This is a genomic window from Marinomonas sp. (assembly GCF_965225885.1).
In the GTDB taxonomy this organism is placed as follows: domain Bacteria; phylum Pseudomonadota; class Gammaproteobacteria; order Pseudomonadales; family Marinomonadaceae; genus Marinomonas.
Map to the genome: position 1 here is coordinate 519,042 of NZ_OZ245329.1, position 57,671 is coordinate 576,712.

A 57,671-nucleotide genomic window follows, 5' to 3' on the forward strand; every position below is an offset into this window, starting at 1 on the left:
TTAGCAACTTTAGCTGGTAGAGGTACATAACCGTCTTTTACGACAACCTCTTGGCCCATTTTAGAAAGAACCATTTTTACGAATTCACGTTGTAGTGGTTCAAGCGGCTTGTTAGGTGCTTTGTTTACGTAAACGTATAGGAAACGAGACAATGGATATTTACCCGTTGCTGCATTCTCAACAGTAGCGTCAATGAAAGCGCCGCCTTCTTTCTTAGTCAAAGGTACAGCACGTACTGAAGACGTTTTGTAACCGATACCAGAGTAACCAATACCGTTAAGAGAAGTAGAAACAGACTGAACAACAGAAGCAGAACCTGGTTGCTCGTTTACACTGTTTTTGTAGTCACCTTTGAAAAGAGCGTGTTCTTTAAAGTAACCATAAGTACCAGATACTGAGTTACGACCAAACAATTGAATGTCGCGTTTTGCCCAAGCACCATCTAGACCAGCTTTACCCCAAGTAGTGATGTCTTCGCTGTGGCCACCCTTACGAGTAGAAGAGAAGATGGCATCCACTTCAGGAAGAGACAAACCTTTGATTGGGTTATCTTTGTGTACGAATACTGCTAGAGCATCGATAGCCACTGGAACGGCAGTTGGCTTGTAACCGTATTTTTTCTCAAATGCTGCAACTTCTTTGTCTTTCATCATGCGAGACATAGGACCGAAGTTTGAAGTACCTTCAGTCAATGCTGGTGGCGCAGTAGAAGAACCAGCCGCTTGAATTTGAATGTTTACATTTGGGTATAGACGCTTAAAGTCTTCTGCCCACAATGTCATAAGGTTCGCTAGGGTGTCAGAGCCAACACTTGAAATATTGCCAGAAACGCCACTTGCTTTGCTGTAAGACATCAAATTTGAATCAACATCTGCAAAAGCGTTAACAGAAACGCCTACTGCCGCTGTCATCGCTAAACCTGCAACTAGTTTTTTCATCACATAAACCTCAGTGGTTGTAGTCAAATATTTATGAGCAACTGCCCATAGCTCGTTCGATGTTTTGTACTATAGGAAAGATATGTGACAGTAATGTTAAAGAATGAAATATTTAAAAAAAAATTATGAGTCTTTACAAAACCAATAGGAAATCAGCGTTGGCTTAATAAACATCAACCACCCACACCTCAGTATTTTTTATCAATTTTGTATCAAGTAACCAGCTAATTTTTGTTAAATGTCTTCTAACTTGCCTTTCGCGCCGCCTGAAATATTCCCAAGCGTGGCGTTATCCAATAGACTAACGATCCGGATTTTATAGGCACTGTGGGCTCATTAAACGTCCGATAAAAAATGATTAAAAACTGTGGGTATTTTAATGTTAAACAAACTGGTCAGTTCGGCTGAGACGATTTCCCATTACATGGGAAGATGCGTTGCTTGGCTTACGTTAGCGATGATGCTACTTACCTGTCTCATTGTGCTTTTGCGTTATGGCTTTGATATTGGTGCGATCGCGCTACAAGAGTCCGTGCTTTATATGCATGCCATGGTCTTTATGTTGGGTGCAGCGTATACCTTTAAAGACGATGAGCACGTTCGTGTTGATGTTTTTTATCGTGATTTTTCTGTCACGAAAAAAGCCTGGGTGAATATCATTGGCGGCCTTTTCTTCCTGTTGCCATTCACTCTTTATACCGCGTATTTGAGCTTTGATTACGTGAGTGCTTCTTGGCGAGTACTCGAAACCTCTCCTGAACCGGGCGGTTTGCCTTTTGTGTATCTACTAAAGACGTTAATTCCCATCATGATGGTGAGTATGATCATTCAAGGCTCGGCTGATATTTTGAAAAATATTGGCGTTGTGACTGCGGCTCGCTCCCCCAATAATAAACAGGCTAAAGGACAAAACTAATGGCTGAATTTATTCCTTTATGGCTGTTTGCCGGCGTTTGTGTTTGCTTGCTGTTCGGTTACCCTGTCGCATTTTCTCTGGGTGGTACAGCGCTTATTTTTGCGGCTGTTGGCTCCATGTTCGGCACCTTTGATAGTGTTTTCCTAGAAGCCTTGCCAAACCGTTTATTCGGTATTATCGGCAATGAAACCTTAATTGCCGTACCGCTGTTTGTTTTAATGGGCGTTTTGCTCGAAAAATCCAAACTGGCTGAAAAACTACTCGACTCCATGGCCATGTTGTTTGGCACCTTGCGTGGCGGTTTAGGCATTTCAGTTATTTTGGTGGGCATGTTGTTAGCGGCGAGTACTGGCATTGTGGGTGCGACCGTGGTGACTATGGGGATGATTTCTTTGCCTACCATGTTGCGCCGTGGCTACGATCCAGCGTTAGCAGCCGGTACTATTTGTGCGACAGGCACCTTGGGACAAATCATTCCGCCATCTATTGCTTTGGTTCTATTGGGCGATGTGATGTCCAATGCGTATCAGAAAGCGCAATTGGAAATGGGAATATTCTCGCCGAAAACTATCTCTGTGGGTGACTTGTTTGTTGGCGCGCTGATTCCGGGCTTAATCTTGGTCAGTCTATATATTCTTTACGTCATTATGGTCGCTTGGTTACAGCCACATAAAGCGCCAGCTGTGCCTAGAGAAGAGTTACGTAATGGCTCAAACGAGTCCTTAGTGATTCAGCTGTTTAAAGGATTGGTTCCGCCTTTGGTGCTTATCTTCGCGGTTTTGGGGTCGATTCTTAGTGGGATTGCGACACCAACGGAAGCCGCAGGCGTTGGCGCACTAGGTGCCGCACTGTTAGCGCTAGGCAGTGGCAAACTGAGCTTTCCTACCTTAAAAGACGCGGTGTATTCGACCACAAAAGTCACCTGTATGGTGTTCATGATCCTGATCGGCGCCTCTTTGTTTTCTTTGGTGTTCCGTGGTTTTGGTGGCGAAGAGTTGATTCAAGATTTCTTCTCACAACTTCCCGGTGGTGTTGTCGGTGCGATGATCGTCGTTATGTTGCTGATGTTCTTCCTTGGCTTCATCCTAGACTTCATTGAAATCACCTTTGTGGTTGTGCCAATTGTTGCGCCAGTGCTGCTAGCTATGGGCTTAGATCCTGTGTGGTTGGGTATTATGATGGCAATCAACTTACAGACATCTTTCCTAACGCCACCATTCGGATTTGCGCTGTTTTACTTACGTGGCGTGGCGCCACCAGAACTGAAAACTCAGTCTATTTATAAAGGCGTAATTCCTTTTATTCTGATTCAAGTTTTAGTGTTAATAATGTTGTCGATCTGGCCAGATCTCGCGACGTGGCTACCTGAACAAGTCTATGCCGACTAAGGATCTCAATATGAAAGCAATGCAAATGAAAGACTACGGCCCAGCCAGCGATTTATCGCTGGTTGAGGCTCAAAAGCCAAGTATCACTACGGACCAAATTTTGGTTCAAGTCGGTGCTGCTGGCGTGAATCCAGTGGACACTTACATTCGCTCAGGCACCAATAATTATTCAGCTAATTTTCCGCATACGCCGGGATCTGACGGCGCGGGTACTATTGTTGAACTAGGTGCTAATGTAACTGGCTTCGAAATTGGTCAGCGGGTGTATTTTAGCCGTAATCTAAGCGGTTCTTCGGCTGAGTTTGCCGCTTGTGCAGCAACTCACACTTATCCGCTGGCAGACGCTTTGTCTTTCGAAGAAGGCGCTTGTTTAGGAATTCCTTACACCACCGCTCATCGTGCCTTGTTTGGTCGTGCTAACGGCAAAGCAGGTGACAAGGTATTAGTACATGGCGCAACGGGCGCTGTCGGCATTGCTACAGTGCAATTAGCCTTAGCGACAGGTATGGATGTGGTTGCCAGTTCAGGAACAGCCGCTGGCGCCGACTTATTACGTCAACAAGGCGTGACTAATATCATTATGCACAATGAGGCGGATCATCTTGCGCCTTATCAATCTTTAGAGGCGGGTTTTGATATTGTTATTGAGATGCTGGCGAACCACAACTTAGATCAAGACTTAAAAGCCCTAGCCTTTGGTGGTTGTGTGGCAGTCGTGGGGAACCGCGGCACGGTAGAGATCAATCCTCGTGATTTGATGGCTCGTGATGCTTCTGTAGTTGGTGTGGCATTAGCCAATGTGAAACCTGCCGAATTGGCCTTGATTGCAAAATCCTTACGTCCGCTGTTTGAAAAAGGCGTACTAAAGCCTGTGATCCGACATAGCTACCCGCTTACTGAGTTAGCTCAGGCTCACGATGATGTCTTAAAGCCTGGTGCGCTAGGTAACCTCGTTATTCGTATTAACTAGAATAAATATTATTCAAACACGGCGCTTTAGAAAACTCTTCATGAGATAAGTGCCGTGTTTGTTTTTCCTCTTTAATCTGCCTTTTTATGCACTTCAAGCTGCCATTTATGCCGTAAAATCCGATATCTTCACAAAAATACGCTACTAAAGCCGCCTTAAGGTCGCTATACTTTCCCACTTATGTTTATTAAAAAGGCACATTTTGACTCAGTCTGATTCCGATGTTTTCAGCCTGCCTATTGAAGCGGACGCCCACGATCATGATTACCATCAGCTGGTGGTTGTGCTTGATGGCAATACCGATTTCGATATAGAAGGCAAAGGCAAGCAATTGCATACTGGCGAAGGCTGTATTCTTCCGTCAGAAAACAGTCATGCGTTTGCGGGTCTGGGTGAAAATCGTATCATGGTCGTCAATCTGCCCATTCCACCGCAAAAAGGCATTACCGACGAAGAATACGAAGTCGTATCTCGTTTATTTGACCAAGCGGCGTACTTTCAGCTCAATCCTCGCTTGCAAATACTGGCTTCAGCTCTGTCTGGTGAATTACAGCAATACCCAAACGATATGATTCTGGCTCGTGCTTGCGGCAATACCTTGTTAAGTGCCATTCGCCACCAAATAAACAACAAAGATGTCCGAAGCCGTGGCAACCATCTTGATATCGATAAACTCGATCAGTTTATCGAGCTAAATTTATCTCGCCGTGTGCATATCGATCAGTTGGCAAACTTCTGCTTTTTGAGTGTCAGCCAGTTTCACGAGCGCTTTAAAGACCGCACTGGCATGACACCGCATCAATACCTAATGCGCAAACGTTTAGAGCGTGCCCAAAGCTTACTCGCCGAAGGCTTCCCACCTATTCAAGTGGCCGAAATGTGTGGATTCTCCAGCCAAAGCGCGATGACCAATGTGTTCTCTCAAACCCTTGGCATTACGCCATTAAAATACCAAAAGCAATTTGGTAATCGCTAACTATTAATTAGTTACTTGCTGCAAATAACACCTATAAAGCTATTATGTTAGCTGATCAGAAAATACTAATATAAATATACCAACCAGAAATACATTAAAAAGGATTTAAAAGTGAGAATAACGCTGTTGAAATTTATTTTTTTATTTTCAATATATTCAAGTCAAGTCTATTCTGAAGTTATCTTTGATATTAATTTTCTTAGGAAAGAAGATGGAATTTCAGAGAAAGAGGGAAAGTACTACTTTGAAGGAAAACCCTTAACAGGAATAACAACCTATTATATCCATCCTGAAAAAGAAAATAATCCTCTTCATAAAAAACTATCCAAATATATTCGATATAAAAACGGAAAAATCATCGAAGAAAGAGATAAAATTGATTTCGACCTGATGAAAATGGCAGAAATATTCAATAAAGCGCAGGACTTATTAATAGAAGGTTCACCCTATACGGGAATTTTAAAGTTTCGAACAACAGAATCAGGTTACAACCGTGACAAAGACAATGATCTATTATACAGATTTAAAAACGGAAAACTGACATACAAAAAAGAAATTGATTACTCTTATACGCCGTCTCAAATAAGAGATGTGATAGACAGTACTTCTTATTGGGACGTAAAAAACAGAAAGATAAAAGCAAGTTACTTTAAAAAATATAACGGCTTTAGTTTAGATAGCGAAATCATTTACTCTTATGGTTACAAAAAAAGATTCAGAGAAGATGATTACAAAGATGGCGTTCTTATCAAAACTACCACTTATGACAAAAATGGAAATGTTGCACTAGAAGTGAATCTTTTTGATCCAGATAAGGTTAGATTTTATAATGTCTCTGAACCCATAAGAATAAAAACAGTTTGTTCTGGAGTTAATTATATAACAAAAGAGGTTTCTGATGACAACTGCTTTTCTACATCCCAGTATTCCGGATCTAGAAAAGAGTATTATGATAAAGACCTCACAAAAATAAAAAGTGAAGAAGAATTTTATCAAGGAAAAAGAATTGGTGTAACAACATATTTTTTTAATGGCATAAAATCTTATGAACGCCATATCGAAAAGAAAAATAGAATCCTTTTTCCATATTGGAAAGGTGTAACAAAGCGATACTATTCAACTGGTGTTTTAGAAAGCGAATCATTTTTTGAAGAAGATAGCCGGCTCATATTTTTAAGAATAAATATACAAGGCGGAGGTAGTAAATTTATGGAGCGGGAGAACTATGATAATAATCGAATCATTAATTCCTATTATCAAACTGGCGAATTAATGCGCTCTATTGATGAGGTTAACAACACAGATAGTCTCTATGATAAAGATGGGAACCTGTTAAATACAAATAAATAGCGGCTGAAAAATTGAATTTTTGTGTCGATCACGGAGTATTCCCCTCTAGTACTTGCTTGAAATCATGATGTGAGAGTCTTATCTATAAATACATACCGTATAGAAAATAATAATATCTATCTAAAAAATCTACGTTAATATAAAGTTCTTTTCCTCTAACCCCGATAGATATAAGTATTATATCTATCGGGGTGTTATTGATATCTAGATATAATTTCTAGGAGCAGCTACTCGTCGATCCATTTTCCAAGAAAATCTCTATTTCTAGAGTCTATAATGTTATCAAGAATATCTAACCCCGTTTCTCCTGAATAATTTCTTATATTTAGATCAAACTTGTTTTTTTGAGAATATAGTAACTCTGTTACTTCCTTAAAATCATCACTTCTCCAATAATATCTAAAAAACGCCATTACAGGAGTATTTCCTTTGCTATCTTGGCGGTTATAATCCAGATTAGGCTGAGAGAATAACATTTTAATAAAGTAGAGATTGCTACTTCTTATTGAGTTATGCAGCGGCGTATTTCCATCTGTTGCAAACGTATTAATATCAGCTCCATTGTCGATAATTAATTGAGCTAACTGTGTTCTTAATTGATCATTAGACTCGTAGTCTACGCCATAACTTCTCGACGTGGAGTTTGCCAATATATTTAATACAGTATAACCCTGTTCTAAGTAGTCCGGATCTGCGCCTTTATTAATATATTGTATAATATAGTTTTTATAGCTTTTTAGGTAACCCAAGTCCAAGCCGCTATTCATATTATAAAAAGTTGACCATAATCGATAACTTTCATCTTCATCAAATTTATCAGATAACTGAAGCTTTAAGTTTTTTGATTGAATTTTCGATTTGAAATCTTCAATATTTTCTTCTGTTTCTCCAAAGAATCTAGAAGCTTGTTGTTCTAGCGCCATTTCGATAGTTTGATGAATATTATTGGTATAGTTTAAGACTAAACCTGTATGTGTGGTAAAATAATTAAAAATTTCTAATGTTCTTGGGTAGTGTTTAGCAACAAATATGTTGTTATATCCATTATCCGGAGAATTTATTATCAAATCCATCAAAGGGGTTTGACGGTAGTTATAATCTTTAATATTCGGATTTAGGTTGGGTTGTTGTAATAAGACTTTAAAAAAATCCGAGCTGTAATAAAGATCACCCGTTTTCCTGCTTTTATCAAAAATTAATGTCATCGCCAAATGAGCAGCCGTTTCACCGTTGGCATTTCGTATGTTTGGGTCTATTTCACCAGCATCAAATGCCTCTCTTAGTAATGTTACTTTGTCTTCATTGCTCTTATCTTGCCAAGCGTTACCTGAATAAATGAGGTGCAAAAGCGTATTGCCGTATTTATTTTGCTTATGCCAGTCGAACGTCTCAGCGGATGAAGCTTTCGCAACTTGCGTAAGGAGAAGACATAGAAGAAAACCAATGACTTTAAATACCTTGTATTGCTGAAGTGTCTTGTCCATGAGTAGAATTGATCCTGAGTGAAAAAGTAAATCACTTTAACATACCACTTAAGTTATGGAAGGAGCGAACTAACAATCTCCATAAAACTCTAATGCACGCACCATTTAGTAGAAGCATTTCCATCGGTTTCCCAAAACGTCTGCAAGAGAATAAATTGCTGCTATGCTTATTCTTGTCCAGTCGGACTTTCTTATAAAAAAAAACGACTTTTTCGAAAGACAATTTATCCACTCTGTCACTAAAGTGTCAGCATTATCCAGACATGCATTTTTTTGATTATGCAGAGTAAAAAATAATCAAAAAGCGCTAACTGCTCTATAACAATATGCGGCCTTAATAAAAAGTCATTTAGCTTTTTATGTTAACGCGGGAGAATCCAACCATGTTTAAAGCGATTGAGGTGTTACAGCCTAACTTCATTCAGCGTCCACTCAATGAATTGTGGCAGCTAATTTCCCCTCTTTATAATATGGATGAAGAGAAGTGGTTAAAGGAATTATTACCTTTGGCTAAACCCACGGAAGGTGAACTAGAAGACCAAACCAATGCCGCTGCAAACTTGATTGCTGACGTTCGTAAAGATGACGATAGCATGTCGATGATCGACGCTTTGCTATTAGAATACAGCCTAGACACCAAAGAAGGCATTTTGCTGATGTGTTTGGCCGAAGCGTTAATGCGCGTGCCAGACAAAGAAACCGCTGATGCTTTTATTAAAGACCGTTTAAGCGTTGCCGATTGGGCATCTCACGCTAAGAACTCCGATTCTTTCTTCGTTAACGCGTCTACTTGGGGCTTATTGTTGACGGGTAAAATCGTCACTATGGACGAGAAAAAAGACGGAACACCAGCTAACTTGGTAAACCGCATGGTAAACCGTGTTTCTGAGCCAGTGATTCGTAAAGCGATGAACCAAGCGATGAAAATCATGGGACACCAGTTTGTTCTAGGCCGCAGCATTGAAGAAGCCTTGTCTCGTGGTAAAGGCTACCGCGACAAAGGTTACACTTATTCTTTCGACATGTTGGGTGAAGCAGCGCTAACCGCTGCCGATGCAGACAAATACCTAAAATCTTACCTGCAAGCGGTTGAGTCTGTCGGCAAAGACACTTACAGCCAAAAACACCGCCCGACTATTTCTATCAAACTGTCAGCGCTTCACCCGCGTTACGAAGTGGGTTGTGAAGAACGCGTCATGACAGAACTTTTCGACAGCGTTAAAGGCTTGATCATCAAAGCTCGTTCGTTGAACGTCGGTATCACTATCGATGCGGAAGAAGCAGATCGTCTAGAACTGTCTTTGCATTTGTTTGAAAAACTGTTCCGCGACGAATGCACCAAAGGTTGGGGCTTATTTGGTCTTGTGGTTCAGGCTTACTCAAAACGCGCTCTGCCGGTTTTAGTTTGGTTGGCTGCACTGTCTAAAGAAGAAGGCGATCGCATACCTGTGCGTCTTGTAAAAGGCGCTTACTGGGATTCTGAAATCAAGATGTGCCAACAACGCGGTATCAATGGTTACCCAGTTTACACACGTAAAGAATCCACCGACGTTTCTTACTTGGCGTGCGCGAATTTCCTATTGAGCGAACACGCTCGTGCAAACATTTTCCCACAGTTTGCCAGCCACAACGCACACACCATTGCGACCATTAGCTGCATTGCTAAGCAGTTAGGCGCAACGACAGATGAATATGAATTCCAGCGTCTACATGGTATGGGCGATGCGCTTTATAACCGTTTGATCAAAGACAGCGACATCTGTGTACGTATTTACGCACCTGTCGGTAGCCATAAAGACTTGCTTCCTTACTTGGTTCGTCGTCTGCTAGAAAACGGCGCCAACAGCTCATTCGTTCACCGTTTGATCGACGCTAGTTACCCTGTTTCTGAGTTGATTGGTCACCCAGTAACAACACTTGAAAGCCGTAAGACATTGGCGAACCCGCACATTAGCTTACCTTCTGGTTTATTTGACGACCGTAAGAACTCTTTTGGTCCAAACATCGAAATTGATTCTGACTGGACGCCTTTCAAAGCGAAAATCGATGCTTTCATGGGACAAGACACCCAATGGCGAGCCTTCCCTATTGTTGGTGGTGAGAAAGTCGCAACAGGTCAAACGCATTCTATTGAAAGTCCTTATGACCACAACCAAACTGCAGGTCAAATTGACTGGGCAGACCCAGCGACTGTTACCAAGGCTATTGACCTTGCCGAAGCCGCTTTCCCTGCATGGTCTGCACGTCCAGCAACAGAACGTGCTGATTGCCTAGATAAAATGGCCGACTTGATGGAAGAAAACTACGCGGAACTAATGGCTCTTTGCCACCGTGAAGCAGGTAAAACCATTCAAGACAGCATCGACGAAGTACGTGAAGCGGTGGATTTCTGTCGCTACTATGCTCAACAAGCTCGTAGCCATTTTGCTAATCCATCCAGCTACACCGATTTCTTAGGTCAAGAAAAGCAAGCCAAGCTAAACGGCCGCGGCGTGTTCACTTGTATCAGCCCATGGAACTTCCCATTGGCCATCTTTACTGGCCAAGTAGTTGCCGCTCTTGTGGTTGGTAACACAGTGGTTGCGAAACCTGCTGAGCAAACGAGCTTAATCGCTTTCCGCGCCATTGAAATGCTACACCAAGCAGGCGTTCCAACAGACGTGCTTCACTTGTTACCAGGTGACGGCGCCACCGTTGGCGCTCCACTAACGAGCGACAAACGCATTGCCGGTCTTGCCTTCACAGGTTCCACTGGCACAGCACAATTGATCAACCGTACCCTTGCAGCTCGTGGCGTTGCGCCAGTGCCAGTAATTGCGGAAACAGGCGGCCAAAACGCTATGCTGGTTGATTCAACTTCTTTGCCTGAGCAAGTGGTTCGCGATGCAGTTCGTTCGGCGTTTGCCTCAGCTGGTCAGCGTTGTTCTGCATTACGTGTATTGTTCGTACAAGCTGACATCGCCGATCGTGTTATTCCAATGATCAAAGGTGCCATGGCTGAACAAAGCGTTGGTTTGCCTTACCTACACAGCACAGATGTGGGTCCCGTTATCGACAAGAAAGCTCAAGACATGTTGCTTGAACACATCGAACGCATGACCAAAGAAAGCAAACTAATTGCCCAAGCAGAACTGCCAGACTTCGCTAAAAACGGCACCTACGTTGCGCCAACGGCATTTGAAATCAGCAGCATTGACCAGCTAACGGATGAAAAATTTGGCCCTATCCTGCACGTTGTACGCTACAAAGCACGCGACTTGGATAAGATCATCGACACCATCAATAATTCCGGTTTTGGTTTGACCATGGGTGTTCACAGCCGTAACGAAACCACTTGTGCACGTATTGCGAGTCGCGCTCGCGTGGGTAACCTTTATATCAACCGCGACCAAGTCGGTGCCGTAGTTGGCGTTCAGCCTTTCGGTGGACAAGGTTTATCCGGCACAGGACCAAAAGCTGGCGGTCCACATTACCTTCAACGCTTCGCTATTGAGCAAGACCTTTAAGGGGAGACATTACTATGACAATCGTACAACCTATCCAAATTCAGGTCTCTCAAAAAGTCTTCGAAGCATGGGACAAACTTGGCGTAAATGGCCGTGCAGAAAAACTGCAAAAAAGCCTTAATGCCTTCCCTAAAGAACAAAGCAAAATGGCCGCGTGGCAGATCGATAACGCGAAGCAATCTATTGCGGAAACACGCATAATGCCTGGGCCAACTGGCGAACGCAACGAGCTATCTAACCAAGGTCGTGGCGTGTTTCTTTGCATGTCTTCTATCGAAGGCGAAAAAGCAAAAGTCGGTTTGGTTGGTCAAGTGTTTGCTGCACTTATTGCTGGCAACCCAGTGATTACCGTTGGTCAAACGGGTCAAGAAATCATGGATATGATTTCTCCATTCGTGGCAGAGGGTGTCGTGCAGAACATTGCAGAATCTGCTCAAGATTCTTTGATTGAAGCCAATCACCTAGCTGGTATCGCAACACTTTGCGACCCAATGCAAGCGCAATTGCTAAGCCAACGTCTTGCTGCAAAAAGCGGCTTGATCTGCCAATTAGTTGAAGAGACCGATGCGGAAAATCTAAGTGTGATTGCCAAACCACATTACGTGCTGCGTTTTGTCACCGAGCGTACCGTGTCTAACAACACAACAGCGATCGGTGGCAACGCGACACTGCTTGAATTGGGCAGCATGAACGACTAAACCTGTTCATCATAGATACGCTGTAAAAAACAAAAGGGCCCTTCTTGATATCTAGAAGGGCCCTTACTTTTATTCATTGCTCAAAAACGCTCTGTTACTCAAGCTCACGAGCGTTAATATAAGCTCGCTCAGACACTTCGTGCCATGCTCTAACCTTGCCATTAAACTCTTTAAAAGAGTTGTAGACTTTTTGACTCATTGGGTCAGCGGCCGCCACTTCATCCAATGTTTCAGCGGAGGCTTTTTTCAATGCCACTAACACCTCTTTTGGAAATGGCTTCAAAACCACGTGATGTTCATTTACTAAGGTTTCTAATGCCGCATTATTACGCGCTGTAAACTCATCCAACATATCGGCATTCACTTGGCGCGTCGCCGCTCGAACGATCAGCTGAAGATCTTTTGGCAAAGCCTCAAAAGCGTCTTTGTTGTATATTGCTTCCATCGTAGAACCTGGCTCGTGCCAGCCTGGGTAGTAGTAAAACTTCGCCGCTTTATACAAGCCAAATGCTAGGTCGTTGTAAGGACCCACCCATTCAGTTGCGTCAATGGTGCCGGTTTGCAGTGCGGTGAAGATCTCACTACCAGGCAAGTTAACTGGTGTACCCCCGACCTTTTTCAACACTTCGCCACCTAAGCCAGGAAGACGCATTTTCAGGCCTTGGAAGTCAGCAAGGGAGTTGATCTCTTTATTAAACCACCCACCCATCTGTACCCCAGTATTACCTGCTGCCATTGGGATCAAGTTAAAGGGAGCGTAAGTCTCTTCCCACAATTTCAGACCGCCACCGTAATGCAGCCATGAGTTCATTTCTTGTGCGGTAAAGCCAAATGGGACAGCCGAGAAAAACTGTGCCGCTGGCGCTTTGCCTTTCCAGTAGAAAGCGCCACCATGACCTACTTGAGCGGTGCCACGAGACACCGCATCAAATACTTCCAACGCGGGTACCAGTTCACCTGCCGCGTAGACTTTTACGACTAAGCGCCCATTAGACATTGCGGTAATGTTTTCCGCTAAATGCTCTGCCGCTGTGCCTAAACCGGGAAAGTTTTTCGGCCATGTTGTAACCATTTTCCAATGAATAACATCCGCCGCTTTCTCAACCTTTGCCGTTGCTTTCTCTTCTGCTCCACCACAAGCCACCAAGCTCGCCGCCGTCAAACCGACTAACGCCAGTTTTCCCCACATTTTTATTGTTCTCATTGATTATCCCTAAAAACCTTTATTTTTATACAACACCTTGCTTGATGCTATGAGCAAAGCAAAGACGAGCCAGAATTGACTCTATAGACATAATTTATGCACTAAGTACTTCTAATAGTATAAATAGCAATATCAAGCCTCAAGGCTTTTTTGGCTTTATTTCTTGGTTTTATTTATCAGCCGAACGAATAACGCTTCACCAAAAAAAAGCTCTGCTATCAGTGATAACAGAGCTTTTAGATCAATAAGTTAGCTCAAATCAAAAGTAATGAAATACGCTTAATTCAACTCGCGAGCATTGATATAAGCGCGTTCTGACACTTCGTGCCACGCTCTTACTTTCGCACCAAACTCTTTGAATGAATCATAGACTTTTTGGCTCATTGGATCAGCCGCAGCCACTTCATCTAGTGTTTCAACAGAGGCTTTTTTCAGCGCTAACAACACATCATCTGGGAAAGGTTTTAAGATTACGTTATGTTCGTTTACCAATGTCTGCAATGCAGAATTGTTCAATGCAGTGAACTCATCCAACATCTCCGCATTAGCTTGACGAGTGGCCGCACGTACGATCAGCTGTAGATCTTTTGGCAAGGCTTCGAACGCTTCCTTGTTGTAGATCGCTTCCATCGTAGAACCTGGCTCATGCCAGCCTGGGTAGTAGTAGAATTTAGCCGCTTTGTACAAGCCAAACGCTAGGTCGTTGTATGGACCAACCCATTCTGTCGCATCGATAGTGCCAGACTGCAAAGCAGTAAAGATTTCGCCGCCAGGAAGGTTAATTGGCGTACCGCCCACTTTCTTCAAGACTTCGCCACCCAAGCCAGGAATACGCATTTTTAGGCCTTGGAAGTCCGCCAAAGAATTAATCTCTTTATTGAACCAACCGCCCATTTGTACACCCGTGTTACCCGCTGCCATTGGGATCAAGTTAAATGGCGCGTAGATTTCTTCCCACAATTTCAAACCGCCACCGTGGTGAATCCATGAATTGATTTCTTGAGCGGTAAAGCCAAACGGTACCGCAGTGAAGAACTGAGCGGCTGGCGCTTTGCCTTTCCAGTAATAAGCCGCACCGTGGCCCATTTGCGCCGTACCACGAGACACGGCATCAAATACTTCTAACGCAGGGACCAATTCACCCGCTGCATAGACTTTTACGTTGATACGTCCATTGGACATCTCATTAATGCTTTTGGCTAGATTTTCAGCACCCGTACCCAAACCAGGAAAGTTTTTCGGCCAAGTGGTGACCATTTTCCAGTTAATGACATCCGCTGTTTTTTCTACCTTTGCGGTTTCTTTTTCTTCTGATCCACCACATGCCACCAAGGTGGCAGCAGCCAAACCGACTAACGCCAGTTTGCCCCACGATTTTATTGTTATCATTGATTATCCCTCAGGAGACTAGTTATTTTTATTGGACTTAGCGTGCACATTACGAGCAATACAACCCTACTTGTATACGAGCAAGAACCTTAATTAAGGACAAAATTCGAACTCAAGTTCATATTTTATGCACCAAGTGTATTGAATAGTATGAATTGCGCTGCCAGCGCTCAAGACCTTTTTGATATTTATTTTTTCTAGCCGCTCTTAGTACTATTAATGCAAAACAAAAAAGCTCCGCTATCAAAGATAACGGAGCTTTTAGTGGTACTAGATAGACGTTTTAAAAGACGGGGAGCTTAATCATCTGCTCGCGCATTGATATAAGCGCGCTCAGAAACGTCATGCCATTGTGTCACCGGCGCTAAGAAGTTCTTAAACGACTCGTACACTTTCTGACTATCTGGATCATTAGCGGCTACTTCTTCTATTGTCTCGTGAGAGGCTTTCTTAAGCGCCGATAATAGATCACTAGGGAAGGGTTTAAGAATCACATTATGTTCATTCACCAAGGTTTGCAGCGCCGCATTATTGCGTGCAGTGAACTCGTTGATCATGTCCAAATTAGCTTGCTGAACCGCAGAGCGTACAATGGCTTTTAAATCTTTTGGCAAGGCTTCAAAAGCATCTTTGTTAAAGATAGCTTCAACAGCAGAACCCGGCTCATGCCAACCTGGGTAATAATAATATTTCGCCGCTTTATACAAACCAAACGCAAGATCGTTATAAGGCCCAACCCATTCTGTAGCATCAATGGTTCCCGTCTGCAGCGCTGTAGATACTTCACTGCCTGGCAAGTTGATTGGCGATGCACCGACTTTTTTCAGTACCTCACCACCCAATCCCGGCATGCGCATTTTCAAACCTTGGAAGTCCGCCAGCGAGTTAATCTCTTTATTAAACCAACCGCCCATTTGTACGCCTGCGTTACCAGCAACCATAGGGATTAAGTTAAACGGTGCGTAAATTTCCTCCCACAGCTGTAAACCGCCGCCATAGGCTACCCAAGCGTTAAACTCTTGCGCGGTAAAACCAAAAGGCACGGTAGCGAAAAACTGCGCGGCGGGGACTTTTCCTTTCCAGTAATAAGACGCGCCATGGCCCATTTGCGCCGTACCGCGAGATACCGCATCAAACACTTCCAAGGCTGGAACTAATTCACCCGCTGCATAGACTTTAATATCCAATCGACCGTTAGACATTTCTTTAATATTCTTAGCAAGCGTTTCCGCCCCCGTTCCCACGCCCGGAGCATTTTTCGGCCAAGTGGTCACCATTTTCCAGTGAATCACCTCGGTCTTTTGCTCAGCCTTTGCGGTTTCTTTTTCTTCAGATCCACAAGCCGACAGAATCAGCGCTGATAAACCGACAAGCGCGACTTTTCCCCATGTTTTTATTGTATTCATTAAGTCCATCCCTTAGGAGACGAGTTACTTTTATAAGGGCTTTGCTCACATCAAGAGCACAACCAAAAGATAAAATAAGCCCCGCTATCTATGGATAACAGGGCTTAATGTTTTCGCCAATGTAGTTAGTAATTAAACCAACAAATTAATCCGTCGCACGAGCATTGATAAACGCACGCTCAGAAATGTCATGCCACTGACTAACCGAGTTCAAGAAACCAGAGAAAGAGTCATAGACTTTTTGGCTCATAGGATCGTTGGCAGCCACTTCTTTTAGTGTTTCATCAGACGCGACACGCAATGCTTCCAGCAGGTCTTTGGGGAATTTTTTCAAAATAACATTGTGATCATTAACTAACGTAGTTAGTGCCGCGTCATTTCGAGCAGTGAACTCACTTAACATATTCAAGTTAGCTTGTTGTGCAGCAGAACGAACAATGTCTTGTAAATCGGCAGGCAGCGCATTAAAAGCATCTTTATTAATAAGTGCTTCAACCGCAGAGCCTGGCTCTTGCCAACCTGGGTAATAATAATATTTCGCAGCTTTATACAAACCAAACGCTAGATCGTTGTATGGGCCAACCCATTCCGTTGCATCAATAGTTCCAGTTTGTAATGCCGTGAATATTTCGCTACCAGGAAGATTGACAGTGACAGCACCTACTTTTTTCAATACCTCACCACCTAAACCAGGCATACGCATTTTTAGGCCTTGGAAATCTGCTAGAGAATTGATTTCTTTATTAAACCAACCGCCCATTTGCGCACCCGTATTACCTACTGCCATAGGAATAATATTAAATGGCGCATAGACTTCTTCCCACAGTTTTAAACCACCACCGTATTCAAGCCAAGCGTTGAATTCTTGTGCTGTCATACCAAAAGGCACTGACGAAAAAAACTGCACAGCAGGAGCCTTACCTTTCCAATAATAGGCTGTACTATGACCCATTTCTGCCGTACCACGAGACACCGCATCGAACACTTCTAGTGCAGGGACCAATTCGCCAGCAGCGTAGACTTTAATGTCCAAACGACCGTTAGACATTTTAGTAATATTTTTCGCAAGCTCTTCAGCACTTGTGCCCAAGCCTGGAAAGTTTTTAGGCCAAGTCGTGACCATTTTCCAGTGAATCGTTTCTACTTTTTTCTCAACTTTTGCCGTTTCTTCGGCTTTCTCTGATCCGCCACAAGCGACCAAAGACAAAGCAAACAAACCAGCAAATGCTAATTTGCCCAATACCATTAAATTACGCATTATTTTCCCTCAGGGAGCCAGTTACTTTTTAACCACTATTTTTAACAACGTAGATGTTCAATCTAGATGAAATGTGTCTGAGACATGAGAAAGCGATGAGAAAACACCACCATCCATGGAGATTGGATCAATAAAAGCACCCGCTAAATGCCGTCCTTTATTGCCTTTTTATTATAAGATCAGACAGAAAATTGCCCTTTTAATGCATAAAACATCAAAAGGGCAAATGATGATAAGAATTGTAGGAATCTTGCTCAACTCTTTTTTTAATTTATCGCGACAAATTCACTTAACAGAAAAACTCGGCGTATAACCCCAAGACATTCGCTGACCACTTTCTGCCGACTGCTCCGCCAAACAGATCAAATAAATCAACTGACAAGCCTGCTCCATCGTAACCGGAGCCTCGCCTTTACCCAGAATCGCATCACGCAGTTGCGCATAAAACGCCGCATAATCGCCCTGTGTTGCAGCTTCTTGAATGCTTTCAATATCATCTTGAGAATGCGCAACAAAACGAGTGATTTTTTGCTGGGCGGCTTTCGAAGGAAATTCATCCTGCCATGGCATTTGCCCTGCTCGCAATGCTTCTTCTTGCGGGTCTAAACCCACACACTGCCAACAGCCTTTAGTAAACCTTGCGTTAAAGCGGCGCATTTCACCGGCTTCAAATGGTGTAGATGCTAAGCGCACGCGTTTATCATCGTAACCAAACTCCACTTCAAACCAGTCATGGGTTTGGCTCCCGTCACGTAGCTTATCAATACTCGCATGCAACCACTTCGGCGGCCCAAATAAACTCAGTGCCTGATCTAGAATATGCGGCCCTAAATCCCAAAAAATCCCCGTGCCGACACCCGGCTCTTCACGCCAGCGCGCTTGCGTGGTAGGTCGAAAACGATCAAAACGAGAATCCAAATGCTTCAACTCGCCCAACTCAGCGCTTTCAATTAATGCTTTAAGACGCAAAAAATCGCCATCAAAACGACGATTCTGATACACACAAAACACCAAGCCTTTTTGCTTCGCCAAGGCACACAAAGCTTCAATCTGAGATAATCGGGTAACAGAAGGTTTTTCCAACAACACATGTTTACCGTTTTCTAATGCTTGTTTTGCTTGATCAAAATGCAAAGCGTTCGGCGTCGTAATCACTACCAAATCCACATCCGGCGCCGCAAACACAGATTCAGCAGACGACACCACCGACACATCAGGCAGAACCGCCCTAACCTCATCTGCTTTCGAACTGCAAACATACGCCATTTCCATGCCAGGATCATTCATCACAAAAGGCGCGTGAAACACCCGCCCAGACAAACCAAAACCAATCAAACCAACACGAATCGCCATGCCCCACTCTTTTTCGACTAAATCATTACAACTCTAAACAGTTTACAACCAATTTAAAAAAATTGCCGCAATTAAAAACATTTACGCTGTTAGATCATTTAACTAATGGATAAATCGCTAGAGGATGGGAAAGAAAACGCTGAAACGTAATAAGCTTCAAAACAAGACTACAAAAGGCCAGCAGAGTCTTATCCCTGCTAACCCGCTTTGCTGCAGGCTAAGCAGTTTAATTGAAAGGACGCTGGTATTATTCCTGCTGACGCGCTGAGCTTGCGAAGCAGGCGCAAGCTAATCAGACAACGAGATATTCCATCTAAACCAAAGCTACAAAACCTCCAATTTAGCGAATGACAACACCAGCCACTTGGTGCCTTCATCATCGAAGTTAACCTGAACTCGTGCTTGTGGGCCTTGGCCTTCGTAATTGATCACTAAGCCTTCGCCAAACACCGGGTGATTGACTCGATCCCCCATGTTCACGGTAACTTCTGGCGCTTTGTAACTGTTCAACACATTGCTGTTTTGCAGTTTATTCTTTTCAAAGTTGTAATCTGGACGCTGCAAAGACACAGGACGGCTTACTTGTGAGCGAAGACGAACTTCTTCCAAGCATTCCGGTGGTAGCTCTTTGATAAAGCGAGATGGGCTGTTAAACGATTCGCTACCAAACAAACGACGAGATTCCGCGTAGGTGATATACAGTTTTTCCATTGCGCGAGTAATCCCCACGTAGCAAAGACGACGTTCCTCTTCGAGACGACCGGGTTCTTCAAAAGACATTTTGCTTGGGAAGATGTTCTCTTCCACGCCTGTTAAGAACACCAGAGGGAACTCTAGACCCTTCGCCGAATGCAATGTCATCAGCTGCACGGCGTCTTGGTACTCGTCGGCTTGCGCATCACCCGCATCCAATACGGCTTTGTCCAAGAACGCCATCAGCGGCGAGCTAAATTCTTCGTCCTCATCGCTCCAGCTGAATCCACCTGCCGCGCCAACCAACTCTTTTAAGTTTTCGATACGCGCTTCGCCCTTCTCACCTTTCTCTTTTTCATGGAAAGGAATCAAGCCCGCTTCTTCGATGATCTGTTCGAAAATATCGTTCAAGTTCAAATCAGGTTGTTGAACAGTGGTACTCAAGCCTTCAATAAGATGCAAAAACGCCTTGATGGCATTAGTCGCGCGGCCTGCCATTAATGACTGTCGTACTACTTCTTGCGCGGCTTGCCACATAGAGCACCCATTATCACGAGCAATTTCACGCAGCGTTCCGATGCTACGTTCGCCAATACCACGAGGCGGTACGTTGATAACTCGCTCCATCGCGCCATCATCATTCGGATCGAGAGCCAAACGGGCGTAAGCCAAGGCATTTTTGATTTCAAGGCGGTCGTAAAATCTGTGTCCACCATAAATTCGATAAGCTATCTGTTCCCTAACTAAGCATTCCTCGATAACACGAGACTGAGCATTAGAGCGATAAAGAATCGCCATGTCCGTCAGAGAAGTTCCCTTGTCTCGCCATTGCTTGATAATACCAATGATAAAACGCGCTTCGTCTTGTTCGTTAAAGCCTGCATACAGCGAGATTGGATCGCCTTCGCCGCTGTCGGTCCAAAGCTCTTTGCCCAAACGATCATCGTTGTGTTTGATCAAGCCATTGGCCGCATTCAGGATATGACCGGTTGAACGGTAGTTTTGCTCCAAACGAATAGTGCCAACATCTTTAAAATCTTTGGTGAAGTTTTGGATGTTTTCAATTTTTGCGCCACGCCAACCGTAAATCGATTGATCATCATCACCAACAGCCGTAATCGTTCCCTCACTGCCCACCATGATGCGCAACCACGCGTATTGAATCGTGTTGGTATCTTGAAATTCGTCCACCAGCACATGACGAAAACGATCTTGATAATGGCGCAACAAGGCAGGTGTGCTAAGCATCAGTTCATGAGCACGCAACAACAATTCGCCGAAATCCAATAAACCGCCACGCTCGCAGGCTTCTTCGTAATGGTAATACAACTCACGCATACCTTTGGAGAAAGGATCATGGCTGTCTGGCACATGAGCCGCACGACGGCCTTCGTCTTTTTGCCCGTTAATAAACCAAGACACTTGCTTTGGTGGCCAGCGAGTATCGTCGATGTTCAGCTCTCGCATGATGCGTTTTATTAATCGCAGCTGATCGTCGCTGTCCATTATCTGGAAGTTTTCTTTTAGCCCCGCATCACGCCAATGGGCACGCAAGAGTCGATGAGCTAAACCATGGAAGGTGCCAACCCACATGCCTTGTGGAGGAACGCCCACCAGCTGTTCAATACGGCCTTGCATCTCACGAGCAGCTTTGTTGGTGAAAGTGACCGCCATCAGGCTGTAAGGAGACAATTCGTAAGCGTGCATCAACCATGCGATGCGGTGCACTAGGACTCGGGTTTTTCCTGACCCAGCGCCAGCCAATACAAGGCTATTCTGCAAAGGCGCTGCAACGGCTTCACGCTGCTTGTCATTCAGTGAGTCAAGGATAAAAGAAACGTCCATTACATTCCGCCATAATAATTAATAAATTTGTCACAAAAAACGCGTAGAAATAGGTTGATTTTCAATCTATTTGGGTTTTTTATTAGCTTGAAATAAGTTATCTGTCTATTTTGACTTTTTTTAACTGTCGATGACAGTGATCAATGCACTTCAATGTCGTCGAACGTCCAAAAGGGTATAACGATGAGCGATTTTGCTGAAACATTAACTGAAGTAAAAACCGACATAATGCATGCTTCCATTAGCTTGGAAAATGAGACAAAAGAACGGAATCAAAAGGAAGATGCGGCACGTATGTTAAAAGCCAGACGTGCAATTGAACAGCATTTAGAAGAAAAACGTTTGCACCATGATATCTCAAACGGCTGGGACGATTAATTTTCCTGCTATTTATTTGAGACTGAAAGTGACCTAAATACGACCTAACTATCTGGTTAGGTCAACGTCCTTTTTCACTCAAAAATACTATATTCATCAGCCAAAGTGCTGTCATCTCTCTTTTACAGCTTCAAAAATGTGCTTTGTGAAAAACAAACAGCTACATTTCTACACAGTAAATTATTGCCCTTTTCCGCCAACTTATAGCGGTTACTCACGTGTTGGAGTACCATACGGTCTGATTTTCATATCTTCTAATCCATAATAAAAAAAGAAAATAACCCTCTTGGGGGAGTTACCATGTTTGAACATATCCAAGCTGCTCCGGCAGATCCAATTCTTGGCCTGAATGACGCTTACAAAAATGATCAAAATCCCAATAAAATCAACTTGGGCGTTGGTGTTTACAAAGATGAACAAGGCAATACGCCTATCTTAAAATCAGTCAAACAAGCAGAAGAACGTTTGTTGGCTCAAGAAATAACCAAAAGCTATTTAAGTATCGAAGGCGCACCCGCTTATCGATCAGCTGTGCAAGCGCTTTTGTTTGGTAAAGAACACAATATTATTACCAAACAGCTTGCTCAAACAGCTCATACCCCTGGCGGCACAGGCGCATTACGCGTCGCAGCAGAATTCATTAAAAAGCATTTACCAGAAGCGACCATTTGGGTCAGTAACCCAACTTGGGCGAACCATCAGTCTGTTTTTCAATCCGTTGGTTTAGAAGTTGGCAGCTACGCTTACTACAATGCCGATAACAAATCGCTAGACTTTGAAGCCATGCTGGCGAGCTTGTCTCAAATCCCAGAAGGCGATGTGGTGTTATTCCATGGTTGCTGCCACAACCCAACGGGCATAGATCCAACGCCAGAGCAGTGGTACCAATTAGCTAAACTATGCAGCAAACAAGGTTTCTTGCCATTGTTTGACTTTGCTTACCAAGGTTTTGGTCAAGGTTTGCAAGAAGATGCTCAGGGCTTACGTACTTTCTTAGAGCACGTTCCTGAGATGCTTATTGCTAGTTCATTCTCCAAGAACTTTGGTCTGTACAACGAACGCGTTGGTGCACTGACTATTTTGTGTGAAACAGCGGAACAAGCTGAAGCGGCGTTCACGCAAATCAAACGCTGCATTCGTACCAACTACTCAAATCCGCCATCTCATGGCTCAGCGGTTGTTGCCGAGATTTTGAATGACCCTGAGTTGTTTGCTCTATGGGAAAACGAAGTAAAAGCTATGCGTACTCGTATTCATGAAATGCGTAGTTTGTTTGTGAATACACTTCGAATTAAAGGAGTTAACCAAGACTTCTCATTCATTTCACAGCAACAAGGCATGTTCTCCTTTTCTGGTTTAACACCAGATCAAGTGGCTCAGCTGCGTAAAGAATACGGCATTTACATTGTTGGCTCAGGTCGTATCAGTGTGGCGGGTATGACCCACGACAATATGGGTCCGCTTTGCGAAGCGATTGCCGCGATCTTAAAGGACTAAGCTAACATTTAGTCGCTACTTGCGCGATGCTATAAAAACGGCTTCAACTATCAGGTTGAAGCCGTTTTTTTATGCCGATTGCTTTTGTTTATTGTTTTATCGCTGCTGTTTTCTAACTAAAAAGACTGTTACCTTAGAGTTCGCTTTTTTCTATCTTTACAGGAGCTATCCATGACCGCCACACTGATTTACTGCTACGACCCTATGTGCAGCTGGTGTTGGGGATTCCGCCCTACTTGGACCAAGCTACAAAAAGCCCTACAAGACTTAGTCGATGCGGATCAACTAACCATTCAGCCGATGCTTGGCGGTCTTGCTATCGATTCTGATGTTGCCATGCCTGATGAAATGAAAAGCAAACTTGAAGGTACTTGGCAGAATATTCAGCGCTCGCTGGGCACAGAGTTCAATTTCGACTTCTGGAGAACGGCCACACCTCGACGTTCGACTTACCCAGCATGCAGAGCCTGTTATGTCGCAAGAGACACAGGACTAGAAGAAGAAATGTATCATGCCATCCAAGAGGCGTATTACTTGAAAGCCAAAAATCCATCTGACTTAGACACTCTCATCGAATGCGCAGAGCAAATAGGCATGAATGCAGACGGTTTTCAAAATACTATGCAGCACGTTAAAAGCGAACGCCTATTAGAAGAAGAAATAGAGCAAGCTCGACACCTTGGCTTGAATTCGTTCCCTTCTTTGGCCTTGCTCCTAGGCGATCAGCTCACGCCTATTCCACTCGATTACAAAGATCATTCAAGCATGTTAAATGCCATAAAAAAGGCGCTGTCTTAGCGCCTTTTTAGAATTTATTTCAGAAAATAGGATTACTTAACCCAAATATAGTTTCTTATCGTTTGTACTAGAGCAGCCGCTGCAACAACATAAAGCATTGGCATCGCAAGTTTATAATCATTGCCATCAACAAATATCATAATACAGGCAATCACCATCAACCCCAGAGTGAATAGATGAACTGGCGCACACAAGCCAAACTTCCATTTCGCAGTGACCATGACACCCGTTAAGCCTAAAACAATTCCTAAAGCACCACCAACTAACACGTCCATAGGCCAATGCACGCCAATTAAGATACGGCTTAAACCAACTAATACTGCCAATAAAATAAGCGCCGCTTTAAAATACGCATTTTGGGCATAGCAGAAACACACCGTCGCTAATAGAAAAGCGGTTGCACTGTGCCCTGACGGGAAACTACGTGCTTGGTAGGCTCTACCAATAAGGTTAAAAGCCTCCGCATCCAATACCGCCGGTGGGCGAGGCATAGCAAAATAATCTTTCAGTACATTCACCACAATGGCGCTCAGCAAACTGGTGAACAAAATGGTCCAATGGAAGCGAACTTGTCGATTAGAAAGCAACAATATCAAGGCCAATAAAAACACGCCATCGCCAAAGACAGTCATGTTTTCAAGTAAAACAGGAGAAATATTCGAGCTAAAACGGTTTATTTCCATAAAGGCAAAGTGATAGCCACTAAGCGTATTTCCCACCAATGCAATACTTGCCAACCCAACCGCAATGGCTATTAAAACTTGAATGCTAGACGAAGATACAATCATCTCGGTGTTTCTAGCTTGATCGATGAGCAATTTGTAGTTAGTCGACACTTTTTTTAGGTAAGAACGCATAAGATTCCTGTCTTTTAGGTAATACTTCTAGAGTAAAAATATTTGAACGCATTATATGCACATTGTGTAAAAAAAACATGGAATGATGGTTTCAAAGGAACTTCTGCATGATAACTTTCTCTATTTTTGTGAATTAAGTCAAAATAAGTAAACGCTTATCAGGGCTGATTATAGAGGCCACAAGAATGGTTACAGCCGAAATCGCGTGTTAGAATCGCGGCAGTAGCTATCAATATAATGGTTTAAAACACTTACTCTTTTTCCCCCTATCTACGCAACAACAAGGTCAACAGGAACGAATCCCCTAATGAATAGTAATCGCTCTGTTTTATCTAGCCTAGGTTCTTTTTTTACACTCGGCCTTAAACCAAAACTACGAACCTCTACCTTTATTATCGTATTAGCACTGCTCAATGCCGTGTTGTACAACTGGCCTTTATTGTTATTTTCGTTAAAGAATTTAGACGGCTTAACCTTAAACAGTCTGCATATCTTACTGGTTGTTTATACGGTTATTTATCTTGTCACCTCTCTTGTACTCTATCTGTTATTTATGATTTCCCGGCGCCTAGGGAAAGCCATTTGCGTCGTACTAGCTTTGGCAAACTCATTAGCTGTGTATTTTGTGGTGACCTACAACGTCATCTTAGGTACCAGCATGATAGGCAATATTTTAAACACCCAGTATTCAGAGTCTGAGCAGTTTTTAAGTCCTAAACTGGTCATCTATTTTGTCGTACTTGGTGTTATTCCTGCTTGGTTAATTATTCGTACTTCGGTACAAAAAACACCAAGACTACGACTATTTTTGTACCTCATTATTACCACAATCGTGTCCTCGACTTTTTTATGGCAATCACAAAGTAAATGGCTTTGGATCGATGACCACGCCAAGCAATTAGGCGGTAGGATCATGCCTTGGTCTTACGTCGGCAATTCTATACGTTACAAAATGCAGCAAGCACAAGAGAACATCGAACAGACACTGCTACCAGACGCCACCTTTAATTCCAATGAAAAGACCGTCGTTGTGTTAGTCATTGGAGAATCAGCCCGAGCGGAAAACTTCTCTCTTTACGGTTACAACAAACCAACTAATCCACTCTTAACCGCGTCAAACGTTATCACCCTGAAAAACGCCACTTCTTGCGCCACTTACACCACCGCCGCAGTGAAATGCATTCTTTCTCACAACGATCCTAGCGGTGTATTTTCCGAAAATTTCGAACCTCTTCCAAGCTACTTGCAAAGACAAGGCATTGACGTATTTTGGCGTACTAAAAATTGGGGAGAGCCACCAATAAAAGTAGCAAGTTACCTTGGAGCTGGAGATCTAGAAGCCAATTGTAAAGGCGGTGAGTGTGACTACGACGGCGTTTTGTTAAGCCACTTGGCCGACCAAATAGAAGCATCGGACAAGCAAAAAATCTTTGTGGTGCTTCATCAAACAGGCAGTCATGGCCCGTCTTATTACAGCAAATACCCAAAAGAATTTGAGGTTTTCAAACCTGTTTGCCGTACTGTGGAATTAAGTAACTGTACACGAGAAGAGCTGATCAATGCATACGACAATACCATCTTGTACAACGATCACTTTCTAGATCAATTGCGTCTGACTCTAAAAAGCTTGAAGAATACCTCCAGCGCTTATCTTTATGTCTCTGATCATGGAGAATCACTTGGGGAAGGCGGTATTTATTTGCACGGAACGCCTTATTCCATTGCGCCAGAGCAACAATTAAAAGTGCCCTTCTTTGTGTGGATGTCGCCATCCTTTATTGAGCAGAAACACATTTCGGTCGATAAATTAAAAGCGCGTACAGAAAGCACCCAAGCCAATGTCTTCCACAGTGTCATGGGGGCTTTTGACATGGACAGCGAGATCTATAACAAAGACCTAGATATGTTCAGGGCAGCGCGCCAACAATAGCCATAAACTAGCGAACAAACAATAAAGGCCAGTAAATCTGACCTTTATTGTTTTTGTCATTTTCTAGAAAACATTACTTTTTCTGGGCTTTAACCAAAGTCGTGATTAATTAAATCCAACATCGGGTTATAAAGCGGTTCGGCTGTCGCATTACGAGACTTCTTGGTTTCCTTCTCTGGCGGCGCCTCTGATGCTTTAATGTCATTGGCTTCTACCGTGTCAGACGGCGCTAAGTCACTTTCTATCGCTTCGACAATTTCTTCTGCTTGCTCGTGTTCTTCGACTGGCTCTGCTGTCTCAAGAGTCTCAACAATCTGTTCATCTGTCGATTCATTTATTGGTTCAATAACTGAATCGACAGCCAGTTCAACTTCATCAACGACCAAATGCTCAGCCAAGGCTTTTGCTAGAGGCTCCACATCGTCCAGGGTAACATTCACCGCCAACCAATGATTGGCATCGGCTTCATGGCTCACCAAGGCGCCGGGCACAATCGCATGTCGGAAGCTGGCCAATAGCGCAGTCATACTGGCAACTTCTAATGGTTTTGATAAACACATCCAGAGCGACATTCCGCCTTTGCTAGCCGCAAAACTGACATGCTCGCCAAGACGTGTTTCCAAATGCGCTTTAACGCGCTCCGAATTTGCCCACACATCTCTGGCGCGTTTCATTAATGAACGTTTACTATTCAGCTGTAAGGCATCACTCAAGGCCATTTGTTGTGCATCATTTAACGCCATATCTGCGCCTAAAAAAGCGCCTTCTAATAAAGCTTGATGTCGACCTGGCAAGCACCAACTTGCGGAGCGACCCACACCTTTTGATTCCACCCCGCCGATATAAACAATATGATCAGACGAGTCCAATGATTTATAGGTCATCATGGAACCAGCGCGATATGCCAAATGCGAGCACAAATCCCATTCGATCACTGGCAATTTGGTTTCTTCAATAATCGCCAACCAACGACGCAAACTTAAATTACTCACCAACTGACCCGCCGGGAACGAGAACTGCCCCGGCAAAACAATTAAGCGTATGGCTTTATCTCGTAAACAACGAATCGCTAAATCTAAATCAACGCCACGCTCACCGGCCGTCAAAGCAATCACTTGTCGCCCTAAACTTTGTAGCGTGGTGGTGATTCGAGGATCACAAGGCGTCAGCACTAACACGCCATCGCCACGTTGAGTCAGCGTTTGCACGCTCTGGGTAAACATTGCCAAAGGCGAATGTCCTAGCCAAATATGCGAAGCATGAGCCTTGATACCAAGCCCTTTCAAATACTCGCTCACGGCTTCTCGAACCGACAAATGGCCTTTACCTAAGACGGGGAGATGTACTTCTTCTTGTCGCGTCGGAGGGCTTAAAAAAGTATCACTTTGATCCACTAATGCAGCACGATGAGCAAGACACGACCAAGCGGGCTTAGTGCCATCATTAGCTAATTCACGTAAGGCATCACCCGCTAATAACAATGCTGGTTTTGTCTCACTGCGATGACAAACAAAGTAACCCGATTTGGGGCGAGATTCGATCCAACCATCTTCGCTTAACAACTCATAACCGTGTATGACGGTATTTAAGCTCAGCTCCAATTGTTTCGATAAAGCTCGTAAGGATGGCATTTTATCACCGGGCACAATCGCCTCTTGTGACATCTGACCCAAGAACCAATCCACCACACTTTTATATAAAAAATCCGCCACCGTTTTGTACCTTCTCTAGTTTGTCATCTAGTATCTGTTATCAATCATTATAGTTGTCTTAAAAAAACGCAAGTAAAAGCCCAATAATTCACGATTTTGATGGGAGTTAAGGTACAATTTCACTTGTTTAAGGCAGGTTTTATGGCTTTTAAGCCTAGTAATCACCATGAAAAATAGCCCCTTGTTCAAACAAAAGTAGAGTATCCATGGTTTTTGATCCTTCCTCACTTCGTCACCTGTTCCCAATTTTGACGCAGCCAGCCTATGATCATCCGTTAACTTATCTAGACAATGCCGCAACGACACAAAAGCCGTTGCCAGTATTGGATGCCATTCAAGACTATTACCGAAACTTTAACGCCAATGTTCATCGTGGCGCGCACTTCCTTAGTGACCGAGCAACCAACCGTTTTGAACAAGCCCGTGACACAGTAGCAAACTTTATCAATGCACCCGAGCAAAGCCATGTGATTTGGACAAAAGGGGCGACAGAGGCCATCAACACGGTCGCCTTTGGCTTAGAACATATACTCGAAAAAGGCGATGAAATTCTCATCACCAGTTTAGAGCATCACGCGAATTTGGTGCCTTGGCAGCAATTGGCCTTTCGTACTGGCGCACGCTTACGCATTCTGCCATTAACATCCAATGGCGAATGGGAACCCGAATTCAGCCAATACTTCACGGATCGCACACGTATTTTTGCAGCGACTCAAATTTCCAACGCCATTGGTGTCAGTACGCCGCTGCAAACCATGCTTGATCACGCCAAGCAACAAGGCGCTTTTACCCTTGTCGATGGCGCTCAAGCCGTGGCGCACTATCCTATTGATGTACAAACTCTAGATTGCGACTTCTATGTTTTCTCTAGCCACAAGATGTATGGACCAACTGGCATTGGCGTTTTATATGGCAAAAGCCACGCATTAGAAATCTTAATGCCATGTCAAACGGGTGGCGAAATGGTGCGGCATGTTTCATATCAAGCGACTGAGTTCAATGTATTGCCTTATCGCTTGGAAGCGGGAACGCCACACATCGAAGGTGTTATTGGCTTAGCAGCCGCCTGTGATTTTCTTAATGCTCAGGATCGTCTAGCGTTATTAGCGTGGGAACAATCCCTCGCCACGCACGTATATTCTCGTCTTCATAAAGAAGGTGGAATCGAGATTTATTCGCCCGAGAAAAACACCACCTTGGTTTCGCTAAGTGTACCCAATATTCATATCTTGGATTTGAATGCTTACCTAGATAGCCAAGGTGTGGCGGTTAGAGCTGGCAGTCACTGTGCCCATCCGCTGATGGCACAACTTGGCGTAGCCGGCACCTTACGAGCTTCTTTTGCCTGTTACAACACCATGGAAGAAGCCAACCGCTTCTGTGATGTCCTTCTAGAAGCCATAGACCTATTAAATGATGAGTAACAAGTGATGACAGACTCTTTAGGACAACAAAAGCCATTAAACATAAAAGCTGAGCTACAAGCTTGCCAAAGCAAAGAAGAAACCTTCAAGGCGTTAGTAACGTTAAGCAAAACCTTGCCGCGACTTTCCGCTGAAGAAAAAACTGAAGAAAACAAAGTAAAAGGCTGCGAAAGCGCCGTTTGGCTAATCATTGAAGAAAGTCATGGCATACGTCACTTCAAAGCCGACAGCGACGCCAAACTCATGCGCGGCGTGTTGGTCGCTATATTGAGCTTGGTCGAAGGGAAAGCACTCACAGACATCCAACAAATGGATCTAAAAGCAGAGCTGGCGGAACTTAACTTATCAAGTTATCTAACCAGCTCGAGAACCAATGGTGTGTTGGCGATTTTGAATGCTTTTAATGCCAGTTAGATCGCTTACCTGACCATTCATGTACTTCCTCAGGCCACTTTGTTTTGAATGGATTAAGCAAAAGCCGAATGGAGATTGGCGATAAAACGAATAAAACATATACGAATACTATTGGTATAAAAATAATGTAAATGATCACATTTAGCAAAAAGCTAAAAATAGTATCCGCAGTTACCAATGGCTCTTTACCTCTTTTTTTACTTCCTTCGGGAGCATCCAACTTTTTTTGATCTTCTTCAATATGAACACTAGAATCAAATCGCATATATCGACTAATGTAATCACAACAATAATATATTTTTCCATGTATTCCTTCTGATGAAAGAATTTTTATTGGAACAACACTCTTACTTTTACCAGTTGTATCGTATTTAGGATCTAACCAAAAAATAAAATTATATTTACTATTTTTCTTATGTTTTTTCACACTCTGTTTTGCAACAACAGACATATCGACTTTGTCCCATGGAATTCTATATAAGCTTTTTTTATTATAAACATAGACTTCTTGATTCTTTCTATTAAACCTTATGGGAGTATTTATTTTTAAAGGTAGAAAAGCTAAAAATACAATCATAATAAAAAAAATCGAAAACAACACAAGGTATAAGAAATTATCTAAACCAGGTAATAAAACAACATCATCCATAAAGAAAAAATTAAAAACAAGGGCAGCAATCAATATAAGAAAATATTTAGAACTTTTATTACCTTTAATAGATTCTGGCGTAACCCGAATATCCATGAAGTCATCAAATACTTTGCTATTATCTCTAGCATCGTCAATTTCAATTTCAGTTTTTTCTTCAAAATCAATATAATCGTGTTTAAAGTCGATTTTTTCTTCGCATACTAATTCTTTTTTATTTCTTATCAATATGTCTTTTCTAGGTTTACAGAATCTTGGCTTATGCCCAAATTGTTTTTGAGCAAACCAAACACCCTCTTCATGTTGTTTAAAATCAGCATTGTCATTTGGCTCTATATAGTCCTCGTACGGTAACAATAAGAGTGTACCTGAAGTCTGATGAAGCATATCGGCTAATGTATCTCCAACAACGGCAACACGAAAATTGTGTATTTTTTGGGGATCATCTTCCAATACTTTTCTGACCTTACTGTATTGAACTTCATTAATACGGTTTGTCGGTAATGGTATTGATGATTCAAATATATTTATATAATAAGTGACTGATGATGTTGTGCCATTTGTTGTCGATATCTGTGTTATATGCTTTACTAGTCTACCGGATACATTAGCAATATTAGTGATAACACTATTTTTATTAACCCTATCTATAAAAAATCTAATTCCTAAGCTAAAAACAGCTAGCATAGCAATAAAGATTACAGTTGTTGCTAAAATGCCATCTAATTTAGAATATAGTTCTCCTTGTGTTCCTACATCATGGAAAGCAATGAATGGAAATCCAACTATAAAAAAAACAAAGAGGTAATTAACTATTTTAAACAATATATTATAATGTTTATTGATATCTGCGTTTAAAGCGCCTTGAATTTCTTTAAATTCATCTTTTTGAAATTCATTTTTAATATAGTCCATTACAATATTTCTCTTCTATTAAATTGAAAATTTATTCTAAATAAAGGTAGTCTACATGATCGAGCAAGGTAGAATAATAATTCGATAGCATCAGTGGAATAAAAAATCCAAATAAAAACATACAGTGAGTGATTAGTCTTTCATTACAGCATAATCATTATTAAACTCCCTCATGTTTTTAGCAACCTTCTGAATAGATTGAGTAAAACTATACAAAGACTTATGTTGTCGAGCATTTGTAGGGTAAGCCAAACCATATGGATAGTATATAGCGGGTTCAAAAGGCCGAATAACCACATCATTACCTTCCCACACTCGCGCGGCAAAAGGTTCCAATACCGCGACGGCAAGGCCTGCTGCAATCATCGCATAACCAGTATGAGAGGTATCTATCAGAATGCGTTGCTTGATCTGAGACTTAACAGAACTCAATGCGCCGCCAAGCTCGCTCCAGTATACAGGCGAACTGTCGACCACAGTCAATACCGACTCTCCAATCAGATCTTGCGCGCAAATCACTTCTTTTTTAGCCAAAGGATGATCCGATTTAGCCGCGAAAACAAAACGCGCATTGCCTATAAATTCACGCTCAATCCCGATCAGTTGTGGTAATTCCAGTCCAATCGCCAAATCGACCGCATTAGTTTGTAATTTCATCACCAACTCAGCCATACCATCCGTATGGATAGTTACACGCTCATCGGGGAAGTACTTTTTATGTTCCAACAAAGCTAAAGGCAATAAGGTACTGGCAATCGCTGACGTACTGCCGATTTTCAGCTCGCTGGGGGTTCGAGTGCGTATTTTGGAGGCCACAGACTCTAGCTTCTCTAAACCCAGAAAACTTTCCTCGACGGAGCGGAAAAACTCCGTCGCTTCATGAGTTGGGTGCAAGCGCCCTTTACGACGATCAAACAATGAAAACCCTAACGAATGTTCTAAATCACTCAGTAAACGACTCACCGCTGGCTGAGAAACATGCATTTCTGCCGCTGCTGCTGCAGTCGTTCCTCGTAACATGATGTAACGAAAAGCCTCTACTTGTCTGAATTTCATACAAATTTAATCTCAATCAATAACATTTAGTTATCAAGCATACAATAATATAAGTGGAAGTCATCGAATTAAATACACATTATGAAAGTAGGTAAAGAATGAGAATCTTTATAGCTACTTTATGATTTCTGCCAAACGCTCACTTAAATAGGCTGTGATTAGATTAAAGTGCCTGTAACCAAACGCCTCTTAATAGTAAGGATTATTTAGTGACAGACATTTCATCCGCTCCAATACTGACCGTCGAAAACTTATCGGTGGAATTTGGTCAATCTCGCGTCATTGACGACCTTAACTTTTCCGTCATGGCAGGCCGAACACTCGCTATTGTTGGGGAATCAGGATCAGGAAAATCTGTTACTTCCCAATCCATTATGCGTTTAGCCGAAGGCACTGGGGCCACTTACCCAACAGGACGAATCCTCTTTTCTACCGAGCAAGGAGAAGTGGATTTACTGACCTTATCGCAAGACAAAATGCGCTCCATTCGTGGCAAAGACATTGCGATGATTTTCCAAGAACCGATGACCTCATTGAATCCTGTTTTTACCATCGGTGACCAAATCGCTGAATCTCTCTCTTTACACAAAAAATTCAATAAAGCAGAAGCGCTCGCCGAAAGTGTCAGACTGCTGAAAATGGTTCGCCTTCCCGATGCGGAAGAAATGCTCAAACGTTATCCTCACCAACTATCAGGTGGTATGAGACAACGTGTCATGATCGCCATGGCGCTGGCTTGTCGTCCAAAAGTGTTGATCGCTGACGAACCCACCACCGCGCTTGATGTCACCATTCAGGCGCAAATCTTAACCATCCTTAATGACTTACAAAAAGAACTAGACATGGCGGTGATTTTTATCACTCACGACATGGGCGTAGTCGCTGAAATCGCAGACGATGTGGTTGTCATGTGGAAAGGTAAAAAAGTCGAACAAGGTCCAGTAAAAGATTTGTTTGCTAACCCACAACATCCTTATACCAAAGCCTTGTTATCTGCGGTGCCAAAGCTTGGAAGTATGACTGGAGAAGCCTTTCCAAAACGTTTTCCAATTACTGTAATGGACGGCGAAACATCTCGACTAGTCGGAGAAGAAAAAACACAAGATACCGCTCGCTATGATGAAGGCCCGTTATTATCGGTACGCGATCTTGTTACACGCTTCGATAGTAAAAAAGGCTTTTGGGGGGCGTCACGCACCGAGTGCATGCGGTAGAAAAAGTCAGCTTTGATATCTTCCGCGGCGAAACATTGGCGCTCGTCGGTGAATCCGGTTCTGGTAAATCGACCATAGGCCGCACGATTCAACAGTTACAGAAAGCCACCAGCGGCGATATTAGCTTTGAAGGCAATCCATTTGCTTCTTTGAGTAAAGCAGACAGGCAACGTTTGCGTCGAGAGATCCAATACATTTTCCAAGACCCATTGGCTTCACTTGACCCAAGAAAGACCATAGGTTTTTCCATTGCAGAACCGATTAAAACCCATGATCTCATTCGTGGTGAGAAAAACATTCAAAAACGCGTTCATGAACTATTAGAACGTGTTGGCTTAACCGCTGAACACGCCAAGCGTTATCCTCATCAATTCTCAGGTGGTCAACGTCAGCGCATCTGTATCGCCCGAGCGCTGGCATCGAACCCGAAATTGATCATTGCCGACGAAGCCTTGTCTGCGCTTGATGTTTCTATCCAAGCCCAGATCATCAACCTTTTCATGGAACTACAAGAAGAACACGGCATCGCGTATTTGTTTATCAGTCACGATATGGCTGTGGTCGAGAAAATGAGCCATCGAGTGGCGGTACTTTACCTTGGGCAAGTGGCCGAGCTTGGCTCGCGCCAGCAGGTTTTAGAAACCCCAACTCACCCTTACACACAGCGTTTGCTTAGTGCTGTGCCTATTGCCGACCCAACCATTGAACGAGATTTAGGCCGCCTTAGCGGTGAAATCCCAAGCCCTGTCAGACGTGTAGGCGATGAGCCTCACATTCTGCCACATAAAGAAATCGCCCCGGGGCACTTTGTCGCCGAGGCGTCATAACTATAAAAAGTTATCCAACAATCACAAAAGACAGAACGGAGCGTTGAAAAATGAACAGTAAAAAGACGTTAGGGTCGGTATTTAAAGCCCTCGCTATTACCGGCAGCTTAACCGCTGCAAGCTTCAGCTTTGCCAGCACATTAACGGTATCTTCCCCACAAGATCCCGGTAGTTGGGACCCAATTGATACTTTTCTGGTGAATTGGGCTTCTGTGGCAACCAATATATACGACGGTTTGACCTATCGTGGTCCAAACCTGAAATTGCAGCCAGGTCTTGCTACCTCTTGGGAACAATTGGATGACGGCAAGCGCATTCGTTTTACACTACGCCAAGGGGTTAAGTTTCACGATGGCGAAGACTTTAATGCCGCCGCAGTAAAGTTCACCTTTGATCGTTTGATGGGTGACGAAGGAAAAAAAGGCCCGCAGCGCTCCAATTATTCTGCTATTGATTCTGTCGAAATTATCGACGATTACACGGTCGACTTCCACCTTAACGCGGCGGATCCTGTACTACTTACTAAGCTTGCTGGTTATGGCGCGATGATAGTACCGCCGAAGTATATCCAAGAGAAAGGCGAAGACTTTTTTAACACCCATCCAGTTGGAACAGGGCCGTTCAAATTTGCTTCTTACGAGCCAAAAGTCGGTATCAAACTTGAAGCCTACGCAAACCATTGGGGCGGCGCGCCAAAACTTACCAATCTGAATTACCGTTTCATCAGCGAGCCTTCTACGGCGGTTGCAGAGCTTCAATCTGGCCGCGTTGATTTGGTGATTCCGCCAACCATTCCGATTGGTATGATTACTACGATTGAAAAAGATCCGAACCTTGAAGTTGTTACCACCATTAGTCCAACGGTCTATGCCATGCGTTTCAACACCAAAAACGGCATCACTAAAGATGAAAAAGTCCGTAAAGCATTAATTTACGGTGTAGATCGTCAGGCAATTATTGATTCCATTTTAGGTGGCCAAGCCGCACAAATCGCTAGCTTCCAAAGTGCCATTTCATTTGGTGATGATCCAAGTATGTCGCCACTGCCTTATGACCCAGCAAAAGCCATGCAACTGTTAAAAGAAGCAGGCATTAAATCGGGTACTAAGATTCAGATCGACATTCGTGGTAATGACGCCACCTTCAACGAGGTGACGCAAGCCGTAGCCAGTTACCTACAAATTGTAGGACTAAACGCCACCATCAAACCTTATGAAACCAATGTTTTGCTCAACGATATTATTCCAGCAGGCAAAACGGGCGAAATGTTCCAACAATCTTGGGGTGGTTGGACATTGGATTACGACAATACGGCGTATTTCATGTATCACTCTGGCGAAAAATGGAACCCATACGACAGTGATCCAGCGTTAGATAAGCAATTAGAGTCTCAGCGTTCTATTACGGATCGTGCTAAACGCCTAGAAATTCTTCAGTCTATCGCGAACTACACCGCCAATAGAGCACTGGAAATGCCGTTGTATAACCTAAACGCTATTTTCGCTGTATCTAAAAGAGTGAAGAATTTTACTCCTGTACCAGATAGCCGTTTACGTTTAAACGAAGTCACAGTGGAATAAGCCACTCTAGTTGTTCTCTACTCGGTAAACCGCATTGCTCAGCCTATTGCTAGCTGAGCAATGCCTCCCTCTTTTTAACGACCGTCACTTCAGACAGTCGTTAAAAACCCGGTTTAATTTAAAGGAAAGGTCACGGCGAACTTTTTAATGAAACGATTTCTGCAAGCGGTATTTGTACTGTTAGCGGTCACCTTAATCGTTGCTTTTGCTATACGCTTAACAGGAGACCCAGCGCTTATGCTGACTCAAGGGGCAGGCAGTGTGACGGAAGCCGACCTGATGTTAATTCGTGAAGCATTAGGCATCAATAAGCCCTTTTTTGTTCAGTATTTTGATTTTCTAAAAGGCTTATTCAGCTTCGATTTTGGTCGTAGTTTCATGGGAGGAACACCTGTTGCCGACCTAATCAGCAAATCCTTACCTGCCACGTTAATGCTGGCCGCATCGGTGATGGTTGTGTCTATCGCCATTTCTATTCCTTTGGGTATTAAAGCGGCAGTTTCTAAAGGCAAATGGCCAGACCAACTGATCCGTATCGTCTCTTTGATTGGCTTGTCTTTCCCGAATTTTTGGTTGGCGCTTATGCTGGTTCTGATGTTTTCCGTCTGGCTGCAATGGTTACCACCAAGCGGAATGGATGGCTTCGCCAGTTTCTTAATGCCGGCTTTCACCATGGCAATTATCTTAACGGCAACCAATGTGCGTCTGGTGCGCTCGTCAATGCTGGAAACCCTTCAGGCGCAATACATTATGGTTGCAAGAGCCAAGGGCCTCAGCGAAAACACGGTGCTCTATAAACACGCTTTACGCAATTGTGCGATTCCATTGATTACCTATTTTGGCCTGCAATTCGGTGGGTTATTAGGTGGGATAGTCATTATCGAACGCGTTTTCAATTGGCCTGGCCTTGGAACGCTTGCTTTCGATGCGGTAAGTAGTCGTGACTATCCAGTGTTACAAGCCGTTATCACCATTTTATCCATGCTTATCGTTAGCGTTAACCTGTTGGTTGATATTGCGTATGGCTTGATCGATCCACGCATTCGTACGGAGTAATACAAGATGTCAGCGAATCGTTTTAGTGCCAGTTTATCTCAGTATAAGAGCTTAGAATTTATTCTCGGTGTTTTACTCACCGGAGGAATCTGCTTCTTAGTGCTGTTTTCCGATTTCTTGTTTCAAGGAGCCGATAAAATCAATTTATCTGCTCGCTTATTAGAACCTTTTACTCACGCAGGGCACTTTTTTGGCACCGATCCACTGGGTCGTGATGTGATGGCTCGCGTAGTATCAGGCGGTAAAATCTCGCTACAAGTGGGCTTTTTATCTGTGGCAGGCGCCGTGGTATTCGGCGTAATAATGGGCTTAATCTCAGGTTATTACCGAGGTTTCTGGGATGTCATTGTTATGCGCTTTGCCGATGTTCAACTGGCGATGCCCTTTATTCTATTAGCCATTACCTTTATCGCTATTGTTGGCGGCGGCTTGGCGAATATGATTTTCCTACTGATTATCTCTCAATGGGTTCAGTACGCTCGATTAGTACGTGGATCGGTGTTGTCTTTGCGTGATCGTGAATTTATCCAGTCTGCGCAAGCCATTGGTGTCAGTCACTTTAGTATTTTATTCCGTCACTTACTGCCGAACCTCATTGGCCCTGTCATCGTATTAATGACACTGAATGTGGCAAACAACATCTTGCTAGAAAGTAGTTTAACTTTCCTTGGTCTTGGCGTAGATCCATTAACGCCAAGCTGGGGCGGTATGCTCGCCGATGGCCGAACTTACATTCAAAATGCTTGGTGGGTCAGCGTATTTCCTGGCTTCGCTATTTTATTAACGGTTCTAGGATTGAACCTTTTAGGGGATTGGCTTCGCGACAGTCTAGACCCGACAGGTAGGACGTCACGATGAGCACTATTTTTTCTACCACTTTTACACCAACCTTACATCAGTTGGTCGAGCAATTTGGTAACACACAATACCAAGGCCAGTTGATAGAAGCGTGGGTATTTGCCAATCAAGAGCATCGCCAACAAGCCGAATCAGCCTTGCTGAATTTAGGAATTAAAGCCAAATTTCGAAGTGCTTATAAGCCACTTTTGCACTTCTTTTTAGAGGAAATGGACGTTATTTCGAGTAAAGTCACTCGTATTGAAGTGCATTATCCTATTGATGAATCTGCATCAGAAAAACGCTTTTTGTTAGAAACCTACCCACTTTCGGCTTTGGTGGGTAAGGCGAATATTCATTTTGTGGCCAACCCAGAAGCAACGGACTTTTACGATGTCATTCTTCGTGCTGAAACAGGTGTTCAAACCCAACATAAGGTGTTTGCACCCAATCATCTGCATCTAGATTTCATTAACCAAGCCCATCTGTCCCCTACTGGCTGGTTAAAAATCACTGATTCAGAAGGGAAACTCACAGAGAATCAGCGTTTAATAACCGATTACGAAGCTCTTTTTAACGCTGCCATGACAGCTATTTCAAAACATACTTGGTCAGAAAACGAACCCTATTTCGAAGAACTGAATATTCAAGTGTCTTTGCCGTGGAAAGACCAACCGCTTCCTTATCGACATGAAGTCATTAGTCTATGCGAAGCTTTGCATGAGGATTTCTATTTTTCATTACAGGAATGGTTCAAAACCAAAGCGGGCTATCTTCCTAATGAAAGAACCAGCCAACCGGGTCAAATCGTACCAGAGATAGGCTATTCCAAAGCTGATAATCTAAGCATCACGATAGCAACGAGAGCTTATCAAACAGAAAACACCACAGGTCAGCAAAGCCTAGAATCCGCTGAAGCACCAATCAGCATGGCGCAAGTAGAAGAGGAACTGGCGAAAATCACCGGCGACATCTTTACAGCAGACACAATAACCAGCCGAAAAGTAAATGCTCGCTATCATAAAGGCACTGACTTTCCCGTCATGATCAGTGGCGGACAACATGCTAACGAAACCACTGGTGTGGTTGGGGCGTTACGTGCGGCTCAGATTCTTAATCAACAAAAAGACAGTCATTTTACGATCTCGCCATTAGAAAACCCTGATGGCTACGCGTTGCATCAGAGATTGATCAAAGATAATCCTCAACATATGCATCATGCTGCTCGCTACACTGGATTAGGCGACGATTTGGAATATCGCGAGAAAGGCTCGCTTTATGAAAAAGAAATTCGTCACAAGGCCCGAGAGATGAGCCAAGCACAGCTGCATATAAACCTTCATGGTTACCCATCTCACGAATGGACTCGACCGCTTTCAGGTTATGTTCCTCATGGTTTTGATATGTGGACCATACCAAAAGGTTTTTTCTTAATTCTACGCCACAGCGCGGATGAGAAATGGACGACTTATGCTGAAGAGTTCGCACACTTAGTCACTTTAAAGCTGATTAAAATCCCAGGGGTGCTGGCATTCAATAATGAACAAGTTGAGCTATATAGAAAGCATGCAGGGGAAACGAACTTTCGCATCATAAACAGCTTCCCTTGCCTTATTTCTCATGGCGAATCCGAAGACATTCCTATACAGCTTATTACTGAATATCCTGATGAAACCATCTATGGAGAACATTTCATTACCGGCCACGACGTACAGACAGCCACTGTCTTGGCGGCCTATGAAGTGCATCAGCTACTATCGGCTAATCATTAACAAAGATCTAGGCCAGACAAGTGATATGTGTCTGGCCTGATAATTAAAACTTCTCGTTATCAGCTCGTTTTAGGTTATTAATCTTGGTTTTTCCCAATATTTTCAATAACACATTACGGCAATATCTTAATATGGGATACAAGAAAGCGGACACTTTTGGGGAACTAAACAGCCAATAGTTCAAGCGGTTAAACACACCAGATCGGCCGCTAAGCAAGGCTAGAAGGTGAATCGCATCCGAGCCGTAATAAAGCTGTCCGTCCATTTTCAACACCATGCCTTGATCTATGTCCAAGCCCTGATCGGTGATTTCTTGCAACACTTCAGGATGTTCTCTCGCATCAATCAGTACTAGCTCTCCAACGCTTTGACGTATACGAACGATCTGGCAATAAAAATGGCAAGTAGGACATTCTTTGTCATAGATGAGCAGTATCTGCTTGTCTGTCATGCATCAACCAGCTGATAAGAGATCAAATACAACTGTTGAATCCCTGGATAAATATCTTGAATCACTTCCCTCAATTCATCCAAGGTCATATTTTCTTGCTCAGCATGATAATACGTTAGAGCGTCAAACAAGATAGGCTCGACAGACACTATTTTTAATCGACAAAACACCCGACCGTCTTCGAAGGTAGATACGGTTACAACCGAACCGGGAACATAGTGCTTTTCCGCTTCATCGCGCAAAGTAATGGTCTTTTTGCCCGACAGGATATCGGCCTCAAAGCGTTGAAAGAACGTCATGGTCGTCGGTGTCATTGCTTAATTCGCCTTTTGCGCCAGTTTTTCCAACACTCTCAACACCGCAACAAACGCAAAGGAAGCGGTCACTGCGGTGCTAGCACCAAAACCGGTATCGCAGTTCATTTTGGTTTCTGTATCGCCTTTTAAGCGCTGATGGGAAACCGTGCCGTCGCCTTGCGGATAACGCAATTGCTCGGTGGAATACACACACTCGATATCGAAGCGGCGCTTCGGATTGCGGGTGAAGTTGTAATGCCGTCTCAAAAAATTACGTAACTTCGCCGCGAGCGGATCTTTTTCCGTTTTTGAAAGATCACCAATTAAGATTTTCGTCGGATCAATTTGACCGCCAGCGCCGCCGACAGTGATGACTTTACGCTTGTTGCTCTTACTCCACGCCATTAGAGCGGCTTTTGGTTTGATGCTATCAATGCAGTCAATAATGTAGTCAAACGGCGTAGAGAGCAGCTCAGAGATGTTTTCAGGAGTAATAAAGTCTTCGATGCAGGTTACTTGGCAATCAGGGTTAATCAACTTAATACGTTCCGCCATCACATCCACTTTTGACTGACCTATATTGCCATCTAGAGCATGAATCTGGCGGTTGGTATTGGTGATGCAAACATCGTCCATATCAATAAGGGTAATGTATCCAATACCTGAACGTGCCAGTGCTTCTGCTGCCCAAGAGCCAACGCCACCAATACCGATGACACAAACGTGAGCTTGAGTAAAAAACTCATACGCGGCATCGCCATATAAACGGCGAATGCCACCAAATCGTTGATCGTTTGTCACTTTTCTCTCCTCGCAGAAGGTTCTACCCTGCGCTTTTTATGCCAATAAGTGTATTCTTTGAACCTAGCAAAGACGAATTACTCTCTATCAGAAACCTTTGCATACAAAGATTTATATAAATAATCACCAGGTACTGTGAGCCCTATGATTCAGCAAGCTTTTGAAATGCTTGGTTTGACGCCAAGAGAAACGCAACTTTATCAAACTCTATTAAAGCTAGGCCCTTCTTCTATTCGAGATATTGCCGAACACAGCGGCATCAATCGCGGTACGGCCTATGAGTCGCTAAAACAGTTACAAAGCAAAGGCATCGTCAGTTATTTTCCAAAAGGCAAACGCCGATTATTTACCGCTGAAAACCCAGATATTCTGTTGAATCTCGCGGAAGAAAAACGCAACCGCCTAGACAAAACCATTGAAAACCTAAAGAACACTATCATCCCTAACTTGCATCAACAGCAGCCAGATTACCATCAAACTAATGTACGTTATTACGAAGGCGATGATGGTATAGAGTGGGTCTTGCGAGATATTTTAAACGTGGTGTCGCAACAAGACCACAAAGAATATTGTGTGTTTTCATCCAAACCGATTCGTCCATTCTTGTATCGCCCTTTTCCAAACTACACAAAACAACGTGTAAAGCTTGGTATTAACGTAAAAGTGATCGCGCTTGGGGATGGTGGTGAGGAAGCCCAGTTGTCGGAACGTAAGTGGATTAAAACGGAAGGTTCGGTCGACGCTAGCTATATCGCTATCTATCCGCCAAAGTGTGCAATCATCTCTTTAGCGAGTAACAACTTCCCTTCTGCCGTGGTATTGGAATCAAAAGACATCGCTAAAGCACAGCAGATCATCTTCGATACACTGTGGAAGATGCTTTAAAAAATAATTTATTTGACTTGAAATGCACACTAACTTATTTTGGGCAAAAGCCTTAGCTCAAACTGACTGAAGTTGATACTGCTTCGGACTAAAAAATACAAGCACATTACGCCTTATCAAGGCTTCGCCTTTAACCAGTATGATGTTTTCTGATAGGCTACTTTGAAATGCAATAGGTGATGAGCTAAGGCTTTTTTTATGGACGAACCCCAATTAGATTTTCTATTCAAAAGTTATGAACCAACAATCCAAGAAAAAACAGACGAAAAAATAATATGGGATAATCCTAAACTTAAAAACACCATCCAATTAGACCTAGATTTAGCTAAAGATAAATTTTCTAGGTTAACATCTCAACAAGACCTAGCAAATGTTCTCGAAGTACCATTAGGTCAATTACTCTATATCATATACGAGCAAAAAAAATACTCTAGTTTTACAATATCTAAAAAATCTGGAGGACTAAGAGTTATTGACTCTCCTTCAGTTTCTTTATCAATATTACAGAATAAAATCAAAATTTTATTAGAGCCTTACTATAGAATAAAAGCACCTGTTCATGGGTTCGTTTCAGGCGGAAGAAGCATTATCACTAATGCAGAAAAACATAAGAAGAAAAAATTTATCTTGAATATTGATTTAGTGGATTTTTTCGGATCTATAAATAGAGGTCGAGTAAGGGGAATCTTCTTAAATAAACCATTCAACATAGAAACTAAAGCTGCAAATTTATTAGCAGAAATATGTACCTATAAAAACAAGTTACCTCAAGGTGCATGCACTTCTCCACTAATTTCTAATTTGGCATCTGTTCAATTAGATAATAAACTAATACAAATAGCTAAAGCATATCATTTAACATATACACGCTATGCAGACGACATAACTTTATCATCAAATAAGGAAATGCCTGAAAGCATAATAAGAAAGATAGGCTCAGAAGGTAACAAATGGGCTGTAGGTTCATTTCTAGAAAAAGCTATTATTAGCTCTGGTTTTCTAATAAACGAGAAAAAAACCAGATTGCAAAAGCAATATGAAAAGCAGGTAGTTACAGGTTTAATCGTAAATGAAAGAGTTAACATCGATAGAAAATATATAAGAAATACTAGAGCAATTATTCATAGCTGGGGAAAATATGGAGCGATTTTAGCTGAAAGAGAGTTAATTAAAAATCTAAACATTAAGATAACAGAAAGCCCAAATGGATCAATCCTTAAGAATCATGTGTATGGAAGACTATCTTTTATTAAAATGATCAGAGGCGAAGATTTTTCAGCATACCTATCTTTATGTAAAAAAATATTGAAAATAGATAATAATCCTCCAAAGAATATATCTATATTAAAGGAAAAATTTGATATGTACGATGTTTTTATATGTCATGCAAGTGAAGATAAAGAGTCCGTTGCAATGCCTTTATATAACTATCTCAATGATAAAGGTTACCATGTATTTATTGATAATATACGTATAAGTTGGGGCGACTCTTTAGTCTCCAAGATAAATACAGCATTAAAAAAATCTAAATATGTTGTCACTGTAATATCCAAAGATTCTATAAATAAAAAATGGCCTATGGCTGAGTTGAACTCAGTTATAGCGATGGATATAAATTCAAATTTGAAGAAAATTCTACCTATATTTGTCGGTGACAATGAAGAGTTAGCTAAAGAATTCCCATTAATAATAGATAAACTATATAAAAAATTTGATAATAATATAGATGAAATTTCAGAAGACTTAATACATTTAATAAAGTCATATGACGAAAAATAAAAAAGCAGCCCTTAGGCTGCTTTTTTTGACTTCAAACTCAACATTACCGCTTATTTGTGCTCGCGGAACTGCTGAATAGTACGCAAGCGGGCCATAGCTTCTGCTAGTTCCACTGTCGCACGAGTGTAGTCGACGTCAGGTTTTTGGTTAGCCAAAAGCTCTTTAGCATGTTCCTGAGCTTTTAGTGCCGCCTCTTCGTCCAGATCTCTTGCACGAGTGGCTGTGTTAGCCAAGACGGTGACGCGGTGCGGTTGAACTTCTAGGAAGCCACCGGACACGAAGATTACCTCTTCGTCACCATTTTCTTTAACCACACGAACAGGACCTGGTTGCAGAGTCGTCAACAATGGCGCGTGACCAGGCATAATGCCCAAATCGCCATAGCTGCCTGCAGCCACAAGAGATTGAACCGTACCGGAAAAAATCTCTTGTTCAGCGCTTACGATATCGCAGTGTACTGTGATAGCCATAAGTTGCCTCTCTTAGTCATACTTAGCAAAAGCGCCTTGCAACGCTTTTGCTACGCGTGATGGTTAAAGTTTCTTAGCTTTCTCGACAGCTTCGTCGATGCTACCAATCATGTAGAACGCTTGCTCTGGAAGATCATCGAACTCACCATCCAAGATGCCTTTAAAGCCACGAATCGTGTCTTTCAAAGAAACATACTTACCTGGAGAGCCAGTGAATACTTCTGCTACGAAGAAAGGCTGAGACAAGAAACGCTGGATTTTACGAGAACGGTTAACCGTTTGTTTATCTTCTTCAGATAACTCGTCCATACCCAAGATTGCGATGATGTCTTTCAATTCTTTGTAACGCTGCAATACCATTTGAACGCCACGTGCTACGTCGTAATGCTCTTGACCGATAACTAGTGGGTCAAGCTGACGTGAAGTAGAATCAAGAGGATCGATCGCTGGGTAGATACCCAAAGATGCGATGTCACGAGACAATACAACCGTTGCGTCCAAGTGAGAGAACGTTGTTGCTGGAGATGGATCTGTCAAGTCATCCGCAGGTACGTATACCGCTTGAACAGACGTGATAGAACCAGTCTTAGTAGAGGTGATACGTTCTTGAAGAACACCCATCTCTTCAGCAAGTGTAGGCTGGTAACCTACCGCAGATGGCATACGACCTAGTAATGCAGATACTTCCGTACCCGCAAGCGTGTAACGGTAGATGTTATCTACGAAGAAAAGTACGTCACGACCTTCGTCACGGAACTTCTCAGCCATTGTCAAACCAGTCAAAGCAACACGTAGACGGTTACCTGGTGGCTCGTTCATTTGGCCGTATACAAGAGATACTTTGTCGATTACGTTCGAGTCAGTCATCTCGTGGTAGAAGTCGTTACCTTCACGAGTACGCTCACCAACACCAGCGAATACAGAGTAACCGCTGTGCTCGATTGCGATGTTACGGATAAGTTCCATCATGTTTACGGTTTTACCTACACCGGCACCACCAAACAGACCAACTTTACCACCTTTCGCGAAAGGACAAACAAGGTCGATAACCTTGATACCCGTTTCTAGCAATTCGTTGCTAGAAGACTGCTCAGCATAAGAAGGAGCTGCGCGGTGAATTGACCAACGCTCTTCTTCGCCGATTGGGCCTTTTTCGTCAATCGGATTACCTAGAACGTCCATAATACGTCCTAGTGTTTTAATACCAACTGGTACAGAAACTGGTTTGTTTGTATTTTCTACAACCAAGCCACGTTTAATACCGTCAGTGGAACCCATTGCGATGGTACGAACAATACCGTCGCCTAGTTGTTGTTGAACTTCCAACACCAACTGTTTACCCTCAATGGTCAGGGCATCATATACTTTTGGCACGCTATCACGTGGGAATTCCACGTCCATAACCGCGCCAATAACCTGTACGATGTGTCCGCTACTCATGTTCGGATCCTCTTAAATACCTAAATACCTTAAACCGCTGCCGCGCCGCTGACTATCTCAGAAATTTCCTGAGTAATCGCTGCTTGACGAGCCTTGTTGTACACCAACTGCAATTCATCAATGATATCGCCGGCGTTGTCTGTTGCGTTTTTCATCGCAAGCATACGAGCTGCTTGTTCACACGCAATATTCTCAACCACTGACTGATATACTTGAGATTCAATATAGCGAACCAATAATTCGTTCAAAATTTCAACGGCTTCTGGTTCATAAATGTAATCCCAGTGGTGCTTTAACTCTGTATTCTCTTCCGCTTTTAATGGCAAAAGTTGTTCAACCGTCGGGTTTTGAGTCATGGTATTCACGAACTCATTTGAAACCACATAAAGACGATCGATACGACCTTCGTCAAATGCGTCTAGCATCACCTTTACGCTACCGACTAAATCGTCAGCTTTTGGTGCATCACCTAAACCGGTGAAGGCTGCTGTTACATTTCCGCCGTAGTTACGAAAGAATGAAACGGCTTTGCTACCGATTGCACAGATGTCGACTTCAACACCGGAATCAGCGAACTGTTTCATATCTCTAATGGCTTTTTTGAACACGTTAACGTTCAAACCACCACATAAACCACGATCAGAAGAGATTACGATATAACCAACACGCTTCGCCTCACGTTCGGTAAGGTAACGGTGTTTATACTCAGGATTCGCGTTGGCCAAATGACCAACTACTTGGCGAATTCGTTCCGCATACGGACGAGAAGCGGCCATACGATCCTGAGCTTTACGCGTTTTACTTGCTGCTACTTTTTCCATAGCACGAGTAATTTTACGCGTATTGTTAATGCTCGAAATCTGAGTACGTATCTCTTTTCCGACTGCCATAATAGAACTGCCCTTGTGAGAATGTTATTTCACAAACTGCAACAAAGTGGTGACAAGCTTTAATTGCTTGTCACCAAACTCATTACCAAGTTTGCGTCGCTTTAAACTTCTCGATTGCCGCTTTAAATGTCGCTTCAATCTCGCCGTTAAAATTACCAGTTTTGTTAATGTCAGCCATAAGATCAGTGTGTTCACTGTTCATGAAGCCCAACAAAGCAGTTTCAAAACTACCAATTTTGCTTGTTTCAACATCTTCAAGGAAGCCATCATTAGCAGCGTAAAGAACTACGCCCATATCAGCTACAGACATAGGAGAGAACTGCTTTTGTTTCATCAGTTCAGTAACCTGTTTACCGTGCTCTAGCTGCTTACGAGTCGCTTCGTCTAGGTCAGATGCGAACTGAGCGAAAGCCGCCAATTCACGGTACTGAGCCAATGCAAGACGAATACCACCGCCAAGTTTCTTGACGATCTTAGTTTGTGCTGCACCACCTACACGAGATACCGAAATACCTGCGTTCATCGCTGGACGAATACCAGCGTTAAACGAGCTCGTTTCCAAGAATATCTGACCATCTGTGATGGAGATAACGTTGGTTGGTACGAATGCAGATACGTCACCACCTTGAGTCTCGATGATTGGCAATGCGGTTAAAGAACCGGTTTTGCCTTTCACTTCACCATTGGTGAATTTCTCTACGTAATCAACGTTTACACGTGATGCACGCTCAAGAAGACGAGAGTGAAGATAGAATACGTCACCTGGGTAGGCTTCACGACCTGGCGGACGACGAAGAAGCAAAGAGATCTGACGGTAAGCCCAAGCTTGCTTGGTCAAATCATCATAAATGATCAACGCGTCTTCACCGCGGTCACGGAAATATTCACCCATAGTACAGCCAGTGTATGGCGCTATGTAAAGCATTGCTGCTGGATCAGATGCGCCAGCTGCTACGACTGTGGTGTATTCCATTGCGCCAGCTTCTTCAAGCTTACGCACGACGTTAGCAATTGTAGATTGTTTCTGACCGATCGCTACGTACACACACTTAATGCCAGAATCTTTCTGAGCAATAATGGTATCGATTGCTAATGCAGTCTTACCAATCTGACGGTCACCGATGATCAACTCACGTTGACCACGACCAATCGGCACCATAGCGTCAATTGCTTTGTAACCTGTTTGAATCGGTTGATCAACTGACTGACGTTCGATAACGCCTGGCGCCACTTTTTCAACTTTATCAGTTAGTTTTGCATTGATAGCGCCTTTGCCGTCGATTGGGTTACCCAACGCGTCAACAACACGACCAAGCAATTCAGGACCAATTGGAACTTCCAATATACGACCTGTACATTTCACTTTTTGACCTTCTACAAGGTCTTGGTATTTACCAAGTACTACTGCACCGACAGAGTCACGCTCTAGGTTCAAAGCAATACCATAAACACCACCAGGGAATTCAATCATTTCCCCGTACATAACATCTGCCAAGCCGTGGATCAGAACGATACCGTCTGCCACGCTGACAATTGTGCCCTCATTTTGGGCATCAGAAGATACATCGAGGTTCTCGATGCGCTTCTTGATAATCTCGCTGATCTCAGATGGATTCAGTTGCTGCATGCTAAATTCCTCAACCCTGGTTTCGATTTAACGAAACACTAGGAGTTTATCGCCTCGGCCAGTTTCGCTAATTTACCGCGCACTGAACCGTCGATGATTAAGTCACCTGTACGAATAACCACGCCACCAATTAGGCTTGCGTCTGTTTCACTGGTTAAGTTGACAGTACGGTCCAACTTTTTAGCCAGTGAAGCGGCTAATGCTTGTGTTTGTTCTGCTGTTAATTCGAATGCAGACGTAAATTGAACATTTACGGCTTTTTCGAAATTCAGTTTGAACTGTAAAAATAACTCAGAAATAGCAGGAAGAAGCGATAAACGCTTATTCACAGCTAGGGCTAACAAAAATGCCTTGCCTTGTTCTGTCGTTACTTCTGCACAAACGTCCGCTAGAGCGTTTGCCTTCTCTTCCGCACTAAAAGCTGGATTTCCAAGTGCTTTTTTAAGTTTAGGTTCAACCGTTACAGCAGCTAATATATTTAACATATCAGCCCACTCAACAATGTGACCTTGCTCTCTAGCAACTTCGAAAACCGCTTTTGCGTACGGTCGCGCGACTGTTTTTAATTCAGCCATTAGACCCTCGCTTAAAGCTCTTTGGCGAGCTGTTCAACGATCTCGCTATGTGCTTTTTCGTCAATGGTGGCTCCCAAAATCTTCTCGGCACCAGCAAATGCAAGAACGGACACTTGAGCACGCAATGCTTCTTTAGCACGCATAACGTCTTGTTCGATCTCTGCTTGAGCTGCTTCGCGCAGACGTTTGCCATCGGCAATCACCTGCTCTTTTGCCTCGTCGACCATTTGGTTCGCACGTTTGTTGGCTTGTTCAATAATCTCGGCCGCGTTCTCTTTGCTTTCACGTAGGATTTGAGTGGCTTGTTCTTGTGCCAACTCAAGGTCACGTGAAGCACGGTTCGCTGCTTCCAAACCGTCTGCAATTTTTTTACTGCGCTCTTCGAGCGCAGCAATTACTGGTGGCCACACATATTTCATGCAGAACCAGACAAAAATGGCAAACGAGATAGCTTGGCCTAGAAGTGTGAGATTTAAGTTCACGCTAATACCCTCGCTTTTAGTCGTTTAAAAATCATTCCCGCAAAGTTTTGCAGAATATTAACCAGCGACCAAAGCAACAAAAGGATTCGCAAAAGTGAAGAACAATGCGATACCTACACCGATCATAGTTACGGCATCTAGAAGACCCGCTACGATGAACATTTTAACTTGCAGCATTGGAACCATTTCTGGTTGACGCGCAGCGCCTTCCAAGAATTTCCCACCCAAAATACCAAAACCAATCGCAGTACCTAGGGCACCTAGACCGATTAGAAGGGCTACAGCGATCGCAGTAAGACCAACTACAGTTTCCATTTTAACTCCTACATTTTCACAGTTTTAGATAAGGTTTAAAAAATTATTACTTTAAAGAACACACTATTAATGATCTTCGTGCGCCATACTTAAGTAGACGATAGTCAACATCATAAAGATGAAGGCTTGAAGCACGATGATCAAAATATGGAAGATCGCCCATGGCACAGACAGAGCCCATTGTAGGCCCCAAGGCAATATAGCAATCAAAATAAAGATCAATTCACCAGCATACAAGTTACCGAACAATCGCAATGCTAATGAAACAGGTTTCGCAAGTAGACCAACACCTTCAAGCAATAAATTGAAAGGGATCATCCATTTGCCAAATGGCTGTAACGTAAGTTCACCAACAAAACCACTAATGCCTTTCACTTTGATACTGTAGAAAACAATCAAAGCAAAAACAGAAAGTGACATGCCTAACGTGGCATTAATATCTGTTGTTGGAACAAATTTAAAATAGACATGATGAGGATCAGCACCAAATATTGACACACCAATCCATTTGGCCGCAGCTGGTAAGAAATCAACTGGGATCAAATCCATGAAATTCATCAAGAAAACCCAAACAAAAATAGTAAGCGCTAAAGGTGCAATGACCTTGCTCTTACCATGGAAGGTTTCTTTGACGCTACCATCAACAAACTCAACCATCAGCTCTACAAAGTTTTGTAGACCAGACGGTGTATCTGTCGAAATTTTCTTTGCGGCCTTACGGAACAACCATAAAAACAAGAAACCCAGAGCAATCGAAACCGCCATAGTGTCTACATGAATTGCCCAGAATCCCATATCTGCTGCTTCTTTAGCATCATGGGCAAGACCCCATGTCCCATCAGGATGTTGACCATAGGTCAAATTCTGAAGGTGATGCTTTATATATGAAGAAGCTGTTGGACTTTCAATACCCATACTTATATCCACGCTCTCTCAATGATTAAAATCCTATTGCCTACCGTGCTTAGGTATTTCTTAACACGATAGGACTGAGCCAATGGCTCAAAATTGCTCCGCCAAAACCTGCAAAGAAAGCCCCTGCAGCTAATGGTTTTATCAGAAGAAAAACCAGCGACAATAAAACCACTGTCATAGCCAATTTACCGGCTTCTCCTCGATAGAATGATCTAACGACATCTTTTGCTGGGCGCGTCCCTTTGTAACCAAAGATTCGCCAAGCCATATACAGACTCGGCAATATGCTAGTTAAAGCGCCTAATATAAACGAGTACCCATACAGACCACCAGCAATGTAAAAAATTCCCAAAGAAACTAAAAAAGTGAGTAAAAATTGCAACAAAAGGAAACGAAATATAGCCTTCTTTTTTGCGCTAATAATTGCACTCGCGCTTAGTGGCTTTTTTGTCTCCATTACCCAACTCTCTTTTCGCACTATAAAAGTGCAATCAATGTGATGATTTACAAAATTCGAGGCATTATATGGGTAATGGCTGCCGTGTTCAACTTAAACTGATTCACACGATCACTTTCTAGCCATCTTGTCTAGATAGAAAAAGACACTTGTCACGAATTGCTTCATTTCCCCGCAAGCAGTTCGCTAATCAAGAGTTCTAGGTGCTCTGGGTTACGATATTCAATAACTACCTTGCCTTTTCCTTTGGCTGAAGGCTGTATTTTTACCGATGCATTAATTTTTTGACTAATGCGTTCTGCTTCTGCACTCAAATCAGGCAGGGTAAGTTTGCTATCTTCATTTTTTTCAACAACTTGAAAATTCTTCACCAATCTCTCTGTTTCGCGAACAGATAACGATTTAGTGACAACTTGTGATGCTGCTTGAATTTGTTTGTCATGCTCTAAAGGTAATAAAGCACGCGCATGGCCCATTTCAATATCGCCATGCTCTAATAAACGACGAACTTCCGGTGTTAATCCTAATAAGCGTAATAAATTCGCCACAGTCGAACGAGATTTACCAACCGTATCGGCAACTTCTTGTTGTGTCAGATGAAAATCTTCGACCAATCGCTGTAACGCCAAGGCTTCTTCAACTGGATTAAGATCTTCACGTTGAATGTTTTCAATTAAGGCAAGAACCACAGCATCGGCGTCTTCGACATGACGCACTATCACAGGTACTTGTGTTAAATCGGCCAATTTGGCGGCTCGCCAACGGCGTTCACCGGCGATAATTTCATATTGATTGTGACCACTTGGTCGCACAACAATAGGCTGTATAATGCCTTGATTACGAATTGAAGCGGCTAAATCTTCTAATTGCGCAGGGTTCATGTCACGACGAGGTTGAAATTTACCTTTAGAAAGCCAATCCACAGGTAAGTAAGTCAGGCCTTTTATTTGTTCATTATTAGAACCACTATCAGCCTCATTCGTTGGCGTTGATTGTGGTGCCAATAATGCATCTAAGCCACGACCTAGACCTCTTTTTTTCATCGTCATTTCATTAACCCTAATTGGTATTAAAGTACGCTTATAACACAATAATTATGCGACAGATTTTCGAATAAACTCACCCGCTAAGGCGAGATAAGCAACAGCCCCACGAGATTGTTTCTCATAGTGTAAGACAGGTAAACCGTAACTTGGTGATTCCGCTAAACGAATATTTCGAGGTATCACAGTATCATAAACCTTGTTGCCAAAATGCTTATGAAGCTGGCTAGATACATCATGCGTTAAGCTGGGGCGAGGATCATACATGGTTCGTAATATTCCTTCGACCTCTAGAGAGGGATTCAATGCTTGCGTAATACGATTAATAGTTTGTAATAATGCGGTTAAGCCTTCTAGCGCGTAATATTCGCACTGCACCGGAATCAATACACCTTGAGAAGCCGCTAAGGCATTCACCGTCAACATATTCAATGCAGGTGGACAATCCAGCAAAATATAATCAAAATCATTGTTGACTTCATAAAGTCCGGCGCGAAGACGAGTTTCTTTACTTGGTAAATCAAGTAATACCACTTCTGCGCCAGTTAAATCACCATTTGCAGGCAATACCCAGTAGTCTCCAGGCATGCTTTTTTTCATGACTTCTTTTACACCATGAGAACCAATCAATACGTCATAGACGCTCGTGTCTAACTCTTCTTTGGTAAAGCCACTTCCAGTGGTCGCATTACCTTGCGGATCTAAATCGATTAATAATACTCGACGCTTCATTGCTGCCAGTGATGCCGCTAAATTGACACAGGTGGTGGTTTTGCCCACACCGCCTTTTTGGTTGGTAACTGCGATGATTCTTGCCATGATTTATCCTTTACGCGTCATCACTACCATGTGACGCTCCGCCTGAACATTTGGCACATTAAGAGGTTCTACAGATACTAAATCAACCTCTTTCGGTAGCGCCGCTATTTCTTCACTAGGGTAAACCCCTTTCATGGCTAAAAAATTACCAGTTTCTTTTGGAAGAGGTAACGTCCAATTAATCATATCTTGTAATGACGCAAAAGCTCGAGAAATAACATGATCGTATTCCCCTTGGTGACTGTGTTTTTCAACGCGTTCATTTGCCACAGTGGCGTTATGAATACCCAGCTCCATCTTAACTTGCGTCAGAAAACGGGTTTTTTTACCGTTACTATCAAGTAAGGTGAAACGCTTTTCTGGATAACATATAGCAAGCACCATACCAGGTAAACCTGGACCAGTACCAACATCTATAATATTGTCCCCTGTAATAAAGGGTAAAGTCGCCAAACTGTCTAATAAGTGCAAAGAGATCATTTGCTCAACATCGCGAATAGCGGTCAGGTTATAAGCCTTGTTCCACTTTTCTAGCATGGCTAGGTATTTTACAAGAGTCTGAATCGTTTCATCAGATAAAGCAGCGCCCATTTGTTGGGCGCCTTTTTGAATAGTGTCAAAGTGTGTCACAGTCGATCCATTTCTATAAAGATAGCAATTAGGGATTATCGGCTGATGATTCTAGGCACTTTTGCGCGCAATCGCACGTTTTTTCAAGTGAATTAATAGTAAGGATACCGCTGCAGGCGTTACACCTTGGATTCGAGATGCTGCTGCAAGCGTGGCAGGACGCAACTGAGTCAATTTTTGCTTGATCTCATTTGATAAACCTTCCATCTTGGAATAATCCAAATCATCAGGCAATGCGGTATTTTCTTGGCGACGTAAACGCTCAATATCTTCTGCTTGACGAGTGATATAACCCGCGTATTTCACCGCAATTTGAACCTGTTCAGAAACTTGCTCATCCACGGGTTCATCAAGACCGTTTTTCAAATTTGCCACATCGGAATAAACAATATTCGGACGTTTAAGCAAATCTAACAAACTGTACTCATGAGTAATTGGCGTTTCTAACTTTGGATTAATCACTTCAGCTTCAGGAGAGTTTGGCACAATCCAGCTAGATTTAAGGCGCTGTGTTTCTAATTCAATGGCTTCGCGTTTTTTGCAGAAAGCAGCCCAACGCTCATCAGATACTAAGCCAAGTTCACGACCTTTTTCTGTCAAACGCATGTCGGCGTTATCTTCACGCAAGATCAAACGATATTCCGCACGACTAGTAAACATACGGTAGGGTTCTTTTGTACCCATGCTAATAAGATCATCAACCAATACACCTAGATACGCTTCATCACGTCGAGGTGTCCAAGCGTCTTTGTCTTGTGCAAGTAACGCTGCGTTTAAACCAGCAAGTAAACCTTGAGCACCGGCTTCTTCGTAGCCAGTTGTACCATTAATTTGTCCAGCAAAGAACAAACCTGGCATGTGTTTGGTTTCTAATGAATATTTCAAATCTAGCGGATTAAAATAATCGTACTCAATGGCATAGCCTGGACGAATAATATGAGCATTTTCCATGCCTTTCATTGAACGAACTAGCTCAATTTGCACATCAAATGGCAAAGAGGTCGAAATACCATTTGGATAAAGTTCGTGCGTCGTTAAACCTTCTGGCTCGATAAAAATTTGATGCGAGTTTTTATCGGCGAAACGGACGATTTTATCTTCAATAGAAGGACAATAACGTGGGCCAACACCTTCAATCACACCTGTGTACATAGGTGATCTGTCCATTCCCGCACGAATAATGTCGTGTGTGCGTTCGTTAGTATGAGTTATAAAGCACTCAATTTGACGAGGGTGCATTGCGCGATTGCCCATGTAAGACATAACAGGATCAATATCATCACCCGGCTGTGCTTGCATTTGTGAGAAATCAACAGAGCGAGCATCAATTCGAGGTGGGGTCCCCGTTTTTAAGCGATCAACTCGAAATGGCAAAGCACGTAGTTTTTGTGCCAAACCAATAGATGGTGGATCACCAGCACGGCCACCCGAGTGGTTTTGTAAGCCAATGTGGATAACACCACCTAAAAACGTACCAGCGGTTAAAACAACGGTTTTACTATTAAAGCGAATGCCGGTTTGGGTAATGACACCACGAGCAGCACCGTCTTCAACAATAAGATCTTCTGCGGATTGCTGGAAAAGCCATAAATTTTCTTGGTTTTCTAACTTATGACGAATAGCCGCTTTATATAACATACGGTCAGCTTGAGCACGAGTGGCTCGAACGGCAGGACCTTTACGAGAATTCAAAGTACGAAACTGAATACCAGCTTGATCCGTTGCTAATGCCATAGCGCCGTCTAAAGCGTCTATTTCTTTAACAAGATGGGACTTCCCGATGCCACCAATGGCAGGGTTACAGGACATTTGTCCTAAAGTTTCAATGTTGTGAGAAAGTAACAAAGTTTTAACGCCCATACGTGCTGCAGCTAAAGCAGCTTCTGTACCAGCATGTCCGCCACCAACCACAATCACATCAAAGCGACTTGGGAAATCCACAGGAACCTCGGTATTACTAATAAATATAAAAAATGAATAAAAAACGATCAATCATCGATTTAGGCCGCTTAGTATATAGGCTAATTTCCAAAAAGAAAGAGATCGAAACGCTCTTATCCCGGTCATCAATATTAATATATATAAGTAAGTATATAAGTTCTTTTATGTTTGTTATGTTTATATGGCAAGCCAAAATCTGTGCATAAGAATAAAAAATCTATAATTATTAAAAACTTACACAGATAATATCTTGTTAAGACAGGGCGGGTTATCTTGTGGTGTGGGTAACCTTAACCTGTGCATAAAACAGGTACTTATACAGAGTCGATTTTTAAGGCCATAGTTGTTAAAAACTGTGCAAAACTTCTTATCAACCTATCACCATACTTATCAACAGGTGTTTTTTTCTATTTTTAATTAGCTAAAGTGCTGTTTAAAAAGGATTTATCTATTTATAAACATAAAAAAAGCTATTTTTTTTAGAAATTTAATCCACAAGCAAGTAAATAAATTTTTTTCATTTATTTACTTTTTTTCTTTATTAGCAATGTGAATAATTAGGCTAGACCCTGCTTTTTGCTGGCATGTAAGTCATTGTGGAGAAAGAAAGACAATTCAGAAAATATCCACCTGTGAGTAACTATTTTGCTTTTGTAGTAATCTTTGTCAGATCAAACGACCAAGATGAGGATTTCTATGATTGAGCAAGCGATTTGGATTCAATCACCTAAAGCGATATTGGCATCCAATGCGGATGCTGGTGTAGTGATTAGTGATGGAAAAATTTGTGAGTTGGTTGCTGCTGGGAAAACGCCCACCAGCCACTATGATGTTATTTTTGATGCTTCTAATCATGTTGTCTTACCTGGACTAATCAATACGCACCATCATTTTTATCAAACGCTCACTCGGGCTTTTCCTGATGCACTTAATAAAGCGTTATTTCCTTGGTTACAGACTCTTTATCCGCTTTGGGCTGAATTAGAGCCAGATATGCTAGCGAGTGCGACCAAGCTTGCCATGGTGGAATTAATGGAATCCGGTTGTACGCTTGCTGCAGATCACCATTACTTATTCCCCGCCGGTATGGAAAATGCCATTGATGTGCAAGTTGATGTTGCTAAGTCTCTTGGTATGCGCGCTATGTTTACTCGTGGTTCCATGAGTTTGGGGGAAAAAGACGGTGGTTTGCCGCCTCAATCTACCGTTCAAGATGAAAAAACCATTATCGATGACAGTGCGCGGTTGATTAAAGCCCATCATCAGCGAAGTGAAGGTGCGATGATTCAAATCGCCCTAGCACCCTGTTCACCGTTTTCCGTCACCACTGACATTATGAAAAGCAGCGCGGAATTAGCGAAAAATGAAAATGTGCGCTTACACACTCACCTTGCTGAAACCCTAGATGAAGAAGCTTTCTGTTTAAAACGTTTTGGTATGCGTACGGTCGACTATTTAGAAAGTGTCGGTTGGTTACATGATAGAACGTGGTTAGCACATGGTATCCACTTTGATGAAGATGAAATAAGTCGTCTAGGTAAAGCTAAAGTGGGAATTTGTCACTG

50 protein-coding genes (2 of these 50 cut by a window edge) are annotated in these 57,671 nt (G+C 42.8%); 22 read left to right on the forward strand and 28 right to left on the reverse strand.

The features are described 5' to 3' along the window. Positions 1–938, reverse strand: partial view of a PstS family phosphate ABC transporter substrate-binding protein gene (locus ACO05V_RS02385; RefSeq protein WP_421847130.1) — the 5' portion only. Its footprint begins 31 nt before the window's first position; 938 of the gene's 969 nt are visible here — the first part of the coding sequence; it begins with the start codon at positions 936–938; its stop codon lies off the left edge, out of view. Between the two features lie 379 nt (positions 939–1,317). On the opposite strand from ACO05V_RS02385, the gene ACO05V_RS02390 reads away from it, so the two are divergent. From ACO05V_RS02390 to ACO05V_RS02410, 5 genes are all read left to right on the forward strand, one after another. Beyond that, complete coding sequence (locus ACO05V_RS02390) at positions 1,318–1,854, forward strand: TRAP transporter small permease subunit (protein ID WP_421847132.1); 537 nt, start codon at positions 1,318–1,320, stop codon at positions 1,852–1,854. After that, on the forward strand, positions 1,854–3,242 hold the full coding sequence (locus ACO05V_RS02395; RefSeq protein ID WP_421847134.1) for a TRAP transporter large permease: 1,389 nt from the start codon (positions 1,854–1,856) through the stop codon (positions 3,240–3,242). Before ACO05V_RS02390 ends, ACO05V_RS02395 begins: the two co-directional genes overlap by 1 nt. Before the next feature lie 10 nt (positions 3,243–3,252). Beyond that, on the forward strand, positions 3,253–4,212 hold the full coding sequence (locus tag ACO05V_RS02400) for an NADPH:quinone reductase (protein WP_421847136.1): 960 nt from the start codon (positions 3,253–3,255) through the stop codon (positions 4,210–4,212). A gap of 202 nt (positions 4,213–4,414) precedes the next feature. Continuing rightward, positions 4,415–5,188, forward strand: a complete 774-nt coding sequence (locus ACO05V_RS02405; RefSeq protein WP_421847138.1) for a helix-turn-helix domain-containing protein — start codon at positions 4,415–4,417, stop codon at positions 5,186–5,188. A gap of 111 nt (positions 5,189–5,299) precedes the next feature. Then, complete coding sequence (locus ACO05V_RS02410) at positions 5,300–6,538, forward strand: hypothetical protein (RefSeq protein ID WP_421847140.1); 1,239 nt, start codon at positions 5,300–5,302, stop codon at positions 6,536–6,538. A gap of 227 nt (positions 6,539–6,765) precedes the next feature. Here ACO05V_RS02410 and ACO05V_RS02415 read toward each other — a convergent pair whose 3' ends face one another. Continuing rightward, on the reverse strand, positions 6,766–8,022 hold the full coding sequence (locus tag ACO05V_RS02415; protein ID WP_421847142.1) for an ankyrin repeat domain-containing protein: 1,257 nt from the start codon (positions 8,020–8,022) through the stop codon (positions 6,766–6,768). Positions 8,023–8,405: 383 nt separating this feature from the next. Here ACO05V_RS02415 and putA point away from each other — a divergent pair, with 383 nt between their 5' ends. Both putA and ACO05V_RS02425 read left to right on the forward strand, forming a co-directional pair. Continuing rightward, entirely contained in the window at positions 8,406–11,528 is a 3,123-nt protein-coding gene (putA, locus tag ACO05V_RS02420) for a bifunctional proline dehydrogenase/L-glutamate gamma-semialdehyde dehydrogenase PutA (protein ID WP_421847144.1), read from the forward strand. Between the two features lie 14 nt (positions 11,529–11,542). Beyond that, complete coding sequence (locus ACO05V_RS02425; protein WP_421847146.1) at positions 11,543–12,226, forward strand: 1-pyrroline-5-carboxylate dehydrogenase; 684 nt, start codon at positions 11,543–11,545, stop codon at positions 12,224–12,226. A gap of 94 nt (positions 12,227–12,320) precedes the next feature. Here ACO05V_RS02425 and ACO05V_RS02430 read toward each other — a convergent pair whose 3' ends face one another. The 6 genes from ACO05V_RS02430 to uvrD form a co-directional block, all read right to left on the reverse strand. Continuing rightward, positions 12,321–13,430 carry a TRAP transporter substrate-binding protein gene (locus tag ACO05V_RS02430; RefSeq protein WP_421847148.1) on the reverse strand — a complete coding sequence of 370 codons (1,110 nt, stop codon included), beginning with the start codon at positions 13,428–13,430 and terminating at the stop codon, positions 12,321–12,323. 279 nt (positions 13,431–13,709) lie between these two features. Further along, on the reverse strand, positions 13,710–14,819 hold the full coding sequence (locus tag ACO05V_RS02435) for a TRAP transporter substrate-binding protein (RefSeq protein ID WP_421847150.1): 1,110 nt from the start codon (positions 14,817–14,819) through the stop codon (positions 13,710–13,712). Positions 14,820–15,118: 299 nt separating this feature from the next. Next, positions 15,119–16,225, reverse strand: coding sequence for a TRAP transporter substrate-binding protein (locus ACO05V_RS02440; RefSeq protein WP_421847152.1), 1,107 nt, complete (start codon positions 16,223–16,225; stop codon positions 15,119–15,121). A 145-nt stretch (positions 16,226–16,370) separates the two neighbouring features. Next, positions 16,371–17,483 (reverse strand): TRAP transporter substrate-binding protein, encoded by a 1,113-nt coding sequence (locus tag ACO05V_RS02445; protein ID WP_421847154.1) that lies wholly within the window; start codon positions 17,481–17,483, stop codon positions 16,371–16,373. Between the two features lie 285 nt (positions 17,484–17,768). Further along, entirely contained in the window at positions 17,769–18,836 is a 1,068-nt protein-coding gene (locus ACO05V_RS02450; RefSeq protein ID WP_421847156.1) for an oxidoreductase, read from the reverse strand. Positions 18,837–19,160: 324 nt separating this feature from the next. After that, a complete protein-coding gene (gene uvrD / locus ACO05V_RS02455) occupies positions 19,161–21,374 on the reverse strand; it encodes a DNA helicase II (protein WP_421847158.1) in 2,214 nt (737 codons plus the stop codon). A gap of 183 nt (positions 21,375–21,557) precedes the next feature. Here uvrD and ACO05V_RS02460 point away from each other — a divergent pair, with 183 nt between their 5' ends. From ACO05V_RS02460 to ACO05V_RS02470, 3 genes are all read left to right on the forward strand, one after another. Next, complete coding sequence (locus ACO05V_RS02460) at positions 21,558–21,752, forward strand: PA3496 family putative envelope integrity protein (protein ID WP_255827265.1); 195 nt, start codon at positions 21,558–21,560, stop codon at positions 21,750–21,752. A 300-nt stretch (positions 21,753–22,052) separates the two neighbouring features. After that, the gene (locus ACO05V_RS02465) at positions 22,053–23,249 is read left to right on the forward strand and encodes an amino acid aminotransferase (protein ID WP_421847160.1); all 1,197 of its coding nucleotides are present in this window, start codon (positions 22,053–22,055) and stop codon (positions 23,247–23,249) included. Between the two features lie 171 nt (positions 23,250–23,420). After that, positions 23,421–24,047 carry a DsbA family protein gene (locus ACO05V_RS02470; protein ID WP_421847162.1) on the forward strand — a complete coding sequence of 209 codons (627 nt, stop codon included), beginning with the start codon at positions 23,421–23,423 and terminating at the stop codon, positions 24,045–24,047. Positions 24,048–24,079: 32 nt separating this feature from the next. Here ACO05V_RS02470 and ACO05V_RS02475 read toward each other — a convergent pair whose 3' ends face one another. Then, positions 24,080–24,904, reverse strand: coding sequence for a phosphatase PAP2 family protein (locus ACO05V_RS02475; protein ID WP_421847164.1), 825 nt, complete (start codon positions 24,902–24,904; stop codon positions 24,080–24,082). A gap of 307 nt (positions 24,905–25,211) precedes the next feature. On the opposite strand from ACO05V_RS02475, the gene eptA reads away from it, so the two are divergent. Continuing rightward, positions 25,212–26,834: a phosphoethanolamine--lipid A transferase EptA gene (gene eptA / locus ACO05V_RS02480; protein WP_421847166.1), complete on the forward strand. Its 1,623-nt coding sequence runs from the start codon at positions 25,212–25,214 to the stop codon at positions 26,832–26,834. A gap of 89 nt (positions 26,835–26,923) precedes the next feature. Here the strand turns inward: eptA and ACO05V_RS02485 are convergent, their stop codons facing one another. Further along, on the reverse strand, positions 26,924–28,546 hold the full coding sequence (locus ACO05V_RS02485) for a GntR family transcriptional regulator (RefSeq protein WP_421847168.1): 1,623 nt from the start codon (positions 28,544–28,546) through the stop codon (positions 26,924–26,926). Positions 28,547–28,752: 206 nt separating this feature from the next. Here ACO05V_RS02485 and ACO05V_RS02490 point away from each other — a divergent pair, with 206 nt between their 5' ends. Together ACO05V_RS02490 and ACO05V_RS02495 are read left to right on the forward strand one after the other, a co-directional pair. Then, on the forward strand, positions 28,753–29,970 hold the full coding sequence (locus tag ACO05V_RS02490; protein WP_421847170.1) for an aminotransferase class V-fold PLP-dependent enzyme: 1,218 nt from the start codon (positions 28,753–28,755) through the stop codon (positions 29,968–29,970). A 6-nt stretch (positions 29,971–29,976) separates the two neighbouring features. Then, complete coding sequence (locus ACO05V_RS02495; RefSeq protein ID WP_421847172.1) at positions 29,977–30,384, forward strand: SufE family protein; 408 nt, start codon at positions 29,977–29,979, stop codon at positions 30,382–30,384. On the opposite strand, the gene ACO05V_RS02500 is transcribed toward ACO05V_RS02495, so the two are convergent. Together ACO05V_RS02500 and ACO05V_RS02505 are read right to left on the reverse strand one after the other, a co-directional pair. After that, entirely contained in the window at positions 30,371–31,948 is a 1,578-nt protein-coding gene (locus ACO05V_RS02500; RefSeq protein WP_421847174.1) for a DUF6708 domain-containing protein, read from the reverse strand. The two genes, ACO05V_RS02495 and ACO05V_RS02500, sit on opposite strands and share 14 nt — an antisense overlap. A gap of 132 nt (positions 31,949–32,080) precedes the next feature. Further along, positions 32,081–33,004 (reverse strand): LysR family transcriptional regulator, encoded by a 924-nt coding sequence (locus ACO05V_RS02505; protein ID WP_421847176.1) that lies wholly within the window; start codon positions 33,002–33,004, stop codon positions 32,081–32,083. Between the two features lie 209 nt (positions 33,005–33,213). Between ACO05V_RS02505 and ACO05V_RS02510 the strand changes: the two genes are divergently transcribed. The 6 genes from ACO05V_RS02510 (at position 33,214) to ACO05V_RS02535 (ending at position 40,290) form a co-directional block, all read left to right on the forward strand. Further along, a complete protein-coding gene (locus tag ACO05V_RS02510; protein ID WP_421847178.1) occupies positions 33,214–34,218 on the forward strand; it encodes an ATP-binding cassette domain-containing protein in 1,005 nt (334 codons plus the stop codon). Continuing rightward, complete coding sequence (locus ACO05V_RS02515; protein WP_421847180.1) at positions 34,206–35,045, forward strand: ATP-binding cassette domain-containing protein; 840 nt, start codon at positions 34,206–34,208, stop codon at positions 35,043–35,045. Before ACO05V_RS02510 ends, ACO05V_RS02515 begins: the two co-directional genes overlap by 13 nt. Positions 35,046–35,095: 50 nt before the next feature. Next, positions 35,096–36,625 carry an ABC transporter substrate-binding protein gene (locus tag ACO05V_RS02520; protein ID WP_421847182.1) on the forward strand — a complete coding sequence of 510 codons (1,530 nt, stop codon included), beginning with the start codon at positions 35,096–35,098 and terminating at the stop codon, positions 36,623–36,625. A 147-nt stretch (positions 36,626–36,772) separates the two neighbouring features. Next, entirely contained in the window at positions 36,773–37,681 is a 909-nt protein-coding gene (locus ACO05V_RS02525; RefSeq protein WP_421847184.1) for an ABC transporter permease, read from the forward strand. A gap of 6 nt (positions 37,682–37,687) precedes the next feature. After that, the gene (locus ACO05V_RS02530; RefSeq protein ID WP_421847186.1) at positions 37,688–38,539 is read left to right on the forward strand and encodes an ABC transporter permease; all 852 of its coding nucleotides are present in this window, start codon (positions 37,688–37,690) and stop codon (positions 38,537–38,539) included. After that, entirely contained in the window at positions 38,536–40,290 is a 1,755-nt protein-coding gene (locus ACO05V_RS02535) for a M14 family metallopeptidase (RefSeq protein ID WP_421847188.1), read from the forward strand. Before ACO05V_RS02530 ends, ACO05V_RS02535 begins: the two co-directional genes overlap by 4 nt. A 43-nt stretch (positions 40,291–40,333) precedes the next feature. On the opposite strand, the gene ACO05V_RS02540 is transcribed toward ACO05V_RS02535, so the two are convergent. Genes ACO05V_RS02540 through tcdA form a run of 3 tightly spaced genes read right to left on the reverse strand, consistent with a single transcriptional unit; the run spans position 40,334 to position 41,838 of the window. Continuing rightward, positions 40,334–40,741, reverse strand: a complete 408-nt coding sequence (locus ACO05V_RS02540) for a DCC1-like thiol-disulfide oxidoreductase family protein (protein ID WP_421847190.1) — start codon at positions 40,739–40,741, stop codon at positions 40,334–40,336. Beyond that, entirely contained in the window at positions 40,738–41,055 is a 318-nt protein-coding gene (gene yqfB / locus ACO05V_RS02545) for a N(4)-acetylcytidine aminohydrolase (RefSeq protein WP_421847192.1), read from the reverse strand. Before yqfB ends, ACO05V_RS02540 begins: the two co-directional genes overlap by 4 nt. Positions 41,056–41,058: 3 nt before the next feature. Beyond that, positions 41,059–41,838: a tRNA cyclic N6-threonylcarbamoyladenosine(37) synthase TcdA gene (gene tcdA, locus ACO05V_RS02550; RefSeq protein ID WP_421847193.1), complete on the reverse strand. Its 780-nt coding sequence runs from the start codon at positions 41,836–41,838 to the stop codon at positions 41,059–41,061. 144 nt (positions 41,839–41,982) lie between these two features. Here tcdA and ACO05V_RS02555 point away from each other — a divergent pair, with 144 nt between their 5' ends. Together ACO05V_RS02555 and ACO05V_RS02560 are read left to right on the forward strand one after the other, a co-directional pair. Then, positions 41,983–42,723 carry a TrmB family transcriptional regulator gene (locus tag ACO05V_RS02555; RefSeq protein WP_072839336.1) on the forward strand — a complete coding sequence of 247 codons (741 nt, stop codon included), beginning with the start codon at positions 41,983–41,985 and terminating at the stop codon, positions 42,721–42,723. A gap of 198 nt (positions 42,724–42,921) precedes the next feature. Next, a complete protein-coding gene (locus ACO05V_RS02560) occupies positions 42,922–44,502 on the forward strand; it encodes a TIR domain-containing protein (protein WP_421847195.1) in 1,581 nt (526 codons plus the stop codon). A gap of 50 nt (positions 44,503–44,552) precedes the next feature. On the opposite strand, the gene ACO05V_RS02565 is transcribed toward ACO05V_RS02560, so the two are convergent. From ACO05V_RS02565 to mnmG, 13 genes are all read right to left on the reverse strand, one after another. Further along, positions 44,553–44,972 (reverse strand): F0F1 ATP synthase subunit epsilon, encoded by a 420-nt coding sequence (locus tag ACO05V_RS02565; RefSeq protein ID WP_421847197.1) that lies wholly within the window; start codon positions 44,970–44,972, stop codon positions 44,553–44,555. A 63-nt stretch (positions 44,973–45,035) separates the two neighbouring features. After that, positions 45,036–46,412, reverse strand: a complete 1,377-nt coding sequence (gene atpD / locus ACO05V_RS02570; protein ID WP_421847199.1) for a F0F1 ATP synthase subunit beta — start codon at positions 46,410–46,412, stop codon at positions 45,036–45,038. A gap of 29 nt (positions 46,413–46,441) precedes the next feature. Beyond that, positions 46,442–47,302, reverse strand: coding sequence for a F0F1 ATP synthase subunit gamma (gene atpG / locus ACO05V_RS02575; protein WP_421847201.1), 861 nt, complete (start codon positions 47,300–47,302; stop codon positions 46,442–46,444). Between the two features lie 82 nt (positions 47,303–47,384). Continuing rightward, the gene (gene atpA, locus ACO05V_RS02580; protein ID WP_421847203.1) at positions 47,385–48,929 is read right to left on the reverse strand and encodes a F0F1 ATP synthase subunit alpha; all 1,545 of its coding nucleotides are present in this window, start codon (positions 48,927–48,929) and stop codon (positions 47,385–47,387) included. Positions 48,930–48,967: 38 nt separating this feature from the next. Then, entirely contained in the window at positions 48,968–49,504 is a 537-nt protein-coding gene (locus ACO05V_RS02585) for a F0F1 ATP synthase subunit delta (protein ID WP_421847205.1), read from the reverse strand. Positions 49,505–49,515: 11 nt separating this feature from the next. Then, on the reverse strand, positions 49,516–49,986 hold the full coding sequence (locus ACO05V_RS02590) for a F0F1 ATP synthase subunit B (RefSeq protein WP_212917052.1): 471 nt from the start codon (positions 49,984–49,986) through the stop codon (positions 49,516–49,518). A 57-nt stretch (positions 49,987–50,043) separates the two neighbouring features. Next, on the reverse strand, positions 50,044–50,301 hold the full coding sequence (gene atpE / locus ACO05V_RS02595) for a F0F1 ATP synthase subunit C (protein WP_012072127.1): 258 nt from the start codon (positions 50,299–50,301) through the stop codon (positions 50,044–50,046). Positions 50,302–50,367: 66 nt separating this feature from the next. Beyond that, positions 50,368–51,216, reverse strand: coding sequence for a F0F1 ATP synthase subunit A (gene atpB / locus ACO05V_RS02600; protein WP_421847207.1), 849 nt, complete (start codon positions 51,214–51,216; stop codon positions 50,368–50,370). A 49-nt stretch (positions 51,217–51,265) separates the two neighbouring features. Next, entirely contained in the window at positions 51,266–51,673 is a 408-nt protein-coding gene (locus ACO05V_RS02605; protein WP_421847209.1) for an ATP synthase subunit I, read from the reverse strand. 164 nt (positions 51,674–51,837) lie between these two features. After that, positions 51,838–52,722, reverse strand: a complete 885-nt coding sequence (locus ACO05V_RS02610; RefSeq protein WP_421847211.1) for a ParB/RepB/Spo0J family partition protein — start codon at positions 52,720–52,722, stop codon at positions 51,838–51,840. A 45-nt stretch (positions 52,723–52,767) separates the two neighbouring features. Continuing rightward, a complete protein-coding gene (locus ACO05V_RS02615; RefSeq protein ID WP_421847213.1) occupies positions 52,768–53,535 on the reverse strand; it encodes a ParA family protein in 768 nt (255 codons plus the stop codon). Between the two features lie 3 nt (positions 53,536–53,538). Further along, positions 53,539–54,165 (reverse strand): 16S rRNA (guanine(527)-N(7))-methyltransferase RsmG, encoded by a 627-nt coding sequence (gene rsmG, locus ACO05V_RS02620; RefSeq protein ID WP_421847215.1) that lies wholly within the window; start codon positions 54,163–54,165, stop codon positions 53,539–53,541. A 51-nt stretch (positions 54,166–54,216) separates the two neighbouring features. Continuing rightward, on the reverse strand, positions 54,217–56,106 hold the full coding sequence (gene mnmG, locus ACO05V_RS02625; RefSeq protein ID WP_421847217.1) for a tRNA uridine-5-carboxymethylaminomethyl(34) synthesis enzyme MnmG: 1,890 nt from the start codon (positions 56,104–56,106) through the stop codon (positions 54,217–54,219). Between the two features lie 696 nt (positions 56,107–56,802). Here mnmG and ACO05V_RS02630 point away from each other — a divergent pair. Continuing rightward, a protein-coding gene (locus ACO05V_RS02630) for an 8-oxoguanine deaminase (RefSeq protein ID WP_421847219.1) crosses the window boundary here: on the forward strand, positions 56,803–57,671 show its 5' portion. 493 nt of this gene lie beyond the right edge of the window; 869 of the gene's 1,362 nt are visible here — the first part of the coding sequence; it begins with the start codon at positions 56,803–56,805; its stop codon lies off the right edge, out of view.

Coding starts and splice junctions, on each gene's coding strand:
- ACO05V_RS02390 (WP_421847132.1), top strand. CDS start 1,318: ATGTTAAACAAACTGGTCAGTTCGGCTGAGACGATTTCCCATTACATG.
- ACO05V_RS02395 (WP_421847134.1), top strand. CDS start 1,854: ATGGCTGAATTTATTCCTTTATGGCTGTTTGCCGGCGTTTGTGTTTGC.
- ACO05V_RS02400 (WP_421847136.1), top strand. CDS start 3,253: ATGAAAGCAATGCAAATGAAAGACTACGGCCCAGCCAGCGATTTATCG.
- ACO05V_RS02415 (WP_421847142.1), bottom strand. CDS start 8,022: ATGGACAAGACACTTCAGCAATACAAGGTATTTAAAGTCATTGGTTTT.
- putA (WP_421847144.1), top strand. CDS start 8,406: ATGTTTAAAGCGATTGAGGTGTTACAGCCTAACTTCATTCAGCGTCCA.
- ACO05V_RS02425 (WP_421847146.1), top strand. CDS start 11,543: ATGACAATCGTACAACCTATCCAAATTCAGGTCTCTCAAAAAGTCTTC.
- ACO05V_RS02430 (WP_421847148.1), bottom strand. CDS start 13,430: ATGAGAACAATAAAAATGTGGGGAAAACTGGCGTTAGTCGGTTTGACG.
- ACO05V_RS02435 (WP_421847150.1), bottom strand. CDS start 14,819: ATGATAACAATAAAATCGTGGGGCAAACTGGCGTTAGTCGGTTTGGCT.
- ACO05V_RS02440 (WP_421847152.1), bottom strand. CDS start 16,225: ATGAATACAATAAAAACATGGGGAAAAGTCGCGCTTGTCGGTTTATCA.
- ACO05V_RS02445 (WP_421847154.1), bottom strand. CDS start 17,483: ATGCGTAATTTAATGGTATTGGGCAAATTAGCATTTGCTGGTTTGTTT.
- ACO05V_RS02450 (WP_421847156.1), bottom strand. CDS start 18,836: ATGGCGATTCGTGTTGGTTTGATTGGTTTTGGTTTGTCTGGGCGGGTG.
- uvrD (WP_421847158.1), bottom strand. CDS start 21,374: ATGGACGTTTCTTTTATCCTTGACTCACTGAATGACAAGCAGCGTGAA.
- ACO05V_RS02460 (WP_255827265.1), top strand. CDS start 21,558: ATGAGCGATTTTGCTGAAACATTAACTGAAGTAAAAACCGACATAATG.
- ACO05V_RS02465 (WP_421847160.1), top strand. CDS start 22,053: ATGTTTGAACATATCCAAGCTGCTCCGGCAGATCCAATTCTTGGCCTG.
- ACO05V_RS02470 (WP_421847162.1), top strand. CDS start 23,421: ATGACCGCCACACTGATTTACTGCTACGACCCTATGTGCAGCTGGTGT.
- ACO05V_RS02475 (WP_421847164.1), bottom strand. CDS start 24,904: ATGCGTTCTTACCTAAAAAAAGTGTCGACTAACTACAAATTGCTCATC.
- eptA (WP_421847166.1), top strand. CDS start 25,212: ATGAATAGTAATCGCTCTGTTTTATCTAGCCTAGGTTCTTTTTTTACA.
- ACO05V_RS02490 (WP_421847170.1), top strand. CDS start 28,753: ATGGTTTTTGATCCTTCCTCACTTCGTCACCTGTTCCCAATTTTGACG.
- ACO05V_RS02495 (WP_421847172.1), top strand. CDS start 29,977: ATGACAGACTCTTTAGGACAACAAAAGCCATTAAACATAAAAGCTGAG.
- ACO05V_RS02500 (WP_421847174.1), bottom strand. CDS start 31,948: ATGGACTATATTAAAAATGAATTTCAAAAAGATGAATTTAAAGAAATT.
- ACO05V_RS02505 (WP_421847176.1), bottom strand. CDS start 33,004: ATGAAATTCAGACAAGTAGAGGCTTTTCGTTACATCATGTTACGAGGA.
- ACO05V_RS02520 (WP_421847182.1), top strand. CDS start 35,096: ATGAACAGTAAAAAGACGTTAGGGTCGGTATTTAAAGCCCTCGCTATT.
- ACO05V_RS02525 (WP_421847184.1), top strand. CDS start 36,773: ATGAAACGATTTCTGCAAGCGGTATTTGTACTGTTAGCGGTCACCTTA.
- ACO05V_RS02530 (WP_421847186.1), top strand. CDS start 37,688: ATGTCAGCGAATCGTTTTAGTGCCAGTTTATCTCAGTATAAGAGCTTA.
- ACO05V_RS02535 (WP_421847188.1), top strand. CDS start 38,536: ATGAGCACTATTTTTTCTACCACTTTTACACCAACCTTACATCAGTTG.
- ACO05V_RS02540 (WP_421847190.1), bottom strand. CDS start 40,741: ATGACAGACAAGCAGATACTGCTCATCTATGACAAAGAATGTCCTACT.
- yqfB (WP_421847192.1), bottom strand. CDS start 41,055: ATGACACCGACGACCATGACGTTCTTTCAACGCTTTGAGGCCGATATC.
- ACO05V_RS02555 (WP_072839336.1), top strand. CDS start 41,983: ATGATTCAGCAAGCTTTTGAAATGCTTGGTTTGACGCCAAGAGAAACG.
- ACO05V_RS02560 (WP_421847195.1), top strand. CDS start 42,922: ATGGACGAACCCCAATTAGATTTTCTATTCAAAAGTTATGAACCAACA.
- ACO05V_RS02565 (WP_421847197.1), bottom strand. CDS start 44,972: ATGGCTATCACAGTACACTGCGATATCGTAAGCGCTGAACAAGAGATT.
- atpD (WP_421847199.1), bottom strand. CDS start 46,412: ATGAGTAGCGGACACATCGTACAGGTTATTGGCGCGGTTATGGACGTG.
- atpG (WP_421847201.1), bottom strand. CDS start 47,302: ATGGCAGTCGGAAAAGAGATACGTACTCAGATTTCGAGCATTAACAAT.
- atpA (WP_421847203.1), bottom strand. CDS start 48,929: ATGCAGCAACTGAATCCATCTGAGATCAGCGAGATTATCAAGAAGCGC.
- ACO05V_RS02585 (WP_421847205.1), bottom strand. CDS start 49,504: ATGGCTGAATTAAAAACAGTCGCGCGACCGTACGCAAAAGCGGTTTTC.
- atpE (WP_012072127.1), bottom strand. CDS start 50,301: ATGGAAACTGTAGTTGGTCTTACTGCGATCGCTGTAGCCCTTCTAATC.
- atpB (WP_421847207.1), bottom strand. CDS start 51,216: ATGGGTATTGAAAGTCCAACAGCTTCTTCATATATAAAGCATCACCTT.
- ACO05V_RS02605 (WP_421847209.1), bottom strand. CDS start 51,673: ATGGAGACAAAAAAGCCACTAAGCGCGAGTGCAATTATTAGCGCAAAA.
- ACO05V_RS02610 (WP_421847211.1), bottom strand. CDS start 52,722: ATGACGATGAAAAAAAGAGGTCTAGGTCGTGGCTTAGATGCATTATTG.
- ACO05V_RS02615 (WP_421847213.1), bottom strand. CDS start 53,535: ATGGCAAGAATCATCGCAGTTACCAACCAAAAAGGCGGTGTGGGCAAA.